The sequence below is a fragment of the Shewanella sp. 10N.286.51.B7 genome (assembly GCF_002873615.1).
GTDB classification, from domain to species: Bacteria; Pseudomonadota; Gammaproteobacteria; order Enterobacterales; family Shewanellaceae; genus Shewanella; species Shewanella electrodiphila.
In genome coordinates this window covers 39865-97535 of record NZ_MCUF01000018.1, presented here as the reverse complement: position 1 = coordinate 97535, position 57671 = coordinate 39865, and the positions used below count along the sequence as shown (strand labels likewise).

Here is a 57671-nt window from a genome sequence, read left to right as displayed (position 1 = left end):
AGTATGAAAAAGCGTATTATCGCTTCAGCTATTTCTTTGGTATTGCTGGCAGGTTGTGCAGCTACCGAGCCTGCGGTTGATGTTGTGGGGACAGCAACAATCACAGGACCAATGGTTGAGCAAAATAATAAAAGTGCTATTGCTGCGTCATCTTTGCAAAGTGCTGATGCTGCAGCATTAAAAGATAAATTACTCACACTCCAAGATGGCGAAACGCTGGTTATCGATGCTGGAAAATATGCCAACCTTGGCAAGTTCGATATCAAAGCAAACAATGTCACGATTAAAGCTGCGAACCCTGGGGAAGTTTGGTTTACCGGTTTAGTACAGTTTAATCTTCGTGGTGACAATATTACCTTAGACGGTGTGGTATTTACCGATGGAGGCCCAGCAGAAAGAATGGGCGGTGTGGTCTTCCGTGGTGATAATAATACGCTAACTAATTCTACTTTCTACTTCTTCAATGATGACTACCTTTATCAGCCTGACGACAGACGCGCTGAATACCCTAAATATTTGTGGATTTCCTTATACGGTAAACACAACAGCCTAATCAACAATACTTTTGAAGGTAAGCATAAACGCGGCACCTTGATTGGTGTACAAAAGAAAAAAGGCGACACCACCGCTGATCATCACACCATCAAAGGTAATCTTTTTTATAACCAACAGCACAACCAGTTTAATGAGTTCGATAATCCAGATGCTGTACGTTATAACTCAAATAGCTGGGAAGCCATTCGTTTAGGTGACTCTAAGAGCTCAATTTACGCTTCAAAAACCTTAATCGAAGGTAATTTATTTTTGAAGTGTGATGGTGAGACTGAATTAGTTTCATTGAAATCAGGCGGTAACACGCTTAGAGGCAATACTTTTGTTGATAATGCTTCGATGATTTCACTGCGTCACGGTACCGACAATGTAGTAGAAGACAATGTCATTTTAGGTAACAACAAAAAGCAATCTGGTGGTATTCGTTTCTATGATGCAGGTCATACGATTCGCAATAACTACATTGAGCGAGTAATGGGCACTGGTGATGTGCGTGGCGGTATCGCTGTGAACACTGGTATCACTGATGTTGCTGCAGGTGAAACCTTAAATAATGATGTGAAAGGTAAAGAGCTCAATAAACAGGCGACACCTTATAAAGTTAAAATTGAAAACAACACCATTATCGACTCTCGCCAAAACTTCCTTTATTCCACCAAAACTCACCGCGTCAGCCTTTATGACAATGCCAAAGTGAGCACCATTTTTGCGGGTACCGATCTGAGCTTTAAGAACAACCTGTCTTATGCGCAAGGTTCAAGAACTTTGGCTCTCACGGGTAATGAAAGCGTTGCACCTTTGGTGAACCCAACTTACGAAAATGATTTGTACTATGGCCCAGTGGCGGGCATCGAACTGCCATGGGACGGGGTTATTTACCGTAATCCTCAACTACAGCGCGCTGAAAATGGTTTGCTTGAAGCGACTAATTTCGATGGTGGTGCTAAAGGACTGAAAGTACTAACGACTCAAGATACGGGTGCGAGCTATCGCATCAAATAATAAAAAGATGAACGTTAAACTCATTAATGGGGCAGTAAAATGAGAATTAAAAAAATATCGGCTTTAGTGGCCATTGCTTTATCGACAAGTTTAGTAGCAGGTTGTGACTTTTATGATGAACCTCCAGGGGATGGTGGAACAGATCCAGGGCAACCACCCGTTGAAACACCTGATGTAGCCGATGTGGTTGCTTCAAGTTCAGCTGAGTTATTGTCAGCAATTGATACCGCAGAAGCGGGTACTGTTATCGGCTTGAATATCGATGGTAGCTTTGAAAATGTTGGCACTATTGTTATTAATAAAGCCATTACCCTAATTACCTCTGATGCCGATGGCGCAATTGATGATCCTGTAGAAAATGAGCAGGCGATTTTATCTGGCGCGGTTTGTATTGATATTCCTACTGAAGCTGCAGAAATTCTTCGTGGTGGTGAGCAAGCGCGTATTTCAAACTTGGCGTTTGAAAACATCGTCATGGATAGCTGTGGCTTAGGTGAAAGCACCTCTAATTCAATTATTAATATCGGTAAAGTCGGTAAAGATAAAACAGCGGTTATTTTAGATAACCTGTCTTTTGATGGCACTGGCTTCGAAGAATCTACCAGTGATAGTGCTGCTTGGGTTTATTCTCGTGGTTTAGTGAATATTTCAGACAGTGTATTTACCAATAAATCGACTGATGCGCAAAGTATGATTTACCTGAACTGTGGTAGTTCAGCATCTCGAGGCGGTAGTTACGCCAATGATCTTGGCTCTATCATGGCTGGCAATATCTTTGCACTGGCTGAAATCAATGCAAATGATGCGACTAAAGCGGCCACAATCGGTGTGCCTAGCAACTTAGGTCAAGAAAATAAGAATTGTGCTGCGACCTTTACAGGCAATACATTCGAAAAATTTGGCTTTTTAATCAGCGAAACTAGCGATCAATCAACTGCACTTTATGATGTATTTGGTGATACCACTGAATCTGACAATACCTTAACTGATGGTGATACCGACCCAGGTGTTCCACCAGAAGTTCCTGATGTGGTGACAACGGTTGCTGAGTTACATGCAGCAATTGATGCGGCAAGTTCAGGCACTGTTATTAGTTTAGATGTTGCTGGTGACTTTGCTGATGCCGGAACCTTAATTATCAATCAAGCTATTACCTTACAATCAACTGATTCAGAAGGCGTTGTGACTGAGACAGAGCAAGCTATCTTCTCTGGCGCAGTTTGTATTGATATTCCAACAGAAGCAGCTGAAATTTTACGTAACGGTAATCAAGCAAAGATTTCTAACATCGGCTTTGAAAATATCGTGATGAATGACTGTGGTTCGGGTGAAAGCACCTCAACTTCTATTATTAACATCGGTAAAGTGGGTAAAGATAAAACAGCAGTTGCGCTTGAAAACTTAACCTTTGACGGTAGCGGGTTCGAAGAGTCAACGGGTGAGAGTGATGCTTGGGTTTACTCTCGTGGTTTAGTCGATATTTCTGACTCTGAATTTGTCAATAAATCAGCCGATGCGCAAAATATTGTATATCTAAACTGTGGAAGCTCTGCTTCTCGTGGTGGCTCAAACAGTGATCCACGTGGTTCAATCATTTCAGGTAGCACTTTTGGTTTGGGCGCTGATAACACTTCAGGTATGACAATCGCTGCAACCATTGGTGTGCCAAGTAACTTAGGCCAAGAAGATAAAAACTGTGGCGCTGAGTTCACTGACAATACCTTTGATAAATTCAATGCGTTAATCAGCGAAAACAACGATATTGGCACTGCACTTTACGATGTCTTTGGTGATACGACTGAAACCAATAACACGGTAACAGGTGGCGGCACAGATCCTGAGCCGACTTACCCTGAAAATGTTGATGAAGTTAATGCGGCAATTCAAGCTGCAACAGCGGGTAGCACCATTACTTTAGGCGCAAGCTTTGAATATTCAACAGGTGTGATTACCATCGATAGAGCCATCACGTTAACAGGTCAAACTGGCGCGGCTATCTCAGGTAGTGCTTGTATTGATGTGGTTGATGGTGCGGCGGGTGCACAAATCACAAACATCACGTTTAATAATGACGCCATAGCTAAATGTGGCGCGACAGATGATGCCAAAGAAGCAGTCATTAATATTCAAAAAGTCGGTGAGGATGGTATGCCAATCATCTTGGATAACCTTTCATTCGACGCTTCAAATATCACCGAACAAGATCAAATCGAAAATAAAGGAGCTTGGATCCGTTCATACGGTTTCATTAACTTAACGGGCAGTGAATTCCTTTCTCAAAGCCGTAACTTACAAAATGACATGGTCAAGCTGACCTGTAGTTCAAGTAAAGGACGCATGGGTACGCTAGTTGATGGCAATAGTTTCAGCATTATTGGCGATGGTAATAAAGAAACTGCTGCAGTCAAAATTGGTGATTCAAGTGGCGGCGTCATTAAAGATGCTGACAACGAAAATACTTGTGCTGTCACCGTGAGCAACAACACCTTCACTGATTACACCCTAGAAGCGGTTAATGATGTGGGCGAAGGTGTGCGTGATGCTGCTATTTTCGCTCGTTTACCAGCTGAAAGTACCAATGTATTTACTGGTAACACTCACAACTAATTACGCCTTGAATTGTAATTTATTCGATATTGATAAGGCATGTGCGATGCACATGCCGGGTATTTAACTACCTACAGGAAGATATTTTAAGATGAAAAAATCAATTTTAGCCTTGGGCTTATTAAGTATGGTGAGTGGTTCAGCACTAGCGAACAGCACCATTACAATGAAGTGGGAACATAAAGTATTAGATGGCCGTACAGATCGTCCTAAACTTGAGTTTAGCCACAGAATGGATAACGGTTTTAACTTCGGCTTTGAACAAGTATGGCAATATGACCGCAGTAAAACTGAGCTTGAAACAGGTTATGCACCTGATCAATATGAATTTACTGTTAAAACGGGTTATCGTCATCGTTGGGGCGATAAGAATGAACACGAAGTTGGTCCATTGCTGGATTACCAAATCAAAGAAAACGCTAAAAAGCTTCGTCTTGGCGCCTTTTATGGCTACCGCATAACCAAAGATTTTCGAATGAAATTCCGTGCCCGTTACTCTGAGGATTTAGATCGTTTGAGCCTAAGTAGCGGTGTTTATGATGATGCTGTGGGTAAAGAAATGCGTTATGACCTGTGGTTAACGTATACGTGGAATGACTTTAGATTTGTTTATGATGCGATTTACAAAGACAAACTGGATGACAACGTATTTGATAACAACAAAGGCACGGTATGGGAGCATGAATTTAGCGCGGAATACCGTCTGCCAAACGCCCGTGCTCATGCATTCTATGGCAAGTATAAAATTAAGTCTGAACTCCTTAAATCCAGCCATTTAGGCAGTGATTATGAGTGGTATGGTGAACGTGATAATGCCATTGAGTTTGGTTATAAGTTCCGCTTCTAGTTGGTGAGAAATTAGCCGTAAATGATAAACCGATGATGCGTTGGCATTGTCGGTTTTTTTGTTTTTAGTCGTTGTTATTGTTTTGAGGCAACTTTTCAATTTTCAGTTTTCACTTAACGCTAGCGAATATTAATTCTGCAGTGAGTCATTGGGGTAATGGCAGGGAAATTGAAGCTTTTATCTATCACAAAATAAGGAATCAGATTTCTTGGTATTAAAGGTAAAATCACCATGATTCTATAGTGATAATTTGCTATGTTTTAGAAGCCATTTATAAACTGATTAAAATGACATGTTTTCTAACGATTGATCTAGGTTATTCATGTGCTTAAGAATAGCTTCCTGATAATATGCGTAAATAAACCAGAATTAAACTATGTAGCGCCTCTCCTTTATTCTTTTGAACATCGACGCTATTGAGTAAACCATAGGGATTTCAATGAAATCGACCGAGCCAGATTTACATCTAAAATCGCTTATTCAACGAAAGTACAATCGAGCTGTTTTTTATACCTATATTGGCGTTATTGTTATGGCGCTATTATCGGCTTGGATGCTATTTGAACGTCAAAAAACGCAATTAATTAAAGAGCGTGAAGAGCAAGTCTTACGTCATGTACTGCAAATTGATTTACTGCTTGAGTCCAGTATTCGCGCGGTTAAAAGTTTACGTAATGTGGCGGTTGATAACTTACGCCTGGGCGAATTAGTGCGTAAAGATCGTTTGCCTCAGTATGAAAAATTCAATGAAGATGGCCAGTTCTTTACCTTAGAACCTAGCTACGCCATTAGCGGTGAACCTTTTACCAATATGGGGCGGATCACTGGTATGGGCTCGTTAGATGGCCGCAGTGATACCTTCTATCAAGAATTAGAAATGCTGTTTGAACTGTCATTGTCTTTCCCTGTTGCTAAAGAAGCAGCGCCAAAAGCATCATCAATTTACTACATCTCTAAACAACGGATAATGTCTTCATTTCCGTGGTCGACCAATGAGACCCGATTTAGAGAAGAACTGTTAAACAAGAAACAATTCCAACTTGCAACGCCCGCAATGAACCCACAGCGCAGCGTATTCTGGCGCGAAGCGTATGTTGATTTAGCCGATCAAGGACTGTTAACTACATTAGGGTTACCGGTTTATCTTGAAGATGATTTTATCGGTTCAATCAACCTAGATATGACACTGGCATCGCTTGCTAAGCAAATGCGCATGTATTTTAAAATGCCGGGCACGGTGATATTGCTGGATCAATACAACAATATCCTTTCTCACAGTGACTTCGACGCCAATGATATGAACCGTGTTTATCACATTAGTCAGCGGATCCCGTCAGAGTTACACTCGCTACCTGAGTCTGAGCTATTCGATGCCCACGATGGCATATTACGTAATGGTTATTACATCCATTCAGTTGCATTGCAAAATCCACCTTGGCGTTTATTGTATTTACAAGATGAAGATGTGTTATTCCAAGATGCGTGGGATAAGTTAAAGCTGACGTTTTTATTAGTTGTTTTAGCGTTATCAGTATTGGTGACGATAGTGCATTGGCAGACTCGTCGCTCATTCGTTAATCCAGCATCTCGCCTGCTGACCCATTTAGAAGAGTGTTCCCGTGAGCCGATTGCTGCGCCAAAGAAAATTACCGAAGGTTGGGAGCCGTGGTTTTTACTGGTCAGCCGCATTTTTGAAGAAAACAAACAATATACCCGCCACTTAGCTGAGCAGAATAAGCGCCTTGATAATCTCGTTGCGCGGCGTACTCAACGACTGCGTGATACCACAGAGCGTCGAGAACGTGAATTTGCATTACTGCGTTCTTTGATTGACTCAATTCCCGAGGCGATTGTTTATAAAGATAAAGAGGGTAAGTATTTAGGCTGTAATAAGTCAGCTGAATACATGCTTGGCTGTAAAGAAAATGAACTAGTAGGCCAGCTATCACTCGATGCAACTCACGATCAAGGCGCACGTATTCGTGAAGAAGATCAGAAAGTCTTAAGTGATCGCTCGTTGCTGCGTTATCAAGAAAAAGTCGATATCGGCGGCAAGACAGTATTACTCGATACCTTAAAGTTACCTTTCTACAATCGTCGTGGCGAGCTATTAGGGCTTATTTCGGTTTGGCGTGATGTGACCCGTGAGTATGAGTCCGCTGAGCAGTTACGCTTATCTGAAGAGCGTTACCATCTTGCGATGGATGCGGTAGAAGATGGCTTATGGGATTGGTATTTAGATTCAGAGCAGCTGATTTGTAACCCAGCTTTCTATTCAATGCTGGGTTATAAGCCGAATGAATTCCCTGCGCTTATTTCATCAACGGATGCGTTAATTCATCCAGATGATCGCATGCGTGTTGAAGAATACCGCAGTGGCTATGCCAAAAAACCTGAAGGCACCTACGAGATTGAGTATCGGATGCGAGCAAAATCCGGTGAGTACCATTGGGTATTATCACGTGGTCGTGCGGTAGAGTTTGCCGATGACGGTCAATCAAAACGTATGTTGGGTACTCACAAAGATATTACTCGTCAAAAAAGTAATGAGGTGGCCTTGCTTGAAGCGAAGCAAGACGCTGAACTTGCCAATATGTATAAGAGTGAATTCCTGGCTAATATGAGTCATGAAATCCGCACCCCAATGAACGCGATTATCGGTATGTTGCAGCTAGCGCAGCGTACTCAGTTAACACCACAGCAGCAAGATTACCTTAACAAGGCAGGTTTCTCGGCTCAGTCTTTACTGCGGATCATCAATGACATTTTGGATTTCTCCAAGATTGAAGCGGGTAAACTAGAGTTAGAGCGAGTGTCATTCCCGCTTGATAAGGTGCTTGATCACGTCATTGATATGAACGCGCAAAAAGCACAAGAGAAAGGGGTAGAGTTATTACTGTATGCCCCAGTGACCGCAGGCTTAATTCTTAGTGGCGATCCGCTGCGTTTAGGCCAAGTATTGGTTAACTTATTATCTAACGCAGTCAAGTTTACCCAAAATGGCGAAATTGAACTGGGCTGTGAAGATGTCGGTGAGCGCGATCACCGTATCAACCTTAAGTTCTGGGTACGTGATACCGGGATTGGTATTAGCAAAGAGCAACAAGCTAAGTTGTTTGATGCCTTCTCACAAGCCGACGGCTCTACGACTCGTAAATACGGTGGTACAGGCTTAGGCTTATCGATCAGTAAGCACTTAGTGTCGCTGATGGGCGGTACGATGGAAGTGTCATCAGAGCCAAATCAAGGCAGTACCTTTAGTTTCAATATTAGCTTTGAAATTGCCGAAGAGAATGTGGTTGCGCCGTTAGTGGTGCCTGAGCAGTTGAATAACTTAACCACCTTAGTGGTTGATGATAACCCAAGTGCATTGCAAATATACTCAACCGTTATGGATGACTTTAGCTTTGATGTTAAAACAGCGCAAAGCGGCGCTGAAGCCATTGATGTGCTAACCCATAGCTCAGTGGATTTGCTGCTGCTAGATTGGATGATGCCTGAAATGGGCGGCGCTGATGTTATCGATATTATCGATGAGATGGTGGCAGATGGTCGTCTTAAAAAACGTCCAGTCATCATCTTAATGACGGCTTATTCAGCCGAGCCATTAGAAGCTGAATTTGATGAAAGCCGTGTGTTTGCCGTGTTACAAAAGCCATTTAAAGCCTCGGCATTATTTGACGAAATCATCGGTGCATTTGCCGCTGAACCTAAACTCAATGTGGCGCCAGTAGTCGAGGAAGATCCTGAGCAAACTAAAGAAGCCGGTTTAGTACTGTTGGTTGAAGATAACTTTATTAATCAGCAAGTCGCCACAGAGTTATTGAAAAGTGCTGGCTATGAAGTAGTGGTGGCTGATAATGGTCAAATCGCGCTAGATATAATTGATAGTAAGCCATTTGATGCGGTATTGATGGATATTCAAATGCCAGTGATGGATGGTCTCACAGCCGCTCAGGAACTGCGTAAACGTTATACCAGTGAACAAATGCCCATTATTGCCATGACTGCTCATGCAATGTCAGGCGATAGAGAAAAGAGCTTAAAAGCGGGTATGAATGCCCATATTACCAAACCTATCGTCTTGAATGAGTTATTTGATTCGCTTGAGCATTGGATAGATTATAAGAATAGCCATAAGTGATAAGTGATAAGTGCTAAGCCAGATTTAAATCTGGCTTAGCACAGTTGTTTGTATTAACTTGCTTAAAGTTTGAGTTGTTTATTTGTTTGTAGACCCTGTTTATTCGATTTGGAGATAGTTTAATGATCCGCCACAGCATCGCACTTTCATTGGCATTAACCGCCATTCCCATCATGACGTATGCGGCGACACCTGCGCAAACCGTGATTAAGCAAAGTGAGAAAGCTTCTGGGTTTATTAATTTCTATTACCAAAACAAATCAGGAGAGCTATTTTTAGAGGCCCAAAAGTTAAATCAACCCTTTTTGATGATAACTAGCTTGCCCCACGGCGTTGGCTCTAATGATATCGGGCTAGATCGTGGCCAATTAGGTGAAACCAGAATGGTGCAGTTTGAGCGCCAAGGTCCTTTCATATTATTAAAGCAATTAAACACTTTTTATCGTGCCAGCAGTGACAATCCTGCGGAGCAATTAGCGGTTAAAGAAGCTTTTGCTGAATCAGTGTTATGGCGCGGCAAAGTCTTAGATGGCAAAACGCCATTAGTGTCGGTGAATGATTTAGTCCTTAATGATCTTCACGGCGTCGGGCAGCGTTTTGCTGATACTAAGCAAGGTCATTACAGTTTAGATACCTCGCGTTCGGTCATTATGGAAGAGGGGATAAAGTCCTTTGAAAAGAATGCCGATGTGGACGTTTTATTAACCTTCACTAGCAACAAAGAAGGCGAGCAAGTCAGGCAAGTAACCCCTGATGGCAAGTTTGTTTCGGTAAGAATGCGCTATTCATTTGTGGCGCTACCAGAGGAAGGTTATCAACCTCGCGAATATCAACCTATGAGTGGGTATTTGTCAGGTGAATATTATGATTACTCTGCAGCAATAGATTCTCCGCTCAGTAAGCGTTATTTACTCAGACATCGTTTAGAAAAAGTCACTCCAGGTATAGCGCCCAGTGAAGTCATCAAGCCTATTACCTATTATCTAGACCCTGGTGTGCCAGAGCCTATCCGCACTGCACTGTTAGATGGTGCTCGCTGGTGGGAAGAAGCCTTTACTGAAGCAGGTTTTATTGATGGCTTTAAAGTCGAAATGCTGCCTGAAGATGCTGACCCACAAGATATTCGCTATAACATGATCCAGTGGGTACATAGAGCGACGCGCGGTTGGTCATATGGCGCATCAATCAAAGATCCTCGCACCGGTGAAATCATTAAAGGCCATGTGACTCTAGGCAGTTTGCGGGTTAAACAAGATCACTTAATTGCGCGTGGTTTAACAGCTGGCTGGGAAGACAGAGAAGCGGCAAGTGATGCATCTATGGCATTAGCACTAGCCCGTATTCGTCAGCTGTCGGCACATGAAATTGGCCACACAATTGGCCTTGACCATAACTTTGCCGCATCGACCAATGACAATGCATCTGTGATGGATTATCCACACCCTAATGCCACACTTAACGGTGATAAAATTGATATCTCAGCGTCATATGCTGAGGGTATAGGCGCATGGGATAAGTTCACTATTGCCTATGGTTACGGCAATGAAGCGAACATGGAAGAGTTGGTCAGACAAGCCAGAACCCAAGGCCTACGCTATATTGGCGAAGCTGATTCCCGTTCACCTTCAGCCAGTCACGCTTATGCAAGTTTATGGGACACCGGAGCTTCGGCTGCGGCTGAATTAACCCGATTAGAGCAAGTTCGTCGCACAGCCATTGAGCAATTTAATGCTCAAGTTTTACTGCAAGAACAGCCATTAGGTGAGCTGAGTGATGCATTTGTGCCTATCTATTTACTGACGCGTTACCAGATAGATGCCGCGGCTAAATGGATTGGTGGTAGTGATTACAGTTACCAGCAGCAAGGTTCAGCTGAACGTTGGCATTACCTTTCGCCAAAGTTGCAGCATGCCGCTTTATCTTCACTGTTAGAGGTGATTTCGGCGCAGAGTTTATCAGTTCCACAAGAAGTGACAGAAATGCTAGTGCCGAAAGCGGGTAACTATCGAAAAACGCGAGAAAGCTTTGATTCTGGTATTGGTGTATTAACAGATCCAATAGGCATGGCAGAAGTACTGAGCCGCCAAATTGCAAATAGGTTACTAGCACCTGAACGACTAAATAGAGTAAATCAAGGCTATATGGATGATTCAGAACAGTTATCTGTAGTGAGTTTAGTGGATAAACTATTGGCGAAAACGGTTTATCAAGATCTGCAGCGCGGTCAGTTATTGGCGGTGCAAATGCGAGTCAATACAGTGGTTATGGATGAATTGTTAGCCAGTTACCATAATGAGAAAACCTCGCCGGAAGTAAAAGCTCAATTACTTGCAAGGCTGCATTATGTTGAGAAACAACTCAAACGCCGTAGTAACCGTGCGAGCAACTATCAAGCTGCGCATTTTGATTGGCTGTTACAAGGCTTAGCTCAAGGGATAGAGTCGAAAGAATATCGCTTTATTACTAAGCCACTAAAAATGCCGCCTGGTTCACCTATTTAAAGGGTTTCACTGATGCGATAGTAAAAAGCCTCATTACGAAATGAGGCTTTTTTGTGTGAGGTGCCGTTCGAAGCGGGTTAGCTTTGCGCTTGCTTAGGATTCTTGGGGTAAAAATGATCGCTTTTTTGATCGATATGCGAAAATTGTCGGGTGTTTTTATAGGGCAGCTTCATAAAACCTGACACACCATGACCTTGTATTTTGCTAGCATGATGGAGAATTCGATCTAATGAAGCCCTAAATGCAGCTTGTTTACGAGGATTGAGTAAACGTAAATAACTGTGCACTTTAAGGTGATTAGGTAGCGCTTCAAAAATAATACAACCAGTGTGATGAATTTGGTTAATCCAGCCAAGCTCGGTCATGATCTCAGTGGGCAATTCAAGATTTTCTTCAGGATCTTTACCGTCTTCAAAGTAGGAGTGTAATCGAGAACGTCCTTCAGATGCGGGGACATCACCCACTTCAAAACTAAGTTGGGCATCATTGATCATCTTATAAGGCTCAGAAGGCGTGTCCCTCTCAAGATGTAAGGTGTCTTTTGCATTAAAAAAACAGGCCTTAAATACCCCGATCCGTTTTATTCCACGGGCTAAAGTGACCATATTATTGACTGCTTTTATGAGCACATCTTTGGTATCAGGGTCGTATATGGCCAGATTTGAATCAATGTACACGCCGCTTTTACGCCAGTGAATAGCAAGACCGCCAACAATTGGATATTGCGCCAGTTTACCCACTGCAGCTACGAAGCCTTTTTCAGTGTCTCCCATGCCAGCTAAAAAGTTTCGATAGTACTTTTCCAGCTGTACGTCGTCCATTTTAGCAATAGGATCTTGGGTGTTATGTTCTTTTAAAAATGATTTTCGAGAGCTATAACTCACGGTTTCAACTTGTTTCTGTTTGGGTAATACCCACAGCGGTATGTCTTCATGCAGCGGCTGGGTTTGCAAATCAGGTAGGTGCATTCGATGATTATGGCGCATGCTCTTAAGGAAATAATCTCCAGCAAGGTTTTGCCGTTCAACATCATCACTTAGCATGCCATCTAATGTTCGGGCAAGCTCAATGGGCAGACCTAAGCTGCTTGCTGGTATCACTTTACTGCCGAAACGGCTAATTTGTCCTGAGGCTAACGCGTATAAGGTTGCGGCTACACCTTGCTCGTCAAAGCGTGGGCTTGAGAGCGCACCATTTAGCTGCTCGGAGCCAATAAAATAGACATCGCCCATTCTGGCATTGGTATGGTGTTGATCGCTGGACATTAACGACATGACATTATCTTCAACCGCTTTGTTGTGTTCATCTCGCTGAGCGAACACTGCCGATCCCCAGTCGATTAACGACAAATGATCGTTTTTAATATCGTAAACTAAGTTAGAGGGTTTTATATCGCCATGGACAAGACATTTACCGGTGCGAAGATAATAAAGTAAGTTAGCTAATTGGCGGGCAATACTGATAATCATCGCTACAGGCAGTACGCCTAATCGGTGGCAAATTTTATCTAAATCTTCCCCTTGAGCACGCTCCATTACCATGATCCCTTGCTTGCCAACACGTTCAAACTTGATGGCATTAGGAACGTTTGGGTGAACTAACTGGCTGAGCATAAACGCTTCTTCTTCCAGTCGGTCTTGAACGCTTCGGGGGAGGGTAATACGTGAAAATTTAAACACGTGGGATTCACCAATATCATTGGTGCCAGCAAACACAAAGCCATAGGCGCCTTTACCGATGAACTCGATATCCGCATAACCCAGTTTACTCAGCTGCTGGTTACATAGTCTTATCCAAGCGCGATGTTTACGTGCATCTTCAGCTTTTAATAAATAGACAGATTGTTCTTCATTGATATAAAAGTGTTGTAGCTGAGGTGTCTGCACTTTGTACTCCAGTTAGCTAACCCATTGGCTTAATGTGTTAGAAACACTATAAACTCATATTTAGATTTATCAGGCAAGTGCTGATGGGAATTTTTATGTTTAAGAATTCATAAAATGCTAAAAGTGCGGCAGGATCAATTATTGTCGGCGCTATTTAAGTATTTATATTAGCAATTCAGAGTAAAGCTACCTATCTCAAATAAACGGTGTTGTAAACTTTGACTTGAATCAAGTTGTTTTTGGTCATAGACAGGTACTATTTAACTGAATCAACGGATTCGGTTTAATCAAGGAGCGCTTATGCCTACCATCAATAAAGCAGATTTAATTCCACTGTTTAGGTTTCCTCGTCAGCGAATTTTACAGTCAATGGAAGTGACGCATTGTCCACATGCCGTCTTTTATAATGCCAGTGACGAGCAATGTACGACTTGCCATCAAGGCGAAGAGTGTATCTGGATGAATCATAATGATGAGCTAGTTGCCATAGAGAAAAAATCCGTTGAGGAATTGAAGCAGCAACTATTGATAGCAGTGGATTTTGTTGATTCTAATTTGAGTCCGCATCATCTTTCTCGTCGTAACTGCCAATGTGACAACTGTAAATGGCTTAAGAAAGTCCAGTTTGTGCTAGAGGGTGAGCCTGAGTAAGTCCCCAAGGTTTATTGCTCAATAAATTAGCTTAGCTTGAGTGTCCTGAGCTGATAAGAGTTAAGTGACGATTGCCGTATTTGGCTTGATGATAAGTCAATTTGCTAACGCTGTGTGAGTGACCAAGCTTATATGGTGTGTTGCATCTCAGTATTTTTGTGATTACAGTGAAGCCCATTAGTTACTGAACAAGGGTTTGTTATCATGGAGCCGAGCTTTTGGCACGAAAAATGGGATTTGAAACAAATTGGATTCCATCAACCTCAAATTAATGAATTTCTGCTTAAGTATTGGTCGCGTTTATCGCTAGAAGCATCTGCGGAAGTATTTGTACCTTTATGTGGCAAATCCTTAGATATGTGTTATTTAGCGGAGCAGGGCCATAGTGTGCGTGGCTGCGAGTTAAATCAAATTGCTGTCGAAGACTTTTTCAAAGAAAACAACCTACCAGTTAATCGTCAAACTCACGGTGAACATCAAGTTTACTCAACTGAGCAGGTTTCACTGATCCAGGGTGATATTTTCACCTTAGCTAACGAATCAACCCAGTCAATTAACGCATTTTATGATCGCGCCGCACTCATTGCGTGGCCAGAAGCCATGCGTCAACAGTACGCTAAAAAACTGGCTGAACTTATTCCTGTTGGCGTTAAGGGCTTATTAGTGACACTGGATTATGATCAATCTGCGCTCAATGGCCCGCCATTTGCCGTTAGCCCGCAATGGATAGAGACGCATCTTGCTGCTGATTTTGAGGTTGAGTTACTTGAGTGCGCTGATGTGCTTGCTGACAATCAGCGTTTTGTGAAAAAGAATGTTCCTTGGCTTAATGAAGCGGCTTATGTGTTAACCCGTAAAGGGTAATCTTATTTGTTAAGTTCACTAAAATGACACCATAAAAAAAGCGACCTCAGGGTCGCTTTTTTTTGTATAGCTTTATTGAAATGAGTCTAGTGACTCAATCAATTAGAAGTCGTAACGCATACCAATAGTGAAGATATTGTCATCTTCTAAATCGATTTTAGCGCCAGCAACTTTGTGGTCACCTTCGTACATAGCGTAGTGGCCATATACTAGCGTTGACTTAGAGATACGGTAGTCAGCACCGACAGTGATTGAAGTTACGTTGATGTCAGAACCGTCAACTTCTGCAATGTTGCTGTAGTATTTACCAAAACCAGCTTCATCAACGCCATATTCAGCTTTCAAGTTTACGCCATTTAGGTTGTAAACTACGTTTAAGAAGTAAGAATCACCTTCTTGATCAGTAGTTTGGCTTTCAGTGTTTTGGTATAAACCGCCCACTTTGAAATCACCTAGTTTAACTTGTGCAACAGCACGGTAAGCATCGATGCCACCAATAGTGTTGTAAGCTGCTGCTACATAGTAGTTTTGAGCTTTAAGTTTTTTGTCACCAATGGTTGCACTTAGTGCGTACTGATCTTCATAAGATTCGTTGCCATTAGCGTCTGTGTAGTTATCTTCCATTAGGTAAGTCGCGTTTAATGTAACTAAATCAGCGATTTTTGGAGAGTAGTACCAGATACCATCAGCTTTACGGAATTGACCACTTACAAGACGGTCAATATCAGCATTGGTGTTACCGAAAACGTCAACGCCGCCTTCTGCTTGCTTGAATACTGTGTCGTTACGACCCACTAAAACTGTACCGAAGTCAGATTTTAAACCTAGGAAAGTATTACGAGCCTTGAAAACATCTGAACTTGAAGACGTGTTTTCAACTTGGAATTCCATTTGGTATAGCACTTCGAAAGCATCAGAGATTTTTTCGCTGCCTTTAACACCAATGTGAGAGAAATTGTTTTCGAATACCGTGCCAGCTTTCCCTTCTTGGGTAGTTGCACCAGTGTCCGAATTAGTCACAGCTAAGTCTAAACGACCGTAAAAGTTTGGGCCTTCAGCTGCTGCGCCGAAAGAAGTTAATGCAATTACTGAGGCTACAGATGCTGAGATTAGCGTCTTTTTCATCTTCATACTCCCTTTAGAACCTGAGGTTCTATCCCCTTTAAGTGGGGGTGTTTTAGTGAATTTCAGTCACGGAACTATCTAAATAGTAATAGGTCAACGACGTGAACTTGAGAGGATTTTTACAGGTTTGAGCTGTTTAAGTTGTGGGCTATGTCAAACTTTATGGGATAACGTAATGTTTTGATGAAAAAATGTGACAAGTTCGATACTTTTAGCCATTAGTTAACACCAATATAGCAAACTACCTATTTATAGAGGTTCCACAAATTGTCAATATCGTGTAAGGCTTGGTGTAGTTGACTTTCTGGTTAGTTAAGTTGTAGCTAAAGTGTTAAGTTTTGTGGCTTGTGTCAGCTAGAGTTATGCAGTTTTGCATATTGGAAATTTCAATTGGAATGTCTAGGGCAAAAAAAAGCGACCTAGTTAGGTCGCTTTAGCAATTGCTTAACAATTCGTTGTAATATTTTTCAACAGCTTAAGGGCAGTTTAGAAGTCTAAACGAACACCAACTGTGAAAATATCATCACTTAAGTCTTCAACAACACCATTTAGCTTCATGTCGCCATCGTACTTAGTGTAGTGTCCGTATACTAATGTATTAGCACTTAAACGGTAATCAGCACCGATGCTGAACTGCTGGATTTCAACGTCAGATACGTCTTTACGTGCATCTAACACGTTGACATCACTTTGGCTTTCTAATTGACCGGTGCGGCGGTCAACGATTTTACCAAGACCTGAATCATCGTAGCCGTACATTGCTTTAAGCTTTAGGTTGCCCATTACATATGCAGCATTGATGAAGTAAGAGTCACCTTCTAGGTGAGCTAACTCGCTTTTTAAGCTTTCAGTGTTTTGGTATAAGCCACCAACAATAAAGTTACCGAATTTAGCTTGAACCACACCACGGTACGCTTCGACATCTGTAATACCATCTTGGTAAGCAACAGCGGCATAGAAGTTTTGTGACTTAAGTGCTTTGTCACCTAGCGTTGCACTTAATGCATACATTGAATCACTTTGTGACTCATAGTTGTCATCCATTAAGTAAGTTGCGTTGAACGTCACCATGTCAGCAATTTTTGGAGAGTAGTAGCTGATACCGTCGCCTGAACGCGTTTGACCTGCTGCTAATAAATCGATATCAGAGTTACTGTTACCAAATAAATCGAAGCCACCTTCAGAAGCTTTGAACACAGTGTCGTTACGACCCACTAAAGCCGTACCTGCATTGGTTTTAAGACCAATAAAAGTGTTACGAGCTGCGAAAGTATCGCCTGAGTTATCAAAGTTACTTACACCGAATTCCATTTGGTAAAGAATTTCGAAGTTTTCATTGATTTTTTCACTGCCTTTAACACCTAACCAAGAAAAGTTATTCTCGATAACTGTGCCGTCTTTTTGATTTTGTGTCGCAACACCTAAATCAGAATTTGTTAATGCAAGATCTGCGCGACCATAAAAATTTGGGCCATCAGCTAACGCAGTGAAAGAGGTCATTGCTGTGCAAGATACAATAGCAGCAGTGATCAGGTTTTTTTTCATCATCTTAATCTTCCTTTGGTAAGGGCTTGATTTTGTTACGCACTCATCAGTTGTGCGCAACATTGATAACAATAGCGACTCGCTAATAATTTAGCGGTAAGCGCTATTATTTAGGATCCTTTATCTGCGGCTGATACTGACATAAAAGCTTCACTAAAAAGTGTGATTATTGTCACTAAAGGCTGGTTTTATTCGATATGTATCATATTGATTTACAAGGTTTACGGTTATGGGTAACATGTTTTTTAGCTTGTTTAACGGTAAATCAATTAAGTTTACTTAATTGGCGTCTGTAGGTAACAACTGTGTCGTATGGTTATTGAATTCAACGAAAGTAATAATAAAGACATCGACTCTCATTTTTCACTGTTCAGTTATATCGGTTTGTATCAGTTTCGGATAAAATATCGCCCCTTTATTAGTGAGTACTCAAGAGCGTTACATGTTGTCAGAATCTTATTTAAATCGTTTTGGTGGTATAGGCCGTTTATATGGTCAAAATGCACTGCAAAACTTTGCAAATGCTCATGTTGTTATCATTGGTATTGGTGGGGTAGGGACCTGGGTTGCTGAGTCATTAGCCCGAAGCGGAATTGGGCAGATTACCTTGATTGATTTGGATGATATCTGTGTCACTAATATTAATCGCCAATCCCATGCGACGACATCAACAGTGGGCGAATCTAAAGTTGAAGTGATGGCACAGCGTATTCGCGACATCAATCCTGAATGTGTCGTCAATGAGATTGAGGATTTTGTTACTGCTGACAACCTAGCAGAGTACCTCGGAACTAAAAGCGATCCTTTATCGATCGATTATGTTGTTGACTGTATTGATGCAGTAAAACAAAAAGCCGCGTTAATTGCTTGGTGTAAAAGAAATAAACTCAAAATTGTCACTGTCGGCGGCGCTGGTGGGCAAACTGATCCCACTCAAATCCAACTTACCGATCTAGCTAAAACGATCCAAGATCCATTACTTGCTAAAGTGAGAGGGATTTTACGTCGTGAGTATAATTTTACTAAAAATGTCCAACGACGTTTTGCTGTCGATGCGGTGTTTTCTACTCAACACCTGGTTTACCCTCAAAGTGACGGTTCAGTATGCAGTACTAAAGCGACAGCAGAAGGTAGTATGCGTATGGATTGTGCATCAGGGTTCGGCGCTGTGACAATGGTTACAGGCACATTTGGCTTTATTGCTGCGAGTCGTGTGTTAGCAAGGCTAGCTGAAAAGTAAGTTATTGTTTTAATAAGCTGATTAATGCGTACTATTTGGCATCAAAATTGCTTTTGAAGTATTAGATTCAAAAATCTGACACTTTGGAAGCGAGATGATGAAAATTAAATTAGATAACTTAAAATTTGCCAACGCAAAGCGTGTGCTTGTCAGTGTAATGCTCTGGTGGGTTGTTGCTTGTGCTGTATTGTTGTTTGCCCCTTCTCATGTCTTGCAGACTTTATCGTTAGATAACCTAGTGAACGAATATGGTCATTTTATTGGCCTAGGTCTCATTGTCGGCGCAGCTTTCTTCTTAAGTCAGTTATTCACTTTTGTTGTTGATGAATCTATTAATTATTTACGTGAAAAACGCGCGATAGAAACCATTGAGTCTAAAGTTAAATTGCTGGATCCTGCTGAGCGTGCATTGTTGCGTGAATTCTTCCTTCAAGGTGCCACTATTTTGGCATTACCTCAAAACGAACTGGCGGTGAAGGGATTAGTTGCGACGAGTATTCTTGAGTTAGTGGGTAATGAACGTCATTACGCGATACAAGGCCCGACAGCTGAGTATAAAATTTCGATGAAAGCGAGAGTGTATTTGAATCGCGATGTATTACGATTACCTGCTGGTGAGCCCAGTAAAGAAGAATTGTCGCATTTGATTAAAGCCAGGCCGCAATTCATTAATGGTTTAGTGCAACCTAGAAAACATGCTGCTTAATCACCAACCATGATCACTTACCATTGATTTCATGTTTATTAGGCAGAAAAATGGGGGCTAATTGCCCCCTAATTATTTGCTAAAAAACACAAAAAAACTGACTAAAATAAAAATAAGTAACACCTATTTCTTTGGAGCCGACTTCACTATAAACATCCACATCATGTAAGACATAATTCCCATAGTGCAGAAGATGACAATCATAGATAGCAAACCTATTGCATTACCAAACATTAAATCTAACCAGAATGCCATTTTATTATCTCCTTTATTGTGAAGTCATAAATAACATACTAGATACATCTTTTAACAATTATGATCTCGATCAATTAACTTGTCGGTTATTGCTAGAATGCTAATGTAATGAATTAAAAATTAGAAAACTCTGCAATCGATCACTATTTACATGGTGTCGAGTTAGAACCGAATTTTCGAAAGGGATGTGTGAGCTGTTGTTTAGAGTCAGCTTAGCGCAGCAAAGAGCGCTGGTTGAATGAGATTTGAGCTGTTGAAAGTAAATAGACTAAATAGCGCATTAAAGAGCTTGCCATTGTTAATGGCCTAGGTATAATTCTGACTCTCGATTGAGCCTAGCTCTGTTGAGACATCAATATGATGCCGGTGTGGTGAAATTGGTATACACGACGGATTCAAAATCCGTTGCTTTCGAGCGTGGCGGTTCAAGTCCGCCCACCGGTACCACTTCCTCTTTGAGGATTAAACCGACTTTATGTCGGTTTTTTTGTGTCTTAAATTTGTATCGTGCTAAGTTTTGATTATCCACTTAGGTTGGTTTTTTCTTTTTCTAGCATTTTTATTTATATTCTCAATTATTAATAGTTTATTAGTGTAACGATCATTAATTATAGTGATATACATATTTGTTTGCATATGTAATATGTCACTATACTTATAATTAAAGGATGCCTAGGCATCCTTTAATATCCGGTTAGATTATTTAAAACTAGAATTTATAATCAATGGCTAAATAAACTTGTTGGGTATCATTTAATGAGAATGTACCAGTATTAGCACCATTGCCAACATCTTTCTCGTAGTCTTGTTTCAGGTATTGGTAACCAATTTCAGTCGACCAGTTGTCATTGATGTTATACATAAAGCCTGTTTGACCACCCCACACAAAATTATCACCAGAGCTTAAATCTGCTTCCTTGATACTGGTATGAGTCATACCGGCTGTTGCACCCACAAACCAGTTAACATTACTTTGTCCTAGTGGGACTAAGTAGTCATAAGATAATAAGAAAGTCTGCTGTTTACCAATGTCTTCAGAGTTGTAGCCATATGTACCATATACACGGCTATTGTCGTTAATATACTTACCAACACGAAGTTGATAGGCCATATCTCTTTCTTTCTCTTTTTCACCGTCGACAGAAGAGTCTAGCTTGTAAGTATTTTTTTGGTATCCAGCCGCGCCACCAACAAACCAATCAGATGCCATTGCTGGGACAGACATCATTGACGTTACTACACCCGCTAAAATAAGTTGTTTAGTTTTCATAATCACTCCAAGTAAAAATAGTTATCTCGTTTTGTTGGAGCAATCATAGTCTGACTAAGCTGTATCAGAACTGAATGAGTTTAAGAGTAAAATAAATGACTTGTTGGTGATTTTATTAATAATATTATTTTTATTAGTTAGTGGGCTCATTATTTTAAATAGATAAGTTTGTAGTGATTACCCTAAATAAATTCAATTCCTCATATATAACTATTGTTATTCAATTCTAGCTTTAACAGTAATTTAAACCTTATTTCAATATTGCTAATTGCTAATTTAACATGTTGTCTTTTTTGAGGTGTTTACTTGGTTTTCTGTGATTTTTAAATTGGAAAATTAGAGCCTTTGATCGGTATAGGTGTGAGCAGATCACAAATTTAGCAAGCTGTTGTTGAAATCCTTGCGCAAGGTCACTGTATGGTTTTTAGCTGATATTTGATGTACTGCATTTGATGTATAAACAAGATGAAGGCTGTGAAAATAATAACCACTCTGTCAGCCTTCAACTGTTATTTTCTTTGTTTATGCTAATGATAATATGCGATTCCTACAACGCATAGATAACCAATTTGTTTATGACATAGAAAATGAATTTAATGCAGCAGGAGTCGCTGCAATTACTTAATGTTTGCTAAGGAGATTAGCTAATGTTTTATGTTCATATGCTGTTGTTGTTGGCGGTAATATTTGTTGGTATTCGCCATGGTGGCGTCGCGTTCGGTTTATTAGGTGGATTAGGCGTTTCTGTTTTAGCGTTTGTGTTTGGGGTTGCTCCAGGCTCACCTCCAGTCAGTGTTATGCTGATTATCCTCGCTGTTGTGGCGGCATCAGCGACACTTGAAGCCACTGGCGGCCTTAAACTACTGGTTAAATATGCTGAAAAGCTATTAAGAAAACACCCAAATCAAATTACTTTCCTCGGTCCTTTGTGTACTTATTCATTAACAGTGTTAGTGGGAACCGGTCACTCAGTTTATCCACTTTTACCAGTGATTTATGATGTAGCATATAAAAAAGGTATTCGTCCTGAGCGCCCATTGGCAATGTCTACGGTTGCTTCGCAAATGGGGATTACAGCAAGTCCAATTGCTGCTGCTGCCGCAGTGGTAATGGCGACTGCAATGGATAATAGCCTCGATATTAGCTTGATCAATGTATTATCAGTCACTATCCCTGCTACCTTAATCGGTGTGCTTGCAGGTTGTGCATGGAGTTTGAATCGAGGTAAAGATTTAGATAAAGATGAAGCGTTTCAACAACGCCTTAAAGATGAAGAGTTTCGCAGTAACCTAATTGATCCTGATGTAGAGTCTAGCGATCAAGCGCATACCGATTCGGTTGCTAAACGGGGTCTGCTTTTATTCTTAGCGGGTATCTTATCAGTCATCATGATTGCGATGTTCAGCAAGGAAGTGTTGCCAGAAGGCGTGAAAATGTCGGTAGCAATTCAGTTTATGATGTTATCTGTTGGTGCGATTATATTATTGGCAACTAAGGTGTCACCGCAAAAGATTGTTAATAGTAATGTCTTTACTGCAGGAATGACTGCAGTGGTGATCATTTTTGGTATTGCATGGTTAAGTGACACTATTATTGGCCATCATAAAGCCTACTTAGTGAGTTCACTCAGTGATTTAGTCAGTGCCTACCCTTGGTCATTTGCTATTGCGATGTTTATGGCATCAATCTTCCTTAAAAGCCAAGCTGCAGTACTCACTATTATGTTCCCACTAGGGTTTGCGTTAGGTATCCCTGCACCTGTGCTTATTGGTGTGATTCCAGCGTGTTATGCCTACTTCTTCTTCCCATTCTACCCAAGTGATTTAGCCGCAATCAGCTTTGATAGATCTGGCACAACGAATATTGGCAAATATGTTCTTAACCATAGCTTCCTTATCCCAGGTTTTATCGGAGTCACGACAGCAACGGTATTAGGTTACTTTATTTCGACATTGGTGATTAACCACTAAGTGATGTTATGAGTAGAGAAATTTTCTGAATAATCTTTGATGTTTCAGGTATAAAAAAGCCCAGCAATTGCTGGGCTTTTACGTTAAAGCTTAAATATCAATTACGACTTCATTTTACGACGACGGAACGCCGCTAAAGGAAGAAGTAATGTAGTTAACCAGCCCATAGAGCCACCAGAAGAAGATGTTTCTTTTTCTGTCACTGAAATGGTTGCTGTCGCAGGTTCACTTTCAAGCTCTCCATCAGATGCAGTAACTTCAAAGGTATAAGTATCATCCCCTGCAGGAGCAGTGAAGCTAATTGATGAATTACCATTTGAGAATTCAACTGTTCCACCACTAGTTTGAACCCAGTTATAAGTTAATGTATCTCCATCAACATCACTACCTGAAGCTTTAGCTGTAACAACAAAGCCTTCGGTACTGGACATGCCTGAAGCTGATACAGTAGGCGCATCATTTACATTAGTTACTGTCACTTTAACTTCAGTTGGTGTACTGACAGTTCCAGCAGTATCCGTTGAAGAATAAGTAAAACTATCCATACCAAAGAAATCAGTGTTAGGTGTGTAAGTCGCTTCACCAGACTCTGTTAATGTTACTGTACCATTTGAAGGCTCATCGATGATCATTGCCATTCCAAGTGCACCAGATGCGCTTGTATTAATGATGCGTTGAGCTGTGGCAGTCATTCCATCACCAGTAACTTGAGCACGAGCCACTTTCTGATCTGGCATTGTGTCATTCTCTAGTACATTGAAGGTTGTAGCTGACTCTTCTTCAGTGGTTGGGGTGTCCATATAACCTAAGTCAAACTCACTTGCAGTTGCTTTATAGTCAATTTTAACTTGGCCTGCCGCCGCAGAGACTACTTGCAGGTAATCACCTGAAGTCACTGCTGAACCTTCACCGTTGTAATGGTATGTTGTGCCAATCGTGCCGCCAATATTCTCAGCACCAACTGAAACATTTGCAGGTAGGTTAGGAATATCTAGGTAATTAAATGACACATCTTGAGTGTCGCCAGCTTTGATCCATACGCTGAACGAGTATGCGTCTCCAGATGTGTCGTTCCAAAGCTGGGCTTTATCCCATTCGACAACAATGTAGGTATCATCTCCACTTGAAACAAATTGTAAGCCTAATTGACCACCACCAGTATCTCCTTCTGTTCCATCACTTAAATCATAATCTGACCAGAAAGGCGCTAATATGTTATTTGGGTTTGTGCTATCAGGTAACTCTTTGTTGTTCCATGTGCCACTAGTATTTCCGCCGCCAACTAATACAATCCCGTTGTCAGAAATAGTTATAGAGCTGTAAGTCACACCATTATACTTGAACGAAGGTGTATTAAAGTCGAATGACTTTTCGTCACAACCTTCGTCACATGGAGGAACATAAGCTAAATCTAGAGCGAAAATACTCGGATAGGTGCCTGTTGACGCATCCAGTGACATTTCAGATTGCTCAAGGCTACCGACCCAGGTAATAACGCCAGTATCTTCATTGACGCTAAAGCCATTTTGAGTGGCATTAGTTAAGCTAACTGAAACATCATCTTCTGAGGTTAACATTGTTCCTTCAGGTACTTTAGCTGTAAAGGTGACCGTATTTTCAAACATGGTGTTGTTTAATACTGCGGTAATTTCCATATCATCAGCTGTAGTTAAATCACTGTCATCTGATGAAATAGAAATCAGTGAAGCATCACTAGACTCCTGAGCAAGGACAGCTAATGGTAAGTGCGCATTTTGCAGACCTGCAGCACTTGTTAGCATTACATTACCGAATATCCAGTCACCGTAATCAGAGAAGGTTGAATCAACAGTCACCATAAAGGTTGCAGAGCCACCTGCTGGAATATCCAACATCGATGGTGATACTGTAATGCCTGCAGAATCACTGCTTGCCGCTAATGACCAAGATGTATCTTCGTCACTCTTGTTGTAGACAGTACGAGTGAAAGTACATGGACCAACACATGAATCAGCTGCAATTGAAGGCTTATCGAAGGTTAGTACTGCTTTAGCTGCAGCATCTAAATCCATACGACCAGCACCCATCGCAAATGGTGTTGCCGCAGTCGTTGCATCATCATCTAAAATGCCTTCGGTAGTCGAAGTAGATGTTAATGCTGTTTTAATGTCATTTGCAGACCAATCTGGATGAAGTTGTCTCATCATTGCTGCAGCACCTGCAACATGAGGACTTGCCATACTGGTACCAGAAATCATGTTGAAATCTTCGCCGCCATCATCAGGGGAATAAGCTGACAAGATATTGGTTCCCGGCGCTGCCAAATCAGGTTTCAGCATATTCTGATTACCGTTTGGACCACGTGAGCTAGAGCTATTAATAGTATCAGCTAAAGCTGGTACCATTATGTGCTTAATTTCAGAGCCAACAGTACCTGTAGTTGCTGTTTCACCCATAGCATCAATGATTGCAGTACCATCATCGTTAGAAATCATTATTGAAGGGAAAGTCACACCAGGCATAGACATAGTAATTGGCGCGCCAGGGTTACTGTTGTAAACAACTAATGCTTCAGCGCCTGCATTAATAGCATTTTCTGCTTTTGTTGAGAAAGCACACAAGCCACGTGAAATTAGTGCAATGCTGCCTTTAAAGCTATCAACAGGGAAAGCTTCACAACCTTCAAAGTTCATTTCGTCAACATTTATAGCAGCGATAACAGGTGCCGTGACATCCATTTCAATGACAGTATCAGAACCAGGAATTGCTAATAAGTCTTCGCCGCCGGCATTAAAGCTATTGGCAAAATAACGACCCGTTGTGCTGTTTGCTACGGCAATACCAGATTCAATACAAGCCGGACAGCCAATAGTGCTCGCATCATTACCATCGTTACCTGCTGCTGATACCACAATGACGCCAGCAGCTTCTGCGGCTTCGAACATTGTTTTATACGGGCTGCTTGCTGGATCTGCACCAGCGCCGCCGCCCCACGAGTTGTTGATTACATCTGCGCCATCGTTAACCGCATGTTCTAGCGCTTCCATTAACATGATGTTAGAGCCGCTACCACCAGTACAATCAGCTGTTGAGTATAATGCTTTATATGACATTAAGTATGCAGCAGGCGCCACACCTGATAATTCTACATCGATGTCGTTAAATTGAGTTGATACTTGATTACCTACCGCGGTACCTGCCACGTGAGTACCATGACCACCGAAACCAAGTGGACTCATATATTCATCGGCACACACTTCAAAAGTGGGTTGAGACCAGCGGGCAACAATGAGTTTATTATTACAAAAAGACTCATCAGTCGTTGAACAGTAGTCATCAGTTGGCATAGCACCCATTGGTGCTTCAAAGCCTTCATCAGCAAACATTGGGTTTTCAGGACGGATACCGCCGTCGATGACTGCAACACGGATACCTTTACCCGCATTTTCCATTCCACTGACCGTTTCCCACATAGCATCAGTATTTATCACTTGAAGTGAGGCATCCATGCTGATGTCATACATGGTTTCTGGATAAACAGACTTAACACCTGGGATCGCCATTAACTGCTCTACAGTTAGGTTTTGACCAGTAACAGTGACACCATTGAACAGTGTTTTAAATTGACGTTCGACTTTGCTGTTTGCAGACACACTGCTTAATGCATTTGTGAATGCTTTTTGCTCTGTAGCAAGGTGCGAAGCATAATTTTGTACAGCGGTAGATTGAATGTTTAATTTAGTGTCTTTAGCTGAAACGGCAGTTGCTGCTAAGTTCGCTGTGCCGCCTTGGTACGCTGCAACAGCAGGAGAAGACAGCTCAACAATAAATCGCTGTGGTGTTGTAATATTGTTCAGCTTTACTGCTGGTTTCTTATGTTGGTCAATAGACAATATTTCTAAATCATATTTATTGCCTGTCATTTGGGTGTTTGCAAAGCTAGCGCTAGAGAGTAACGCTGCTGATATCGCTATAGATAATTTAGTCTTCACAACTTCTTCCTTGGTTAAAGCATTTACCACGTCCAAGCATTTGTAGGGTAGAGACTAGGTCGGTGGCAATGCTGTTTATTATGTTTTTACATTAATGCGTTTGGTGCATTCTTCGATGCACTCAATGACTTTTTAACACAAATAATTAACAAAGGTAATCAAAGTTGTTACAAATTAATAAATTTATCGTAAATTATAATTATTACTTTAGAGGTATACCTCAATTAAGCTGGTTATAGGCAAGAATAAAATACACTAAGGCTTAACACCTCTAACAATGGGGTTTTGTAGGCTAATTAAGGTTTCTGTTGATTGAATTTCATCAATAGATTGGATGCGATTGATTAAAACGTGCTGTAATCCGTCGATAGATTGGCACATTACCTTTACAAAAACACTGTAATTACCAGTGGTATAATATGCTTCAACAACTTCCTCTAATGCATTTAACTTTGATATAGCAGCAGGATAATCCCCTGCGCTTTTTAAATTGATGCCAATAAAACAACAAACGTCATAGCCTAAAGCTTTAGGATCCACTGTTATCCTTGCACCTGTGATAATGCCTGCTTGTTTCATTTTTTCAACGCGAACATGAATCGTACCGGCACTTACTGCAAAACGTTTAGCGAGCTCTGCAAAGGGGGTTCGCGCTTCTTCCATTAATGCTTCAAGAATTTGATTGTCTAGCTGATCTCTTTGAAATGGAGTTTCCATAGTAAAATGCCTAATTAAATTATAATTAGGCATTAATTTACGATGAATAATGAACAATGGCTATCAAAAAGTTCTCATGAACAATTTATGCATAACGTAAACTGTTGAGGTTAATGACTGCAGTTATCAAGAAAAGGGCTGGAGTAAACTTAGTATTATTGCAATCCAACGGGATGAATAAAGGGCACTTCAGCATTGAATGTCATTTTCTGTTGGCTATATGGATGATGAATGGTGAGCTCTGCGGCGTGCAGCAATAGTCGTTCAGATAAACGTTTTGCTAATGGGTCGGCATAAAAGCCATCGCCTAGGATCACATGACCCAATGCCAACATATGAACGCGTAGTTGATGAGAACGCCCAGTAATAGGGGTTAACTTTACCAGCGTTGACTGCTTAGCATAATTGATTATTTCGACATGAGTTAAAGAAGGTTTGCCGAGCTTATGATCAACTTTTTGTTTAGGCCGGTTAGGCCAATCGCAGATAAGCGGGTAATCGACTTGTTTTATTTCAGGATTAAGGTGGCCTGCCACTCTGGCATAATAAGTTTTAGCTGTTTCTCTGTCTCTAAATTGGCGCTTTAATTCTCGTTCAGCGTTACGACGCAGTGCCACTACAATGACACCAGATGTTGCCATATCCAGTCGATGTACGATTTGAGCATTGGGGTGCTTTTCTAATACACGGCTATAAATGCTGTCGTGGTATTGGGCATCACGTCCAGGTATAGACAAGAGTCCTGAAGGCTTATTGAGCACAATAATATCTTTATCCTCATGGATAATATCGAGCCAAGGATCGGTAGGGGGAGTGTAGATGAAGTCTGCCATGGTAAGCCCTTTACAAGAATGCGCGGCAAAGATACCTTTCAGCTTAAGTAAGTGCAAGCAATCTATGAATGATACTGCTTGCACGCCCTAGCGTGCTTTGACGCCAACGTTTTAGTTATACCGCTCAAGGTTTATAAAAATCGTTGTCCACTTAACTTTTATTATAAGTCGCTTATCCAAAAACACTTATGAAAATGCGTTGCCATTGACGTGCATAATGGTAAAGGTCCAGACAACAAATGCCAGCGGGACATGGACTAGTGCGTAAAAACTTTGGTCAAGTCGAGACATCCCTTGTGCATTCCAAATCAAATACACATGCCCAATGAGTACCAGTGGGAACAGGGACAATAAAGGATAAAGTGCAAACGGGCTGGCATCAGCAAAAATACTGTGGCTTAGTAGTGCCCAAAACACCATGAAACTTGTAGTTAACGGTGGGGCTGCTAAACGATATTGCTCCGGATAAGGAAACATCCTATTACCTTAAAAATAACAAAAGATAATACTAGATTAACCTTTAATTTCCTTTTTGCCATGTATTACTTTTCTATGGACCACAGAATAATGACGTAATCCAGCAGGACCATGGGATACTACGACCGATAACAGCACGATAAAAATTGTTATTTCAGGCTTCCAATCTGCCATTGGAATAAATAAACCCAGCAATAAAACTTTGAAGATCGTTAACACGCCTTTCAATTGAATTAACCAGCGCCAATCTCTAATCACTTCCCAAGCAAATAATGCCACGCCGCTAGTCATGGCTAAAATCCAGTAATTGATCCAAAGACTTTGCTCTATTCCCAGTAATAGTCCACCGCCAGCACCGACAATGCCGACAATATGTAAGGCTCTTAAGCTGGTTTTGCCTAAGCGTTGTAGCCAAAATTGGAATTCAGAAACTTCTTGATGCTGCTTTTTAGACATGAATTACACATAATTGAGATGTTAATGAGGTAACAGCTTAGCAAATTCATCTTGAATGAATAGCGATCTATAGCAAAATCTAAATTATTGGTATGCTAGCTAGATGACATTTTATAAAAATAACACCGTGAATTGTTAATCGGTGTGTTAAGACAAGCCCCTGAGCTTGTTGACTAAGGACTGTTAAATGAAAATCGGATTCTTCAGCGCAAAAAATTATGATATTCAACATTTTGATGCGATGAATAAAGACTTTGGCGCCAAGATTGAATACTTTGATTATCGACTCTGTATGCAAAATGCCAAATTAGCAGATGGTTTTGAAGTGGTATGCGCTTTCGTCAATGATTCTTTATGTGAAGAAGTCTTAGTTGAGCTGGCCAAAGGTGGCACTAAAATTATTGCCATGCGTTGTGCTGGCTTTAACAATGTCGATTTAGATGCTGCTAAACGATTAGGCATCACGGTTGTTAATGTCCCTGCATACTCGCCTGAATCTGTCGCCGAACACACCATTGCCATCATGCTAACTTTAAACCGTAAAATTCATAAAGCTTACCAACGCACTCGAGATGCTAATTTTGCCTTGTCAGGTTTGGTCGGTTTCAACATGCATGGCAAAACAGTTGGCGTTATTGGTACCGGGAAAATTGGTATCGCCACTATCAAAATCTTGCTTGGTTTTGGCTGTAAAGTTGTTGCATACGATCCTTATCCAAGTGAAGTCGTTAAAGGTTTAGGCGTTGAATACATCAGCCTTGATGAACTGTATCCACAGTGCGACATCATAAGCTTGCACTGCCCACTAACAGAAGATAATCACCATCTATTGAGCCAAAATAGCTTTAATAAAATGAAACCAGGCGTCATGGTTATCAATACCAGTCGTGGTGGCTTATTAAATGCGATTGATGCCATGGAAGCATTAAAGGTGGGTCAGTTAGGCTCGCTAGGGTTAGACGTATATGAAAATGAAAAAGAGCTATTTTTCCAAGATAAATCAAATGAAATTATTAAGGATGATGTGTTCAGAATTTTGTCTGCCAGTCACAACGTTATTTTTACTGGTCACCAAGCTTTCTTAACTGATGAAGCACTTAATGCCATTGCCTATACGACCTTGAAAAATATCACTGATTTATTGACGAGTCACCATTCAGATAATGAACTCAATTAAGCTGGTTTAATATCGTAAACAGGCTCTAGAATAGCCATTTTACTTACTGTGAAAGGATTAAAATTAAAGAGGGATTATGATCATTACCAAAGAAGTGCATGATATAGCAACGGCAACTGGCGTGATGCGCACGTATGTTTATCGTCCAGACGAGTCAGGCCAGTATTCAACGATTATTTTCTACTCGGAAATTTTTCAGCAAACAGCCCCGATTGCTAGAAGCGCTGCAATTTTAGCTGGCCATGGCTTTGTTGTTATGGTGCCTGAAGTGTTTCATGAGCTAAACCCAATTGGAACTGTGCTGGAATATGATGATGCTGGAAAAGACAAAGGTAATGCAGATAAATTTGCTAAACCGCTAGAGCATCATGACAGTGATACTGAAGCAATGGTGGAGTTTGCCCGTAGTCAGGCATATTGCACCAGTCAGGTTGGTGTAATGGGCGTTTGCATTGGTGGCCATTTAGCCTATCGTGCAGCGCTTAATGCCGATATCAGTGGCGCATTTTGTTTATACCCAACGGATATTCATTCAAATACGTTACCTTGCGAGCAAGGCAATGATTCATTGACACGAACTGGCGACATCGCTGGTGAGTTAGTAATGATTTTTGGTAAACAAGATCCTCACGTATCCAGTGAAGGACGTAAATTGATTTATCAAAAGTTGGAGCAAGAGCAAATCAACTTTAGTTGGCAAGAAGTGAATGCCCAACACGCCTTTATGCGTGACGAGGGCGAACGCTATGATGCGGCGCTAGCAGTTCAAATGTATTTGCAAGCGGTGGCATTTTTTCAAAGAGTATTAAGCTAACCGATGAATAGAGCCCATTAATTTGGGCTCATAAACTGAAACTGAAACTCTTAAACTCTTAAACTCTTAAACTTAAGCTCATAAACTTGAACTCATAAATTTGGCCTTGTGCACTTGAATACGGCAAGTCTGACTTGTCGAAAATTGATTAGCTTACGGTATTGTTTTCTGTTTCGCTGACAGTTGAGGCTTCGACATTGTTACCCGCTACTTGAGTAACATCTTTTTTAGGTTGGTGCTCGTTACCAGCCTTTGAATTCGTATGAGGCAGTTTTATCACCGCTTTTTGCAACATTAAGCTATTGGGGTACGTCATTAAGTCCCCCTTATCTCGTTTTAAAATGACATGAAATAAGCTTATCTCGACAATAATACCCGTCATATCTTCATCTTTATCAACGATCCTAATTTTTTCGCCAATACGGTAAGGACACGCAAAAAATATCAACACTCCAGCAGTGATGTTGCTCAAAATTGACCATTGAGCGAACAAAGCGACCCCAAGCACAGCAAAAGCTGATGATACAAATAGGGAAACTTCTTGATAGCCTAGCCCTAATGACACCGCCATAATCGATGCCGTAATGAAAAATAATAAATATGATAAGAGCCGAGTGACAAGTCGGGTTCTGACCTCATTTATTTGCTTCTTCTCTGATTGCTTAGTGATGATTTGCTTTAATTGATGTTGCACAAAGAAAAACACCGCTAAGCAAATACAACTAATTAATATTTGGGTCGTCATAGGTTTTATTTACTCTTTTGGGGCTAGATTTCAGATTGTTCTTGTTAAGTTTGAACTCAGACGATGAGAGTTAGAATTTATCCTGTAAACTGTCCAGCTTGCAATCAAATTCGTCATGTTGAATATAAGAAAATTTACAGTCGGATCACTAGAGTCAGTTAAATGTTAGATTACCAGCAGTTACACCAGTGCAACGATGAGATCGGCCCAATATTCGTATTAGAAGATAACGACTACCGTATTTTATCCTTTGGTGATAATGACGAACAAAGCAAAATTCTTAAAGCTAAGCCTCATGTTCCTCAGCATACTTATATTCAGGCAATGCTAGCGGTATTACTTTTCTCAACACCTAAAAGTGCAATTATTCTAGGGCTAGGGGGCGGTGGGTTGGTGCATGCTTTAAGGCGTTTTGATGCGGGGATTAAGCTCACTGCTGTGGAGCTTCGACAAGATGTGATTGATATTTCTAAACGTTATTTTCAATTACCAATTGGCAAAAAGCTTAATCTTGTTCATCAAGATGGTGGTGAATTTCTCGCTAAAGGCGATCATAAGCGAGCAGACATCATTTTTGCAGACATGTATATCGAACAAGGTGTTGATGAAAAGCAGTTAACCAAGGAGTTTATAGAGCATTGCCATAAAGGCCTTAAAGCTGATGGCTTTTTGGTATTAAATTGTTGGAAAGAGCACAGTAAAAGCGAGCTGTTAAAGCAAACACTATCGCAGCAGTTTGCGAATGTGTATGCAACCCTAACAGGCGGGGGTAACTGGGTGATTTATGCCAGTAAACAACCTCACTCATTCAGCGCCGCAAGTAACAAACAGCAGCTACAGCAATTGTCACAGCAACTTGATTACCCTGTAGGGCGTTCACTGACTCGTTTCACTCAATGGGAATAAAGGTTTTAGAATATGAAACTTGAGTGATAGTGATTAATGATGTGATTGTTAGTCCGTTACTCTTGTATGATAAGTGCTTGTTTGATGAGTGCTTGTTTCATTAGTGCTTGTTTTAATCCTCATTATTTAGACTGTTGAAATTGGTCATCGGAAAATCCGATAACACTTACCCTAACTTTATCGTTATTCTGAAAAACCGATTAAGGTGATAGTTTTTATCCGTTATATTTAATTCTGAGTTGTCGCTATTATCTATCCCATCAAACGGATACAGCTAAACACTTAATTAAATTTACGGAGCAATACAATGACTCAATCAATCATCAATTCAACTATCAAGCCATTCTCAGCAACAGCATTTCACAATGGCGAATTTGTTCCTGTGTCTGAGCAAGACCTGCTAGGCAAGTGGTCAGTTGTTTTCTTCTACCCTGCGGATTTCACATTTGTATGTCCTACTGAGTTAGGCGACATGGCAGACCATTACGCTAAATTACAAGAAATGGGCGTTGAAGTTTACTCAGTATCAACTGACACTCATTTCACTCACAAAGCATGGCATGCAAGCTCTGACACAATCGGCAAAATCAACTACCCAATGATTGGTGACCCAACAGGCGCAATCACTCGTAACTTCGGTGTAATGATTGAAGAAGATGGCCTAGCACTTCGCGGTACTTTCGTAATGAACCCAGAAGGTGAAGTTAAAGTTGCTGAAATTCATGACCTAGGTATTGGTCGTAGCGCATCTGAGTTAGTTCGTAAAATTCAAGCAGCTCAGTACGTTGCAACTCACGATGGTGAAGTATGTCCAGCAGCATGGCAGCCAGGTGAAGAAACACTTGCTCCATCAATTGACTTAGTAGGTAAAATCTAAAAGTCACTAAAATCTAAGCGTAAAATATTATCAGCATTGGCTTGCTCATCTCATCATCATGAGTGAGCTAATATTTGATAAAACGGTTTCAATTAGATTATCTCCATTGTTCCAAATCATCTCCTGTCAATCTTAGGCCCCCTTGGCTCAAACAAGTTTCATCACCTTGTTGGAGTTACTGAGATTGACACATTTTTTTGCTCAACTTATTTACTTTTTAGGAGCACACGTATGTTAGATACGAATATTAAAAATCAACTGAACACCTATCTGCAAAACCTCAAGCGCCCAGTTGAACTTGTCGTGTCAGCAGACGCTAGCCCAAAATCTCAAGAATTATTGTCACTTGCTACAGATGTCGCAGGACTATCTGACTTAGTGAGTTTGACGGAAAAAACGGGTTCAAGAACCCCATCCATGAGTATTATTAACCCGCAGCTAAACACTAATATTACTTTTGCTGGTTTGCCTATGGGACATGAGTTCACTTCATTAGTGCTTGCATTGCTTCACTCTGGTGGTCATCCGATTAAGCTTGCCGATGAAGTGATTGAGCAAGTTAAATCCTTACCTGGTGAATTTCATTTCGAAACCTACGTTTCGCTGAGCTGCCAAACGTGTCCTGAAGTTGTTCAGGCATTAAATATGATGGCGGCAATTAATCCAAATATTACCAATGTGATGATTGACGGTGCTTTGTTTCAAGATGAGATCAATGAGCGCAATATCATGTCGGTACCAACGGTATACATGAATGGCGAACCATTCTCGGTAGGCGCCATTAGCGTAGTAGAAATATTAAATAAACTTGATGTTAATGCTGTAGCAAGAAAAGCCGAACAGATTAACAATAAAGAAGCTTTTGATGTGCTTGTCGTCGGCGGCGGCCCAGCGGGTGCATCTGCGGCAATTTATGCAGCACGTAAAGGACTTCGAACGGGTATTGTCGCTGATAAATTTGGCGGCCAAGTGGCTGAAACTGTCGGTATTGAAAACTTTATTTCTGTTTCAAAGACAGAAGGACCCAAGTTGGTTGCTAATTTAGAAGCACACGTAAAAGATTATGACGTTGATATTATGGATAATCAGCGTGCATTGTCTTTAAAAGACGGCGGCTTATTTGAATTAGAGCTTGAAAGTGGCGCTAAGTTATCAAGTAAAACAGTATTATTAGCAACCGGAGCTCGCTGGCGCGAAATGAACGTACCTGGCGAACAAGAATATCGTGGTAGCGGTGTTGCGTATTGTCCACATTGTGATGGTCCACTGTTTAAAGGAAAACGTGTCGCGGTGATTGGCGGCGGCAATTCAGGTATTGAAGCTGCGATTGATTTAGCCAATATCGTTGAGCACGTTACTGTTCTTGAGTTTGATACCACATTGCGTGCAGATGAAGTGCTGCAACGTAAAGCCCACTCTATGGGTAATATCGATATCATCACTCAGGCTATGACTACCGAAGTTATAGGTGACGGTAAACGTGTAACGGGTCTTAAATATACCGACCGCAAAACGAATCAATCACATGATGTTGAGCTAGCGGGTATTTTTGTACAAATAGGTTTAGTGCCTAACACAGAATGGCTAACAGATACTGTGGAATTGACTGGTCGCGGAGAAATCATCGTCGATGGCAAGGGTCAAACTTCAATACCTGGTGTGTTTGCTGCTGGTGATGTGACTAACTCAGCGTATAAGCAAATTATTATTGCGATGGGCAGCGGAGCAACAGCTTCACTTGGTGCATTCGATTACCTTATTCGACACAGTGAAGATGAGCAGACTAAAGCAGCTGAAATCGCTGCTTAAATAAATCAAATTTTGGAAATGTTAAAAGCTAACTTAGGTTAGCTTTTTTTATGTCTGTGAGTTAATTCGGCTGATAAAATGCTGCAAGGAGTTGCTGTTTTTGGGTTTGTAAAAACTCTCAATTTAAAATCAGTGTTTAATCTTACACTTAATGTCGCAAGTGATTAAAAAATAGCTATAATCAAATCATAATAACTCAAAAAATAATCAGATACATGCAAACTAAGACACCAACTTTTGAATTCCAGTTGCATATAGAGACGCAACAATACTTAGCAAAAAGTTGCCGATGGCTTAGTGTTTTATCATTCATTCTAACTATTGTGATTTTTGTTTCTATTGTCATCAATAATCCAGATAAAGACATCGTTTTTACTTCACTCAGCCTCATTCCAATTACGTTAATTTCACTGTTCGGTCTTATTCACAATTTCGCATTATCAGAAAACCTTCAAGTAAATAATTACAAAAGATTTTATGCCTTCATTTTCGCCTTGGTTCTCTGTTGGGTATTAGTGTGTAATTTGTTTTTATTTCAAGCATTGTCTGCTCAAACAACCGTTGAGTCATTGATCCACTTGATTTTAATTTCTTTTGTGGTGGCGTTATTCCCGTCACGAGGATTACTGATTGTCCCAGTATTAATTATTGGTGCTTATTTAGTGATTGCGAGAGTCTTTTTCTTTTCTATCGACTTATTTATTCCAGTGATTAAAATGCTGAGCTTTTTTGCTGTGATTATTTCTGGTCAACAAGTAGTAGAAAAGTGGTTCAGAAAAGCGGTGTTTAAAGATGTTGAGAATCAGCGTTTGGTAAGCGAATTAAATCAGTTGGCACTAACGGATAGCTTAACCAAGCTGAGTAATCGACGCCATTTTGACTCAATGTTGAATAAAGAAATTCAACACTCTGAACGCACGGGCTTACCTCTGTCGATTATCTTAATGGATATCGATTACTTTAAAAAACTCAACGACTATCTAGGTCACCAACGAGGTGACGAATGTTTAGTCGAACTGGCTAAGTTATTGACCAAACAAATTAAAAGACCAAGAGACGTTTGCGCCCGTTATGGTGGCGAAGAGTTTATCGTTTTATTACCTGAAACAGACCTTTCTGGTGCGATAGATGTCGCTAACAATATCAAAATACAATTAAGCCAAATGGCGTTTAAACATCCTGATTCATTAGCAAGTGAGTTTGTGACCCTATCTCAAGGCGTCGTCCAATGGCATTCGGGCATGACACTTGAGCGATTAGTTAAGCATGCCGACGATAAACTGTATGAAGTTAAAGACAGTTCAAGAAATAATATTGCTCATTAGCTTTAGATTTACTCTGTAAAGCCGATATATACAATTGTAACAATTCCATAGTCAACAGTTGCTTGTTTTCTTTATTCTTTGTCGTTACATCACATAATCACTATTACACAATTTACTAATTTAAATTCAATGTGTTGTAGTCAATTTGAATGACTTTGTTAAGTCATAAATTTACTTTTTTAGTGCTTTGGGGGCAATAAATGAATTGGTTTAGCAATATGTCTATTTTTAAAAAAATCGGTTTAATTTTTGTATTATCAGTGATTATTTTCGCTGTTAATTTAACGATCAGTATCGTAGCAATTAATAAAAACAACGATACGATGACCTTCATGCAAGATAAGGTTTCTCAACGAGTTGAACTCGCCAATCAAAACGTAATATATGTGCAAAGACTTGATGAGCTTTATACTCAGGCTGTGTCTTTTGCCGATGAAGACCTGATTGATAATGCTAACAAGACCTTTGAATCATTAAAGAAGAACATTAATAGCTTAACAGGGCTTGATAATGAACAAGCTTCACGATTATCAACACTGAATCGAGAACTCTCCCAATATAATGACATAACCTATGATCTTGCTAAGGGGATGATAGATAACACCCTTGATATGAGTAAAGTCGGCGAAATTATTGCCAATAAAACTCAAGTTTACGACAAGCTTATCAATGGTGTTCAGCAATATAAAACCGATAAAGTATCTGAATTTAATAACACCATTCAAGAGTCAGTTAGTCGTTCTGAAAGCAGCTTGGCACTGACATTATCAATTGGCTTAGTGCTGTTATTAATTATGGCTATTGCGACTATATCAATCGCAAAATCATTAAGTGGTTCAGCAGGTAATCTAGCTAACTCTTTGGGTGAATTAGCTGACGGTAAAGGTGATTTGCGCCATCAGTTAGATGTCACTGGTCGTGATGAACTAGGGCAGGTATCTTCTAACTTCAATCGTTTCTTACGTCTTCTTGCTGATGCGATTCAACAAGTCGTCAGTGTGACAGCGCCATTACTGCAAAGCGCAGAGTCTTTAAAAGAGCGTATGGGAACAGCCACGCAAGCCACAGAAAAACAAAGCTTAGATGCAAAAGCAGTGCAACACTCAATGGAAGAAATGGGTATTTCTGTTAATGAAATTTCCCAAAGCGCTCAACAGGCAGCGGAAGCTGCAGATAGCGCAGAGCAAGAAGCGACAAACGGTTTAGCTGTGGTGGCCAGTACAATTAATATCTCTCAAGAGCTTAATGCTGAAATTGAAGTGGCTTCAGACTCGATAAATGAATTAGCCAAAGATACCGAAAGCGTTAATTCAATTTTGAATGTCATTACCTCAATTGCCGAACAAACTAACCTTTTAGCATTGAACGCTGCTATTGAAGCAGCAAGAGCGGGTGAGCAGGGGCGCGGCTTCGCGGTTGTTGCTGATGAAGTCCGCGCATTAGCGTCGAAAACTGCTGATGCAACTAAAGAGATTCGCGAAGTGCTATCGCGTTTAAAAGTAGCGGCTGAATCTTCGGTTAGCACCATGGATGTCGCTATTGGTAAAGCATCAGATAATGAGAAACATGCCCGTGAAACTGGCGATGTGCTTAAGTCAATTCAAGAACAGATTGTCAGTATTAATACCATGAACACCCATATTGCGGCGGCGACAGAACAGCAATCAGCGGTTGCGGCGCAAGTGAGTCATAACGTGGTTGAAATGAATGCTTCATTTGTTCAAACTTTAGATATCCTTGCTGAAGTACAAGATGTATCAGAAGGCTTATTAGGTTTCTCTGACGAGCTTCAAAGTGCGACCTCTCAGTTTAAGCTCTAACGAAATATAAGCAGTAGGATAAATTCACAGTTACTAAAAATTAGTCATAAAAAACAGCCTTTAAAAATAGTAGCAAAAAACAGTCACTAAAAAGCCACCGTCAGGTGGCTTTTTTGATCATAGGTTTTGAGATAAAAGTAAACAAAACCTCAGAAAACATTTTACTCAAATTGATAAGTATAAGAAATCCCGATTTTATTGGTTTTTCCGTAGTCACTCTCAGAGATAAAGCCATAAAAGTTAAATGATTGCTGCTGATTAATTTTATAACTCGCACCGCCGCCAGCCCAATAGCTAGAATAACTGTCACTACCGGCAGCGCCACCGCCAAATGCCATTAAGGTCCAACTTTCTCCGAGAGGCTTCATCGCAAAAGCGCCAAGATATGCACCATGGCTGGTTTTAGGAACTAAAATAAAGCCGTTATCATCTATAACGTCTTCTTCGGCAATGTCGCCATCGGTATAGTTGTAGCCGGCCATAGGAAATATTTGCCAGCCACCAGGGGTAAAACCGAAATAACTCAATGGAATAAATGTACCCACACTATAACCGTTAGAGCTCGCATCATTGTCGTATTCATTGCGATTAAAGTTAAAGTTCACAATACCAAAATCAAATAACCAAGAACCGCCAATGCGCCATTCACTGCCATCATCATTAATGCGTGCGTTTACCATTCGCGTAGCATCAAGGCCAATAGATCCCGAAAAGGTAAATTGATCGTTGTAGCCGACACCCGCTTTAGTGACAATTTTAGTCGGATCTTCATGGTGCTTTTCGTCAGCGCTAGCTAGCAAAGAAGCAGGTAGCGTACACAAAATTGAAAATGATGTGAGTAAATGAGATTTTGCCATACGAAAGGGAAACCTATTGATTGGTGAGCAATGTACAGAGATAAATATCCCCCATTCTATCAAAGCTGGTTGCGCTATTTGGAATATCGCTTATTCCATTAGGAATAAATGAATTAAACATCACTGTTTGCTGCTTTGTTAGGCGCCACTTTTCGTCTTGTTAGCGTATTATCTCAAACATTATAATCGGCGAAATTGCTTCATTCATCGCTTTGATTTAACTTATTACCAATAGGTAAAAAATCATAAGCCAAGCTCATAAGAAAAGCGCTTAAAAAGTGCCTTGAAATCTAGTTTGTAGCTTTAGCTGACTGCGCAAAAGGACTCCAATGCCAAGCTTGATCAGAATCGTGTTAATTAATACTCACCTCCCAGGTGTAGTAGAACTTCAATTAGATGGACACACTAATATTTGTGGTACCAATGCGTCGGGTAAAACCACGTTACAGCGACTGGTTCCCGTGTTTTATGGCGAATACCCAAGCCGCGTCGTTCCTTCTACCCGTGACAGTTTCGAGCGTTGGTACTTACCTCACGATTCAAGCTATATCATTTATGAGTATCAAAAGAGTGATGGCAAGTTGTATCAAGCGGTTATGGCGTCAGCTGGTGACGGCAAAGGCGTTAACTATCGCTTTATTGCTAAAGGCTTCGAGTTAGATGATTACGTTAAAAACCGTAATGGCGATACAATTATTTGTCATACCATGGCTGAACTTGGCCGAGAAATGAAACGTGCTCAAGTCACTCATACTAATCTACTGAACACCCGTGAATATCGCGCGATTATCCAACACGATCGCAGTTTATTAACTACAGGTGGTAATAAAGGTGAGTTACGCACCTATGCGCATCACTTTTCATTGTGTGACAGTGAATATTCATTACGTCATATAGAGAAACTTGCTAAAGCGGTCCATTCCAAAGAAGGAAAAATGGAAACCGTTAAGTCGATGGTTGCGGCTATTTTAGAAGAAGACGGAGTTAATCCGCCAACGTCTCGCCTTAATCCGCAGCGTGTCGAGAATTGGATCCGTGAAAGCCAATTGGTACAAGGCTTTGAACAAATTCGCCCAGAGTTTGAGAAATTAGAACAAGAATTTAACCAGTTACTGAGCGCTGAATTGCGTTTAGGGACATTGGGTAAAGGTTATCGCGCAGATGAAACCTTTGAAGCTGAGAGACAAGATATCAATCAAAATGAATCTAAAGATGCCAGTTTACAGCTGAGATTATTAGATGAAGAGTGGAAAGAAGCACGTGATGAGATCAGTCAGGAGTTATCTTTTGCGCAAGGTGACACACGTAAGTATGAAGCTGAACTGGATGCCATTGAAGATCAATACGAAGGCTTTTTAAATGCCAATATTGAGCAAGCTAAAGCTGATTTAGACAGTTTGGATAATTGGCGCAGTGATTTAGAAAACCTCACAGAGCGTCATAAGCTACAAACTGAAAAGCACCAAGATATTGAAGCAGCTTACAGCTCTCGTCGCAGTAAAATTGCAGAGCAACTACACCGTGAGCTGGAATCTCTTCATGAAGAGCAAGATGAAGCGCGTGAAAACCGCGATAGTCAGCGTGAAGCGTCGTCAGAAGATTTAGCGGCACTAGAGAATTTATGGCGTGATAAAACCGATGCTGGTAAAGCGGCATTTGCTGAACAAGAGTACCAACTCAAATTAACTCGCGGTGAGTTAAGTCATCAGATTGATGGCGTAACGTATACCGAAGAAGAAAAAATGACGCTGGCGGTATTCGATGAACGAATTAGTCGCGCCGATGAAGAGCAAGAAATTTGTAATCAAAAAGTCGATCGTTTATCGAGTGTTGAACGCAAGCTCAGAGCAAAGCGCGATCAAGTCAGCGAAGCATTACGCATCGCCAGTGTTCGAGTAAACGAGCGACTAAGCGATGTAGATGATGTTAAAGGGGTTTTATTTCCTCAGTCACATACTTTACTTGAGTTTCTACGCAAAGAGTCACCGGGCTGGGAGCAAAGCTTTGGTAAAGTGATTGCGCCAGAATTACTCCATCGAACAGACTTACATCCAAGCGTTTCAGGAAATAATGACGAGTCGTTATTTGGTATTGGCTTAGATCTTAAAGCGATTGAGGTGCCTGATTATGCCGCCTCTGAACAGGACTTACGTTTAAGGCTCAATAAAGCTGAAGATGCTTTAGCCCAAGCTGAAGAGCTTAAAGCTGAGCACGAAGATCAGCTGGTTGCCATCAACGATGAGCTCGATAATCTTAATAAAGAGCTTACCTTTGCCCGCACAGCTTATAAAAATAGTCGTGAAGATGTTAGGCGTTTATTTGATGAAAAACGCAGTACTCAAGAGCAAATCAATCAAGCTTTGGCTGATAGAAAAGCCCATGCAAGCAAGCGTCTTATTCAGTTAGATAACGAACTTAAGCAACAACATAATCACCATTTAGCTTGGTTATCTGAGCAAAAAGAGCAAGCGCTTGAAGCGCGAATGGAAAAAAATGCTTACTGGCAAGATGTGGTTGGCGCACTGGATAACCAACTAGGGCAAATCAAAGCCAATATTGAGACTCGCCGCAGTAACGCCAAACAAGAACAGAAAGCCTGTGATACTTGGTACAAGAACGAGCTTAAATCTCGCGGTGTCGATGAAGCAGCGATTGTTGCGCTTAAAGGAAACATCCGTGAATTAGAAAGCCAAATCAGTAACGCTGAAAAACGTCGAAGTGATGTGTTGCGTTATGACCATTGGTATCAAAATGCATGGATGATCACTAAACCTAAACTGCAAACCGACTTATCTAAAGTCAAACAAGCCGCACTAGAGTTAGAGCAGCAGCTTGCAAATAAAACAGCAGATGTGAAGCAGCGTAAACAGCAGCTTGAAACCAAGAAAAAAGCTTCGGATGCTGCGCAAGTCGATGCATCTGAAAACTTAACTAAATTACGTGCAGTGATGCGCAAATTAGCGGAATTGAAACTACCACCTAGTAAAGATGAAGCTGATGGCAGTATTGGCGAACGCTTAAGACAAGGTGAAGAGTTACTTCTGCAACGCGACTATTTATTGGGTTCAGTAAAGCAATATGTTGAACACTTTGACTCGGTGATTGTCAGTAAATCCGGTTCGAGTTTAGCTGAGTTTTGGGAGCGTGCTCGGGATGAGTCGAGCTTTACTAACGATAAAGGGATCCGTTTACTGGATTACCGTAAGTTAGTGCCGCAACTTGAGCAACTGCTGAATGTGATGGTGCCGCAATCACTGATGGCTATTCGTGAGCAAGGGCGTATTTTTGGTATCGATTTAACCGCTTATTATGATGTGCTCGCCGATATAGATCGCCGTATTGCCTCACAAAGCGCGCGGATTACTCGCGAAGTCGGCGAAGAGTTATTCCTTGATGGTGTTTCAGAGTCGGCAGTGAGGATTCGTTCGCGTATTAGTGAATTAGAGTTCTGGCCAGAATTAGAAGTGTTCGTGAAAGCCTTTAAACAATGGAAAGCGGATGGTTTTAGCCAATTGCCTGATGAGCATTACACCTCAAGTATGCGCCGAGCATTAGACATCATTGGTCGCTCCGCATTATCTGGTGGTATTGCTAAATTACTGGAAATTGAATTGCGCCTAAAAGAAGGCAATAGCGATTTGATTATCCGCACCGATAGACAGCTTAATGAGTCATCAAGTCATGGTATGGCTTACTTAATCTTGTGTAAGTTCTTATTGGCATTTACGCGCTTATTACGCGGTAAAGCAGATGTCACTATTCATTGGCCAATTGATGAATTAGGCACTTTGCATCACACCAATGTGAAGAAGATTTTTGATGCTTGTGTGAATAACAATATCAGTGTTTTGGGGGCCTTCCCTAACCCAGAATCTGAAGTGCTTAACTTGTTTGCTAACCGCTATATTATCAATAAACAAACCCGAAAACTGCAAGTGGTTAAGCCTAAAAGTAATCCTCTGGCAGAACGATTAAGCCAACGAGCTAACAAGGAGACTGTGTAATGTCTGAGTCTATAACGTCTACTTCAAACTCATTAAACTCTGTCTCTTCAGACACGCCTTTGGTCGGCACAGGGGTATTGATTGAACAGTTGTTACGCGGCGAGTTTATTTGCCGCACAACCAATGAAGATGGTTGGCGCGCGCTTAAAAATAGCACCACCTTTGAAAAGGTTGAGCAATATCTTAACCAAATTAATCGCACGATTTCATCGGCTGCTGAAGGCGATGTATTTTTTTGTGGTTACCAGCAACTAGGAGATCAAGAAAAGAAGGTTATCTCGAGTCAGTTTAAAGACATTTGTTCAGCGTTAATTCCGCTGGTGGAATGGTTAGTACTGGTGCAAGAGAGCAGTGGCCAAGATGCCCCTTTAAGTGAAGGCGCACCAATAAGATTAACTGAGCTGCAGGCGCGTATTGAAGATACGCCAGCCTTTATGGAACAACTGGCTAAATTAAGCCAGTATCGACTATTTGGCTCAACCAGCAGTAATGTCGATAACCAAATAAAACTGGTGTTTAAGCGGTTAGTTGAACTGGGCTACTTGATTAAGCCAAACAGCGAAAAGCAGATTTACATCGCCACGGGTAAGCTTGATTACCTGTATGAGGTGATTCGCTTTATTGATGAAACCGAAGGACTAAGTCTTGAAGCTCAAGCTGAAACGGCCACGCAACGGGATTTAGTATGAGTAATAATTTACATCAAGCCGGGGTTAAGCTGCTCAAACAGCTCAGTCGTCATGCTGATGTGGTTATGGATGCCTATTTAGCTGGCTCAGTCAGTGAATCTACTCATGATGTTGCGGTGATTGAGAAACTGAAAAAGAGCGGTATTTTATGGCGACCAGAACCAGACGAAGAGCTGCGACTAAAACGCTCGGTGCGGGCTTTACTAGAAGAAGCCTTAAGTGATGAACGTAATCGGCAGATTGATTCTAATGTGGGATCCGCATTTAGCACCATTAAGACTTTGGCTGATCATTATAAAGAAGCCCGTCATAATATCGATTACAGTGCCGCTGAAGCGTATTTAGCTGACTTAAGTGAACATGTTTATAGCTTTACCGATAGCCTAAGGTACTCCATTAGGGTGTTATGGAGCCGGATCAATAATGAGTTTGGCTATGTGGGAAGTATCAACGCTAAAATTCGCGAAAATGAATTAGCCCAAAGTCAGGTATCTGAGCTACTTAACGGTCTGGAGATGTTCCAGTTCAGCGAATTAAGTGAGATTGCCGGTGATATTCGTGAGTTACGACGTTTGCTGGTCACTAACTTACAAGAAACTTTAAGTCAGTGTACTCAAGAAGTCAGTGCGGTGCAGGGCAGGTTATTGGAGCTTTTAGGGCGATTTAGACAAATCCAAGGCCGAACTCGATTGTTGAAAGGTTTTTTACTGCACACAGATTTACACCCTGATTATCAACCAGAAAATCATGTTGGCCATAAGCATGTTCCTAGGTTGTTTAATTGCGCTGAAGCGATCATCAAGCCTGCCAGTGTTGATGTGCATAATAGTCAGCATGAGTTAACCTTGCTTGATACGGTATCAAAAATTAAAGCCATTAGTCGGGACTTGTTACCAAGCAAAGTGCGTGAGCATAATGTTGAAACCACAATGACTGCAGTGGAAGATTTTGATATCCCAGATAATCCATTGAAGCTAGCTGTCGATGAGTATTTCTGTGAAGTCATTGATTCAGGTCTTCGCCAGTCGGCGCTTGAGTATCTACAAGCTAATAAGCTTGAGTGGGAATCCGAAAACTGGCTGTATCAAGTTATTGGTGGCTATGAAGGCTTACCCGACGAGCATAAAGCCTATTTTGAGTTGGAACCAATAGGTGAACCTGATCCTGTTTATAATGGTAACTTTATGATCCACGATGTTGAGCTATGGCTAGCATAAAAAGACGAGCTTTGAATTTGCGTTAATGGCGCTCAAAACGTAAATAAGCTTGTTAGCGGGTAAAGCAGTTAAGGCAACTTAACTGCTTTTTTATTGGCTAGAATTTAGCCAGTTGAAATTGCTGTGATGATTTAACAGTAGCGACTCATATGGTTTTATATTGATACATTTATCGATCTTACTGATAACATTATGATTAATTTTATTTAGTAACAAATGTTATTGCTTACGAGTGTTATGGCATCAAGGCAAAACATATTGTAGTAAGCCAGTGTATCTAACTTAATTTGGTAATTTAACTAACGGATCTCGCTGTTATGGAGTTGTGTTTTGGTTTTGAAAACTGGCATAACAGTCAATTTTATTAAATTTCATGGTTTAATTGTTTTAAAACAGTCAATTATACCTCACTGTAAATATCTAGTTTAATTCCTTATAACAACTTATTGATCTCTAACATTGAATTATGTTGCATCTTGTTTCAGTATCCTTGTCGTTAAAAATAATTAAAACAAATTTTATCGTCGTTTTTAGGTGTTTTCTTTCTGAAGTCGGCTTGAACTAGGAATACAGAAAATTATGACCAAATCATTATCGACTCGAATTTTTATCGGGTTATTCTTAGGGGTACTACTGGGTAGTATCGTTCAATTTGCGCTAAATGATGTGGCGTTCTTTTCGGGGACATTAGTCGAAGTCGCTTCTGGCATTGGTAAAATGTTCGTCAATATGATCATGATGCTAGTGGTGCCGCTAGTATTTGTCAGTATTGTTTGCGGCGTGTGTGAACTACAAGACCTAAAAAGCTTCGGCCGTCTTGGTGGCAAAACGTTTGGCTTTTACATTATTAATACCCTAGTGGCGATTACGGCTGCTTTTGCGGTAGCAATGTTAATCGAGCCAGGTAAAGGCGTTGATATGTCTAGTGCTGGTGGTGTGGATATTACCGCCACTGAACTGCCTAATTTGATGACCTTGATTGTCAATATCGTACCGAATAACCCGTTCTCTGCATTTACGTCAGGCAATATGCTGCAAGTCATTTTCATGGCGCTATTGCTAGGCGGTGTGATCAAGTCATTAGGTGAAGTTGCTAAAGGCGCAGTGAAGGGCTTTCAAACCGCTAACGTCATTATGATGCGTTTGATATCAGTGGTGATGAACCTTGCCCCTATCGGTGTATTTGCATTGATGTTCAAGCTTGGTGCGACGTTAGAGCCTGAAATCTTCTTCAGCGTGGTGCAATATTTATTGTTAATTCTTGGTCTGTTATTACTGTGGATTTTTGTGGTTTATCCATATGCAGTAAGTTTCTTTACTCAAGTAACAGCGAAACAATTCCGCGAAAAAACCCGCGAACAAATCTTGTTCTCGCTATCAACTGCGAGTTCAAATGCAACAATTCCAGTCACCATGCGTACCTTAACTGATAAGTTAGGTGTTAACCGCGCAGTTGCTGGTTTTGGTGTGCCACTGGGCGCGACGATGAACATGGGCGGTGTATCAATTTACATCACTATTGCAATCTTCTTTGTTGCCAATGCTTTTGGTATGCCTATTAGTGGCGATCAAATTCCAGCCTTATTGTTCAGTGTTTTCTTATTGTCAGTGGGTGCAGGTGGTGTGCCTGGTGGTGGTATGGTGATGATTGGTGTGCTTATTCACCAAATGGGATTACCAGTTGAAGCGTTTGCTATTGTCGCTGCGTTAGACCGTATCATCGATATGGTGCTGACGTCATGTAACGTTGTTGGTGATACCGCTGTATTAACCATTGTCGACCAAACTGAAAAACCGCACCAGATTGAAGCTGAAAAAGCTTAAGTTTGATTGAGTCTTTTGGGGCTCAACGAACGGTTAACCCTATGCTTAACCGTTCGTTGAACATGGGGTTAACAAAAGGTCTGCATTTGCAGACCTTTTTTGTATATGCTTAGTTAACTATCATAAAAATAAAGGGAAGGTTGCGTGAAATTAGGGATTGGATTTATTTTAATACCATTAATGTTATTGATGGGATGTCAGTCAACGACGCATCATGGTGAAGCCCTGCCACAATATACGTTTATTGCTCATGATAATGATATGGAGCGAGTAGCATCGGCGCAGTCTACAGCTCGAGCAAATGGTAAATTGTTACTGGTGGTGATGGGCGCACAGTGGTGCCATGACAGCCGTGGTCTTGCTGCTAAGTTTTCGACAAATCAAATGCAAACCATACTATCCGATCGCTTTGAAACTGTGTTTGTTGATGTGGGTTACTTTGATGACTTACATTATTTACCTCAAAAATATGCCTATCCTGCCTACTTTGGCACGCCGACAGTGATGGTGATTAACCCTGAAACCAGTCAACTTCTCAATGAGGTAAACTTATCTAAATGGCAAAGTGCTGACAGTGTTCCTATGGATGATTATCTAACGTTCTTTTCAAGTATTGGTAGCCAACCTGTCGCGCCATTACATAGCTCTGCGGAAATTGATCAATTTACCGAAAAAAATGTGGCGAAAATGAAGCAGGGCTTTGATCATTTAAGACCGATTTGGGCTGCGGTGCGAGAGGGGAGTGTAGATAAGTCGGATGAGTTGCAAGCTGTCGCCACTGAAGTGTGGCAATTTCGCACGCAATTACAAAAGGATATTGTCGCAATGAAACTAAAGTTAGCCGAAGATCCTGCAGCAAAATTGAATTTGCCCGATTATGCTCTTTTTAGCTGGCAGTAATAACCGGGCCTAACACTCGAAATAAAAAAAACCGCCAACTGGCGGTTTTTTAGTTAAACCTCACTTAAAAGATGAGGTTTAAAATAAGCAGCTTAGCTGATTTCAGGTTCACTACTGTAATCAAGACCGTGATAGCTTAAGCAAGTTTCAACTTCGTTAGCTGATCCTAAAATTACCGCTACACGTTGGTGAATGGCTTCTGGTTCAATATCTAAGATGTCACCATAACCAGTTGAGGCTTTACCACCGGCTTGTTCTACTAATAATGCCATTGGGTTAGCTTCATACATCAAACGTAGCTTATACGGCTTCTCAGGGTTCTTGTTATCGGTTGGATACATAAAGATACCACCACGACATAACACGCGATGTACATCACCCACCATGGCTGCAATCCAGCGCATATTGAAAGACTTCTCACGAGTGCCAATTTTACCTAGCAACAAATCGCTAATGTAAGTTTGCATTGGCGCTTCCCAAAAACGTTGGTTTGACATATTGATGGCAAACTCAGCAGTATCTTGGCTGATGCTAACACTCGGATCTGTTAGCAAGAATTCGTTTGTATCAGGGTCTAGAGTATAAAGTTGAGTGCCATTACCTGTTGTTAATGCCATCATGGTTGATGGGCCATATAGAACATAACCAGCAGCAACTTGCTGACGACCATTTTGTAAAAAGCTGTTTTCAGTTAACTCACCAGCTTGTGCTGGTAGTACTGAGAAAATAGTGCCTACCAAAGAGTTAATATCAATGTTTGAAGAGCCATCTAATGGATCAAAACAAACCAAGTATTCACCTTGCTTATTCACTTCAACCACATAGTCTTCTTCTTCTGATGCTAGACCACGCACATTACCTTCGGCTTTGAGTGCATCTTTGAGCATATCGTTGGTGATAACGTCGAGTTTCTTCTGTGTTTCGCCTTGGACATTCTCTTGTTCAGTTGCACCTAAAACGCCTGCTAGTGCGCCATGGCGAACGGCTTGGCTAATTTCTTTTGAACAGTCAGCTAAGCTCAAAATTAATTGTGAAAGAGATTCTGATACAGCTTGTTTTGTAAGGGTTTGTGTCAAAGTTTGCATGCTTGTTCCTAAGACAGTAGAGGTTAAGGTCGGTAACCAGTGGTTAATGTTCTATTTTATTGCCACAGATAATACCTTAGTTCGGGTGACATTACAGCGTGAAAAAGATGAGCAATATATGACTTCGGACTGATTTGTTATAAACTCACGCAAAATGCCTACTTTAGGTTGGTATTTGGTTAAATTAAAAATAATAACAATAAGAAATTTACACCATCATTTTTTGTAAGGAATGACCATGATGACGAAATGGAAATCTACAGCACTTTCAGTGTTATCCGTAATTCCGCTAGTAATGACTAGTTCTCTTTTCTCGACCTACGTATTGGCCTCAACAATGAATATGACAGGTAATAACACTCCGCTTACTATTGAACGAATTCATGCTTCGCCAGCCTTAGCTGGTGCAAGCCCTAGAGGACTGAAGTTGTCTCCAGATGGTAGATTGGTGACATACCTTGCAAGTCGTGAAGATAATCAACACTTCTACGATTTATGGCAAATGGACATTGCAACGGCAAAGCGCAGCATTTTACTCAATGCCGATAAATTAGCTTCGGGTGAATTGTCTGATGAAGAAAAAGCACGCCGTGAGCGCCAACGTATTTATGGTCAAGGGATCATGGAGTACTTCTGGGCTGATGACAGCGAAGCGTTATTGATCCCAGCTGCTGGCACTTTATATTATTTTACCATTGCTGATAACAAAGCGGTGGAGCTTGATACTGGCGAAGGTTTCGTTACTGATGCGCGACTATCGCCAAAAGGTAAGTATGTATCTTTTGTGCGAGAGCAAAACATTTATGTACTAGAACTCGCTAGCTCAAAACTGACTCAGTTGACCTTTGATGGCAAAGGTCCGATTAAAAATGGTATGGCAGAATTTGTCGCCCAGGAAGAAATGGGCCGTATGACAGGTTATTGGTGGTCGCCAGACGAGTCATCTATCGCGTTTACTCGTATTGATGAGTCAGGCGTTGAATTAGTCACGCGTAATGAAATTTATGCAGATGGGATTAAACTCACCGAGCAGCGTTACCCATATGCGGGTAAAACAAACGTTGAAATAGAGTTAGGCGTGATTACGCTTGCCAAAGAAGGAAAAGAGCAACAAGTTTCATGGATCGATTTAGGTAAAGACAAAGATATTTATTTGCCGCGAGTCAAATGGCTACCTGATAGTCAGCATTTATCATTTCAGTGGCAAAGCCGCGATCAGCAAGCGCTTGATTTACGCATTGTGGATGTTAAAAGCAATAACCTTGCAAAAACGGTAGTGGCTGAACGAAGCGAAGCATGGGTTAACCTCAATGATGATTTACAGTTTTTAAAACAGCAAAAGTCATTCATTTGGGCCTCGGAGCGAGATGGTTTTAATCACCTTTATTTATTCGATGTAAATGGCAAAGTATTAAAGCAATTAACCCAAGGTAACTGGGCGGTTGATGCGCTTGAGTTAGTTGATGAAAAAGCAGCATGGGTTTATTTCTCTGGTCGTAAAGATTCTGTAGTTGAACGTCATTTATACCGAGTGCCATTAGCTGGTGGCGAGATCGAAAAAATCTCCAGCCGTAACGGCATGCATTCTGCGGTATTTGCAGATAATAAACCTGTTTACTTAGATTACTTTAATAGCCTAAGTCAGCCGCCACAAGTGAGCTTACACGATGAAAAAGGTAAGCAATTAGCTTGGGTTGAGCAAAATGAAGTTAATCAGTCACACCCTTTGTATGACTTTGCGGGTCTTTGGCAAATGCCTGAGTTTGGAGAGCTAAAAGCTGAAGATGGCCAAGCACTGCAATATCGTTTATTTAAACCTGTACCTTTTGATGACAGTAAGAAATACCCTGTTGTTGTTCGCGTTTATGGCGGTCCACATGCGCAATTAGTGGTGAATAGTTGGAGCGAAGCGGATTATTTTACTCAGTATCTACTGCAACAAGGTTTTGCGGTATTTCAATTAGATAATCGTGGCTCTGCGCACCGCGGTACTGAGTTTGAATATGTTATTTACCAAAACATGGGCGATGCAGAAGTCGAAGATCAGAAAGTGGGCGTAGATCATTTACGTAGTCTGCCTTATATCGATGGAAACAATATTGCGATTTATGGTCATAGCTATGGCGGTTACATGGCATTGATGGCGCAATTTAAAGCACCTGATTATTTTAAGGCTGCAATATCTGGCGCACCGGTCACAGATTGGCGTTTATATGATACGCATTACACAGAACGTTACATGGGTCATCCTGAAAGAAATCAAACAGGTTATGATGCCAGTAGTGTTTTACCTTATGTGAAAAATTATCAATCAGGATTGATGATGTATCACGGCATGGCTGACGATAATGTGTTGTTTGAAAACAGCACTCGCGTTTATAAAGCCTTGCAGGATGAAGGTAAATTATTTCAGATGATGGATTATCCAGGTTCGAAACATTCAATGCGTGGTGAAAAAGTTAGAAATCACCTTTATAAGTCATTGGCTGCTTTCTTGGAAAATGAGTTGAAGTAATGACGGTAGCGGTACTAATAGCCCTCAATGTGATAGCGGGGGCTTTGTGTTTAATGAGCTTAATTGAATTGTTTAAAGACAAAAGGCGTAAATAATTCGATCAGTTAAACTACATTCATAAGAAGTAACGTCTCGGTATTTAAAGCGTAGCTTACCCCTTCGTTTCGAGATTGAGCTTTAGCCAAAGAATATTCGTAATATAGTTTGTCCGTTAAGCTGAATTACAGCCAATAAAAAAGCCAAGTCATCGACTTGGCTTTTTTTATTTCCGCAATAAGCGAAAATTAATCTTCTAAGTTACCGCAAAAACGATAGCCTTCACCGTGGATAGTCGCGATGATTTCTGGCGTATCAGGTAAGCTTTCGAAATGCTTACGGATGCGACGAATGGTTACGTCAACAGTACGGTCATGTGGCTTAAGCTCACGGCCAGTCATCTTCATTAACAAGTCAGCACGAGTTAAGATTTTGCCTGGGTTTTCTACAAAGTGAAGCATCGCGCGGAATTCACTGCGTGGAAGCTTATAAGATTCACCTTGTGGGCTTACTAAAGAACGGCTGTTGATTTCTAAGCTCCAACCATTGAAGCGGTAGAATTCTACAGAACCTTTTTCTTCGATTTCTGCACCAGCACTATTAACGCGAGTTAATAAGTTGCGAGCACGGATAGTTAATTCACGTGGGTTGAATGGCTTAGTGATGTAGTCATCAGCGCCAATTTCAAGACCAAGAATTTTGTCAACTTCGTTGTCACGACCAGTTAAGAAGATAAGGCCGATATTGTTAATTTCACGAAGCTCACGAGCTAACAATAAACCGTTTTTACCAGGAAGATTGATATCCATAACAACAAGATTAATCTTATTATCCTGCATGGCTTTATGCATTTCTGCGCCATCGTTTGCTTCAGTTACTACATACCCTTCTGCTTCAAAAATACTACGCAGTGTATTACGGGTTACAGCTTCATCTTCAACAATAAGAATGTGTGGGTTTTGCATGTTATTTACCTAAATTAAAAACAATTGATTCTAGTCATGTTGCACTAGGGCGTTGGCGTGTTTATTAATGAAACGCCGATAATTTATAAATTTCACGATAGGTGTTTATCTATGTCTGCCCTGAACAAAACACGCTTCATGACTAGCTACATTATATACACTCAGCTTAATACATTATTAAAAGAGACATACGTGACATAAATGTGATCATAAAAAATCCATATTCTCATTGTATGCTGAGTCTTAACTCACTCACAATCAGTCTAAAGATCTATTAAAACAATGATTCGTTACACTATGAGATTAAATTGCTCATAAAAGTTCCTTGGCAATTTAATAATGTTCTATATTTAATGTTATCTAAAAATGTAGAACAAAATGCTCAAGCTTGATTATTTAATGGTGAAAAAATGTACCGATAAATGTAACAGCTTGTGCCACAACTTATAGTTATGTAGCAAAATCTAGCTAGTGGTGATTATTGTACTCGTTTTAGGCATTTGTTAACAAATGAAATGTTAACAAATTTACGCATTAGAATTGTTACAAAATTGAATTTTTTAATAAGCCTTTGATTTTGCTGTTTAATTTAATTATTGTTCTTGTGACTTGCATCACATGGACTATGAGCGTGAATAAGGGTTTGCTACACTTAACTGGGATTAACAGAGAATATTAGATAATGGATAATTTAATTGATAGCCTTTGGCACAAGTATCAAGGAACACAATTTTTACTCACGCAGCGCTTATCTAATGATATTCCTTTCGCCATTGTCACCGCACACAATCCTCTTGGTAGTGTGCTCACTCCTTGCCAAAATCGGTTATTAGACCGTCGTTTACAGCGAAAAATTGAACAATATAACAGTCCATATCGTTCACTTATTGGCGCAGCTCCTGATTTATCGCATATGGAAAAAAGCTGGGCAGTCTTTATTGATAAACAGCAGGCGTTAGAATTAGGGCGAGAGTTCAAACAACATGCGATTTATTATGTGAACCAAGGTTTATTGTTTCTAGTGGCTTGCGGAGATGCGCCAGATGATGAAGTGATGATTGGCGACTTTACAACACGTACCCAGCTAGTGAATGAACTACCAGATTTGCACGAGTAATTTTTAGGTATTATTGCTAATTAAGTATTGTTGTTAATTAGGTATTGTTGATTAAGGTGAGATCTCTGCCCAGAAGTCGTTAATGGTATCTTTATGTAGGTTTTATTCTAGCAAGAGCAGATTAAGGTTGAATAACAGCTTCATTCTGAAAGCGGATTGTAGAGCTAACTATTTATCACTTACTGACGGTTCACAATTGCATTGAAAATACGTATTCATTGGCGAGGTATATAAACCCTTTTAAGACATCATTGAGCAGTAATCGCTATTTTTGTTATTGCAGATGTATAATATTTGCTTCAACTATCCATTAGATTGTTTTTTGTATTCTTCTTTATTGCTGTAATTTAAGTATTTATCTTATCAATTCCTTCAAAAAAGCTCTCCTGTTTGATTAAGCATTTAAATGTCGTATTTTCAGTATTCTGTTATTTAGTAACTTTATTACAAGTCTGAATTGACTTAGATGGTCATTTATTGGTATTTTTCACTTTCTTCCATTGGGAGAAACAGAAGAGGAGCGTTAGCTAGGTAGTGAGTCTGAGGAAAACCTATTCCGATGATGACTTATGAGGGAGATTAGCGCCGAGATATTCGAAGTGATTGGTTTAACTTCATATCGGTCGATTAGGCTGAATCCTAACGATTGTCACCTATTAATTGGTGGAGAGCTTCTGGTGAAAAGATTGCTGTTTCCCTTCTCTAAGGGTGCGTTATCACTGCACCAGGCTCTTCGAACGAAGTAAGTTCGGAGCGTAATCATGTTTTTAAATCTTATTGTTCAATCTGTAAATGCTAGTCAGCCTATTGCTGAGGTGCTGTCATGAGTTTAGTTGTTGCTAAATTTGGAGGCACATCGGTTGCCGATTTTTCTGCAATGAATCGCTGTGCAGGTATCATTCTTGCTAATTCTAATACTCGTGTTGTTGTCGTGAGTGCCTCAAGTGGCGTGACTAATTTACTGGTTGAGTTGACTCAAGCCAACGTAAATGACCAACGCCGTATGGCTTTGTTGACTCAAATTGCCCAAGTTCAATATGACATTGTTGATAAGCTAGAGCGCCCACAAGATGTGGCGGCAACAATTGATAAGCTACTCAGTAGAATGTCAGTACTTAGTGATGCGTTAGTGCTAGATAGAAGCAAAGCCATTATTGATGAGTTACTCTCAATGGGTGAGCAATGTTCTTCATTGTTATTTTCAGCAGTTATTCGCCAAAAAGGCACGCCTTCGAGTGCATTTGATGTAAGACAAGTACTGAGAACCGATAGTCACTTTGGCCGTGCAGAGCCACAGATAGAGAGTATTGCTTCTTTAGCCGCTGAACATTTAGCGCCGCTTTTAAATGAACAGGTCATTGTAACTCAAGGGTTTATTGGTGCAGACAGTGAAGGGCACACGACAACATTAGGCCGTGGTGGCAGTGATTATTCAGCAGCTTTATTGGCTGAAGCGCTTAAAGCTGATGCGGTAGAGATTTGGACTGATGTTGCTGGTATTTATACTACTGACCCTCGTTTGGCCCCTAATGCTAGACCGATCCCTGAAATCAGCTTTAATGAAGCCGCTGAAATGGCGACTTTTGGCGCCAAAGTATTGCATCCTGCGACTATTCTTCCTGCTGTTCGTCAAAAAATTCAAGTCTTTGTAGGTTCAAGTAAAGCACCTGAGCAGGGCGGAACCTGGATCCGTCATCAAGTTGAAGAGGTCCCTGTTTTTCGCGCCGTTGCTTTAAGACGTGATCAAACATTACTAAATTTACATAGCTTACAAATGCTACATGCTCAGGGCTTTTTAGCGGAAACCTTCGCAACGCTTGCTAAGCATAAAATCTCTGTTGATTTAATTACCACATCAGAAGTTAATGTCTCGCTGACACTGGATAAAACCGGTTCAGATTCAAGCGGTCAAGGCTTATTAAGTGAGTCGTTATTGCAAGAGTTATCACAGCATTGCCGAGTTAGAGTAGAAGATAATCTCGCTTTAGTCGCGATTATTGGTAATAAAATCGCTTCAACAGCTGGCATATGTAGTCGTGTATTCTCAGTACTAGAAAACCATAATGTTCGCATGATCTGTCAAGGCGCGAGCCCACACAACTTATGTGTGTTAGTGGCTGAATCAGAAGCGGCAGATGTAGTAAATTCATTGCATCAAAATCTATTTGAATAAGTAATGCCAATAAGGTTAAAAATGACAGCATCAACCGGTACTTCTAAAGCACTGACTTCGCAAGTTGAGTTGGGAGAATTGGCCACTGGTCAAGCGCTTACAGCGCCTTTGTTTAGTTTTAAAGGAAGCGATAGCGCTGCGCCTTCTGTGTACATTCAAGCAAATGTTCATGGCGCAGAAGTACAAGGTAATGCGGTTATTTATCAGCTAATGACCTTGCTAGAATCATACACTATTTTAGGTGATATTCGCTGTCTTCCACTTGCTAACCCACTAGGTATAAACCAAAAAAGTGGCGAGTTTACCCTGGGGCGGTTTGACCCGATCACTGGGGTCAATTGGAATCGTGAATATTATGAACATGCTGATATTATTAGCAATATTCCTCAATGGTTTGAACTAAACCAAGGATTATCAGATGCTGAGTTAGTCGTGGCTTTTCGTGAATTATTAACCCGTAGCTGTCAGCAACGTATCGCCAATACTTGGGGCATAAGCACAGGACACCGCCTTGCGGTTAGCTTGCAATCAATGGCCCACGACGCTGATATTGTATTAGATTTACATACTGGTCCGAAATCAGCCAAACATTTATATTGTCCTGAATATGATGTTGAAGCCGCTGGATTCTTCTCTATTCCCTTTTCATTGATAATTCCAAATGAATTTGGCGGTGCGATGGACGAAGCCGCTTTTTATCCATGGTGGCAGCTTCAACAATATTGCGCCACGCAACAACGTCATTTTGATGTACCGGTTGCCGCATTTACCTTAGAACTGGCTAGCCAAGAGCGCATTGATATGGCCGACGCTAAAGAAGATGCGCTAGGAATTTTGGCTTATTTGAGTCACCGAGGTGTGATTGAAGAGAAAGTGCTACCAGCTGAGATGCCGCGCTGGGGCTGTTATTTGAAAGACTACAAAAAGTTTCATGCACCAAAAGCGGGATTAGTAGAATATTGTGCAGAAGTGGGCAAGCCGCTGGCAGCAGGTGAGTCGTTAGTTACCCTATTAAGACTTGATCAATATGGCTCAGAACAAGCGTTAACGTCAGTGAGTTTACCTTGTGATTGCGTGCCTGTTTTGCACTTTGCTTCGGCATCAGTGCATCAAGGTACTGAGCTGTATAAAGTGATGACGAATGTGTTTGAGATTAAATGATGTATGATTTTTCCTGAGCTTATAGCTTATAGCTTA

Annotated in this window: 41 protein-coding genes, 1 tRNA gene and 1 riboswitch; of the genes, 28 read left to right on the top strand and 14 right to left on the bottom strand. The window is 40.8% G+C overall.

Translation table 11 applies throughout. From position 1 onward, the window contains the following. The first annotated feature begins 3 nt into the window (after positions 1-3). The 5 genes from BCU84_RS02970 to BCU84_RS02950 all read left to right on the top strand — a co-directional run bounded on the left by BCU84_RS02970 (position 4) and on the right by BCU84_RS02950 (position 11653). Positions 4-1554: a polysaccharide lyase 6 family protein gene (locus BCU84_RS02970; RefSeq protein ID WP_102526611.1), complete on the top strand. Its 1551-nt coding sequence runs from the start codon at positions 4-6 to the stop codon at positions 1552-1554. Between the two features lie 39 nt (positions 1555-1593). Further along, positions 1594-4161 carry a hypothetical protein gene (locus BCU84_RS02965; RefSeq protein WP_102526610.1) on the top strand — a complete coding sequence of 856 codons (2568 nt, stop codon included), beginning with the start codon at positions 1594-1596 and terminating at the stop codon, positions 4159-4161. 91 nt (positions 4162-4252) lie between these two features. Beyond that, on the top strand, positions 4253-5008 hold the full coding sequence (locus BCU84_RS02960; RefSeq protein WP_102526609.1) for an oligogalacturonate-specific porin KdgM family protein: 756 nt from the start codon (positions 4253-4255) through the stop codon (positions 5006-5008). A gap of 439 nt (positions 5009-5447) precedes the next feature. Next, positions 5448-9152, top strand: a complete 3705-nt coding sequence (locus BCU84_RS02955) for a response regulator (RefSeq protein WP_102526608.1) — start codon at positions 5448-5450, stop codon at positions 9150-9152. 122 nt (positions 9153-9274) lie between these two features. Further along, positions 9275-11653, top strand: a complete 2379-nt coding sequence (locus tag BCU84_RS02950; protein WP_102526607.1) for a zinc-dependent metalloprotease — start codon at positions 9275-9277, stop codon at positions 11651-11653. Positions 11654-11730: 77 nt separating this feature from the next. Here the strand turns inward: BCU84_RS02950 and BCU84_RS02945 are convergent, their stop codons facing one another. Then, positions 11731-13539 (bottom strand): protein kinase, encoded by a 1809-nt coding sequence (locus BCU84_RS02945; protein WP_102526606.1) that lies wholly within the window; start codon positions 13537-13539, stop codon positions 11731-11733. A 300-nt stretch (positions 13540-13839) separates the two neighbouring features. On the opposite strand from BCU84_RS02945, the gene BCU84_RS02940 reads away from it, so the two are divergent. Then, the gene (locus BCU84_RS02940; protein WP_102526605.1) at positions 13840-14190 is read left to right on the top strand and encodes a hypothetical protein; all 351 of its coding nucleotides are present in this window, start codon (positions 13840-13842) and stop codon (positions 14188-14190) included. Positions 14191-14394: 204 nt separating this feature from the next. Beyond that, entirely contained in the window at positions 14395-15054 is a 660-nt protein-coding gene (locus BCU84_RS02935; RefSeq protein WP_102526604.1) for a thiopurine S-methyltransferase, read from the top strand. Between the two features lie 102 nt (positions 15055-15156). On the opposite strand, the gene BCU84_RS02930 is transcribed toward BCU84_RS02935, so the two are convergent. Further along, positions 15157-16179: a porin gene (locus tag BCU84_RS02930; RefSeq protein ID WP_102526603.1), complete on the bottom strand. Its 1023-nt coding sequence runs from the start codon at positions 16177-16179 to the stop codon at positions 15157-15159. Positions 16180-16665: 486 nt separating this feature from the next. Continuing rightward, the gene (locus BCU84_RS02925) at positions 16666-17724 is read right to left on the bottom strand and encodes a porin (RefSeq protein ID WP_102526666.1); all 1059 of its coding nucleotides are present in this window, start codon (positions 17722-17724) and stop codon (positions 16666-16668) included. A gap of 445 nt (positions 17725-18169) precedes the next feature. Here BCU84_RS02925 and tcdA point away from each other — a divergent pair, with 445 nt between their 5' ends. Together tcdA and BCU84_RS02915 are read left to right on the top strand one after the other, a co-directional pair. Continuing rightward, complete coding sequence (tcdA, locus tag BCU84_RS02920) at positions 18170-18964, top strand: tRNA cyclic N6-threonylcarbamoyladenosine(37) synthase TcdA (protein WP_102526665.1); 795 nt, start codon at positions 18170-18172, stop codon at positions 18962-18964. A gap of 94 nt (positions 18965-19058) precedes the next feature. Next, entirely contained in the window at positions 19059-19670 is a 612-nt protein-coding gene (locus BCU84_RS02915; RefSeq protein WP_102526602.1) for a superinfection exclusion B family protein, read from the top strand. A gap of 123 nt (positions 19671-19793) precedes the next feature. On the opposite strand, the gene BCU84_RS02910 is transcribed toward BCU84_RS02915, so the two are convergent. Then, the gene (locus BCU84_RS02910) at positions 19794-19925 is read right to left on the bottom strand and encodes a DUF3149 domain-containing protein (RefSeq protein WP_065109785.1); all 132 of its coding nucleotides are present in this window, start codon (positions 19923-19925) and stop codon (positions 19794-19796) included. Positions 19926-20287: 362 nt separating this feature from the next. Between BCU84_RS02910 and BCU84_RS02905 the strand changes: the two genes are divergently transcribed. Continuing rightward, positions 20288-20372, top strand: a tRNA-Leu gene (locus BCU84_RS02905). Between the two features lie 262 nt (positions 20373-20634). Here the strand turns inward: BCU84_RS02905 and BCU84_RS02900 are convergent. Beyond that, positions 20635-21195 carry an outer membrane beta-barrel protein gene (locus tag BCU84_RS02900; RefSeq protein ID WP_102526601.1) on the bottom strand — a complete coding sequence of 187 codons (561 nt, stop codon included), beginning with the start codon at positions 21193-21195 and terminating at the stop codon, positions 20635-20637. Between the two features lie 647 nt (positions 21196-21842). Here BCU84_RS02900 and BCU84_RS02895 point away from each other — a divergent pair. Continuing rightward, complete coding sequence (locus BCU84_RS02895; protein ID WP_102526600.1) at positions 21843-23165, top strand: anaerobic C4-dicarboxylate transporter; 1323 nt, start codon at positions 21843-21845, stop codon at positions 23163-23165. Positions 23166-23266: 101 nt separating this feature from the next. Here the strand turns inward: BCU84_RS02895 and BCU84_RS02890 are convergent, their stop codons facing one another. The 5 genes from BCU84_RS02890 to BCU84_RS02870 form a co-directional block, all read right to left on the bottom strand. Then, positions 23267-27136 (bottom strand): S8 family serine peptidase, encoded by a 3870-nt coding sequence (locus BCU84_RS02890; RefSeq protein ID WP_102526599.1) that lies wholly within the window; start codon positions 27134-27136, stop codon positions 23267-23269. Between the two features lie 255 nt (positions 27137-27391). Then, positions 27392-27853: a transcriptional regulator AsnC gene (gene asnC / locus BCU84_RS02885; protein WP_055022683.1), complete on the bottom strand. Its 462-nt coding sequence runs from the start codon at positions 27851-27853 to the stop codon at positions 27392-27394. 155 nt (positions 27854-28008) lie between these two features. Beyond that, positions 28009-28686, bottom strand: a complete 678-nt coding sequence (gene rluA / locus BCU84_RS02880) for a bifunctional tRNA pseudouridine(32) synthase/23S rRNA pseudouridine(746) synthase RluA (RefSeq protein ID WP_102526664.1) — start codon at positions 28684-28686, stop codon at positions 28009-28011. Between the two features lie 186 nt (positions 28687-28872). Then, on the bottom strand, positions 28873-29163 hold the full coding sequence (locus BCU84_RS02875) for a hypothetical protein (RefSeq protein WP_102526598.1): 291 nt from the start codon (positions 29161-29163) through the stop codon (positions 28873-28875). Positions 29164-29199: 36 nt separating this feature from the next. Further along, positions 29200-29619 (bottom strand): hypothetical protein, encoded by a 420-nt coding sequence (locus BCU84_RS02870; protein ID WP_102526597.1) that lies wholly within the window; start codon positions 29617-29619, stop codon positions 29200-29202. Positions 29620-29806: 187 nt separating this feature from the next. Between BCU84_RS02870 and BCU84_RS02865 the strand changes: the two genes are divergently transcribed. Continuing rightward, the gene (locus BCU84_RS02865) at positions 29807-30796 is read left to right on the top strand and encodes a 2-hydroxyacid dehydrogenase (RefSeq protein ID WP_102526596.1); all 990 of its coding nucleotides are present in this window, start codon (positions 29807-29809) and stop codon (positions 30794-30796) included. A 76-nt stretch (positions 30797-30872) separates the two neighbouring features. Further along, entirely contained in the window at positions 30873-31610 is a 738-nt protein-coding gene (locus BCU84_RS02860) for a dienelactone hydrolase family protein (protein WP_102526595.1), read from the top strand. A gap of 148 nt (positions 31611-31758) precedes the next feature. Here BCU84_RS02860 and BCU84_RS02855 read toward each other — a convergent pair whose 3' ends face one another. Then, a complete protein-coding gene (locus BCU84_RS02855) occupies positions 31759-32355 on the bottom strand; it encodes a mechanosensitive ion channel family protein (protein WP_102526594.1) in 597 nt (198 codons plus the stop codon). A gap of 162 nt (positions 32356-32517) precedes the next feature. Between BCU84_RS02855 and BCU84_RS02850 the strand changes: the two genes are divergently transcribed. From BCU84_RS02850 to BCU84_RS02830, 5 genes are all read left to right on the top strand, one after another. Continuing rightward, positions 32518-33261 (top strand): fused MFS/spermidine synthase, encoded by a 744-nt coding sequence (locus BCU84_RS02850; RefSeq protein ID WP_102526593.1) that lies wholly within the window; start codon positions 32518-32520, stop codon positions 33259-33261. Between the two features lie 307 nt (positions 33262-33568). After that, positions 33569-34138, top strand: coding sequence for an alkyl hydroperoxide reductase subunit C (gene ahpC / locus BCU84_RS02845; RefSeq protein ID WP_102526592.1), 570 nt, complete (start codon positions 33569-33571; stop codon positions 34136-34138). 231 nt (positions 34139-34369) lie between these two features. After that, positions 34370-35947: an alkyl hydroperoxide reductase subunit F gene (gene ahpF, locus BCU84_RS02840; protein ID WP_102526591.1), complete on the top strand. Its 1578-nt coding sequence runs from the start codon at positions 34370-34372 to the stop codon at positions 35945-35947. A 215-nt stretch (positions 35948-36162) separates the two neighbouring features. Continuing rightward, positions 36163-37272, top strand: coding sequence for a membrane-associated sensor domain-containing protein (locus BCU84_RS02835; RefSeq protein ID WP_102526590.1), 1110 nt, complete (start codon positions 36163-36165; stop codon positions 37270-37272). Between the two features lie 200 nt (positions 37273-37472). Beyond that, positions 37473-39092, top strand: coding sequence for a HAMP domain-containing methyl-accepting chemotaxis protein (locus tag BCU84_RS02830; RefSeq protein ID WP_102526589.1), 1620 nt, complete (start codon positions 37473-37475; stop codon positions 39090-39092). 161 nt (positions 39093-39253) lie between these two features. Here the strand turns inward: BCU84_RS02830 and BCU84_RS02825 are convergent, their stop codons facing one another. Beyond that, positions 39254-39949: a hypothetical protein gene (locus BCU84_RS02825; RefSeq protein WP_102526588.1), complete on the bottom strand. Its 696-nt coding sequence runs from the start codon at positions 39947-39949 to the stop codon at positions 39254-39256. 329 nt (positions 39950-40278) lie between these two features. Between BCU84_RS02825 and BCU84_RS02820 the strand changes: the two genes are divergently transcribed. The 5 genes from BCU84_RS02820 to BCU84_RS02800 all read left to right on the top strand — a co-directional run bounded on the left by BCU84_RS02820 (position 40279) and on the right by BCU84_RS02800 (position 48583). Further along, complete coding sequence (locus BCU84_RS02820; protein ID WP_102526587.1) at positions 40279-43953, top strand: ATP-binding protein; 3675 nt, start codon at positions 40279-40281, stop codon at positions 43951-43953. Then, a complete protein-coding gene (locus tag BCU84_RS02815; protein ID WP_102526586.1) occupies positions 43953-44642 on the top strand; it encodes a hypothetical protein in 690 nt (229 codons plus the stop codon). The genes BCU84_RS02820 and BCU84_RS02815 overlap by 1 nt, the downstream gene beginning before the upstream one ends. Next, a complete protein-coding gene (locus tag BCU84_RS02810) occupies positions 44639-45859 on the top strand; it encodes a phosphoenolpyruvate carboxylase (protein ID WP_102526585.1) in 1221 nt (406 codons plus the stop codon). The genes BCU84_RS02815 and BCU84_RS02810 overlap by 4 nt, the downstream gene beginning before the upstream one ends. Before the next feature lie 579 nt (positions 45860-46438). Further along, on the top strand, positions 46439-47683 hold the full coding sequence (locus BCU84_RS02805) for a dicarboxylate/amino acid:cation symporter (RefSeq protein ID WP_102526584.1): 1245 nt from the start codon (positions 46439-46441) through the stop codon (positions 47681-47683). 144 nt (positions 47684-47827) lie between these two features. Further along, complete coding sequence (locus tag BCU84_RS02800; RefSeq protein WP_102526583.1) at positions 47828-48583, top strand: thioredoxin family protein; 756 nt, start codon at positions 47828-47830, stop codon at positions 48581-48583. A gap of 92 nt (positions 48584-48675) precedes the next feature. On the opposite strand, the gene BCU84_RS02795 is transcribed toward BCU84_RS02800, so the two are convergent. Beyond that, positions 48676-49668, bottom strand: a complete 993-nt coding sequence (locus tag BCU84_RS02795; protein ID WP_102526582.1) for a class 1 fructose-bisphosphatase — start codon at positions 49666-49668, stop codon at positions 48676-48678. Here BCU84_RS02795 and BCU84_RS21085 point away from each other — a divergent pair. Both BCU84_RS21085 and BCU84_RS02790 read left to right on the top strand, forming a co-directional pair. Further along, complete coding sequence (locus BCU84_RS21085) at positions 49667-49801, top strand: hypothetical protein (RefSeq protein ID WP_267869067.1); 135 nt, start codon at positions 49667-49669, stop codon at positions 49799-49801. The genes BCU84_RS02795 and BCU84_RS21085 overlap by 2 nt on opposite strands. Positions 49802-49906: 105 nt before the next feature. Beyond that, positions 49907-52183: a S9 family peptidase gene (locus BCU84_RS02790; RefSeq protein ID WP_102526581.1), complete on the top strand. Its 2277-nt coding sequence runs from the start codon at positions 49907-49909 to the stop codon at positions 52181-52183. Positions 52184-52467: 284 nt separating this feature from the next. Here BCU84_RS02790 and arcA read toward each other — a convergent pair whose 3' ends face one another. Further along, complete coding sequence (gene arcA, locus BCU84_RS02785; RefSeq protein ID WP_102526580.1) at positions 52468-53184, bottom strand: two-component system response regulator ArcA; 717 nt, start codon at positions 53182-53184, stop codon at positions 52468-52470. A gap of 682 nt (positions 53185-53866) precedes the next feature. Between arcA and BCU84_RS02780 the strand changes: the two genes are divergently transcribed. From BCU84_RS02780 to BCU84_RS02770, 3 genes are all read left to right on the top strand, one after another. Further along, the gene (locus tag BCU84_RS02780) at positions 53867-54301 is read left to right on the top strand and encodes a DUF3293 domain-containing protein (protein ID WP_102526579.1); all 435 of its coding nucleotides are present in this window, start codon (positions 53867-53869) and stop codon (positions 54299-54301) included. Positions 54302-54806: 505 nt separating this feature from the next. Further along, a riboswitch (Lysine riboswitch) is annotated at positions 54807-54983 on the top strand. A 141-nt stretch (positions 54984-55124) separates the two neighbouring features. Further along, positions 55125-56474 (top strand): lysine-sensitive aspartokinase 3, encoded by a 1350-nt coding sequence (lysC, locus tag BCU84_RS02775; RefSeq protein WP_102526578.1) that lies wholly within the window; start codon positions 55125-55127, stop codon positions 56472-56474. A 21-nt stretch (positions 56475-56495) separates the two neighbouring features. Beyond that, a complete protein-coding gene (locus BCU84_RS02770) occupies positions 56496-57635 on the top strand; it encodes a succinylglutamate desuccinylase/aspartoacylase family protein (protein WP_102526577.1) in 1140 nt (379 codons plus the stop codon). Positions 57636-57671 lie beyond the last annotated feature (36 nt).

Excerpts from the sequence above, each read along its gene's own strand:
- BCU84_RS02970 (WP_102526611.1), top strand. The coding sequence starts at position 4 with ATGAAAAAGCGTATTATCGCTTCAGCTATTTCTTTGGTATTGCTGGCA.
- BCU84_RS02965 (WP_102526610.1), top strand. The coding sequence starts at position 1,594 with ATGAGAATTAAAAAAATATCGGCTTTAGTGGCCATTGCTTTATCGACA.
- BCU84_RS02960 (WP_102526609.1), top strand. The coding sequence starts at position 4,253 with ATGAAAAAATCAATTTTAGCCTTGGGCTTATTAAGTATGGTGAGTGGT.
- BCU84_RS02955 (WP_102526608.1), top strand. The coding sequence starts at position 5,448 with ATGAAATCGACCGAGCCAGATTTACATCTAAAATCGCTTATTCAACGA.
- BCU84_RS02950 (WP_102526607.1), top strand. The coding sequence starts at position 9,275 with ATGATCCGCCACAGCATCGCACTTTCATTGGCATTAACCGCCATTCCC.
- BCU84_RS02940 (WP_102526605.1), top strand. The coding sequence starts at position 13,840 with ATGCCTACCATCAATAAAGCAGATTTAATTCCACTGTTTAGGTTTCCT.
- BCU84_RS02935 (WP_102526604.1), top strand. The coding sequence starts at position 14,395 with ATGGAGCCGAGCTTTTGGCACGAAAAATGGGATTTGAAACAAATTGGA.
- BCU84_RS02930 (WP_102526603.1), bottom strand. The coding sequence starts at position 16,179 with ATGAAAAAGACGCTAATCTCAGCATCTGTAGCCTCAGTAATTGCATTA.
- BCU84_RS02925 (WP_102526666.1), bottom strand. The coding sequence starts at position 17,724 with ATGAAAAAAAACCTGATCACTGCTGCTATTGTATCTTGCACAGCAATG.
- BCU84_RS02915 (WP_102526602.1), top strand. The coding sequence starts at position 19,059 with ATGATGAAAATTAAATTAGATAACTTAAAATTTGCCAACGCAAAGCGT.
- BCU84_RS02910 (WP_065109785.1), bottom strand. The coding sequence starts at position 19,925 with ATGGCATTCTGGTTAGATTTAATGTTTGGTAATGCAATAGGTTTGCTA.
- BCU84_RS02900 (WP_102526601.1), bottom strand. The coding sequence starts at position 21,195 with ATGAAAACTAAACAACTTATTTTAGCGGGTGTAGTAACGTCAATGATG.
- BCU84_RS02895 (WP_102526600.1), top strand. The coding sequence starts at position 21,843 with ATGTTTTATGTTCATATGCTGTTGTTGTTGGCGGTAATATTTGTTGGT.
- asnC (WP_055022683.1), bottom strand. The coding sequence starts at position 27,853 with ATGGAAACTCCATTTCAAAGAGATCAGCTAGACAATCAAATTCTTGAA.
- rluA (WP_102526664.1), bottom strand. The coding sequence starts at position 28,686 with ATGGCAGACTTCATCTACACTCCCCCTACCGATCCTTGGCTCGATATT.
- BCU84_RS02875 (WP_102526598.1), bottom strand. The coding sequence starts at position 29,163 with ATGTTTCCTTATCCGGAGCAATATCGTTTAGCAGCCCCACCGTTAACT.
- BCU84_RS02870 (WP_102526597.1), bottom strand. The coding sequence starts at position 29,619 with ATGTCTAAAAAGCAGCATCAAGAAGTTTCTGAATTCCAATTTTGGCTA.
- BCU84_RS02865 (WP_102526596.1), top strand. The coding sequence starts at position 29,807 with ATGAAAATCGGATTCTTCAGCGCAAAAAATTATGATATTCAACATTTT.
- BCU84_RS02860 (WP_102526595.1), top strand. The coding sequence starts at position 30,873 with ATGATCATTACCAAAGAAGTGCATGATATAGCAACGGCAACTGGCGTG.
- BCU84_RS02855 (WP_102526594.1), bottom strand. The coding sequence starts at position 32,355 with ATGACGACCCAAATATTAATTAGTTGTATTTGCTTAGCGGTGTTTTTC.
- BCU84_RS02850 (WP_102526593.1), top strand. The coding sequence starts at position 32,518 with ATGTTAGATTACCAGCAGTTACACCAGTGCAACGATGAGATCGGCCCA.
- ahpC (WP_102526592.1), top strand. The coding sequence starts at position 33,569 with ATGACTCAATCAATCATCAATTCAACTATCAAGCCATTCTCAGCAACA.
- ahpF (WP_102526591.1), top strand. The coding sequence starts at position 34,370 with ATGTTAGATACGAATATTAAAAATCAACTGAACACCTATCTGCAAAAC.
- BCU84_RS02835 (WP_102526590.1), top strand. The coding sequence starts at position 36,163 with ATGCAAACTAAGACACCAACTTTTGAATTCCAGTTGCATATAGAGACG.
- BCU84_RS02830 (WP_102526589.1), top strand. The coding sequence starts at position 37,473 with ATGAATTGGTTTAGCAATATGTCTATTTTTAAAAAAATCGGTTTAATT.
- BCU84_RS02825 (WP_102526588.1), bottom strand. The coding sequence starts at position 39,949 with ATGGCAAAATCTCATTTACTCACATCATTTTCAATTTTGTGTACGCTA.
- BCU84_RS02820 (WP_102526587.1), top strand. The coding sequence starts at position 40,279 with ATGCCAAGCTTGATCAGAATCGTGTTAATTAATACTCACCTCCCAGGT.
- BCU84_RS02815 (WP_102526586.1), top strand. The coding sequence starts at position 43,953 with ATGTCTGAGTCTATAACGTCTACTTCAAACTCATTAAACTCTGTCTCT.
- BCU84_RS02810 (WP_102526585.1), top strand. The coding sequence starts at position 44,639 with ATGAGTAATAATTTACATCAAGCCGGGGTTAAGCTGCTCAAACAGCTC.
- BCU84_RS02805 (WP_102526584.1), top strand. The coding sequence starts at position 46,439 with ATGACCAAATCATTATCGACTCGAATTTTTATCGGGTTATTCTTAGGG.
- BCU84_RS21085 (WP_267869067.1), top strand. The coding sequence starts at position 49,667 with ATGCTTGTTCCTAAGACAGTAGAGGTTAAGGTCGGTAACCAGTGGTTA.
- BCU84_RS02795 (WP_102526582.1), bottom strand. The coding sequence starts at position 49,668 with ATGCAAACTTTGACACAAACCCTTACAAAACAAGCTGTATCAGAATCT.
- BCU84_RS02790 (WP_102526581.1), top strand. The coding sequence starts at position 49,907 with ATGATGACGAAATGGAAATCTACAGCACTTTCAGTGTTATCCGTAATT.
- arcA (WP_102526580.1), bottom strand. The coding sequence starts at position 53,184 with ATGCAAAACCCACACATTCTTATTGTTGAAGATGAAGCTGTAACCCGT.
- BCU84_RS02780 (WP_102526579.1), top strand. The coding sequence starts at position 53,867 with ATGGATAATTTAATTGATAGCCTTTGGCACAAGTATCAAGGAACACAA.
- lysC (WP_102526578.1), top strand. The coding sequence starts at position 55,125 with ATGAGTTTAGTTGTTGCTAAATTTGGAGGCACATCGGTTGCCGATTTT.
- BCU84_RS02770 (WP_102526577.1), top strand. The coding sequence starts at position 56,496 with ATGACAGCATCAACCGGTACTTCTAAAGCACTGACTTCGCAAGTTGAG.